Origin of the sequence: Micromonospora sp. NPDC047740, from assembly GCF_043204735.1 — a bacterium.
Lineage (GTDB): Bacteria > Actinomycetota > Actinomycetes > Mycobacteriales > Micromonosporaceae > Micromonospora.
On the sequence record NZ_JBIDCT010000014.1, the window covers coordinates 55,760 to 110,665 of the forward strand.

The following is a 54,906-nucleotide window of genomic DNA, read 5'->3' on the forward strand; positions in this document are numbered from 1 at the left end:
ATCAACGGGCTGGCCATCATGGCCGTCGCGGGCGTCGTGTTCCGTCGGGCCCGGCTGCTGGCCGCCGCCGCACGGACAATTGAACCGGCCGGCGCGGCCCGATCTGCCGCTGCACCGTCGGCGTGACCACCGCGCTTCTGCTCGTACTGGACCTGGTGGCCGGTGCGGTGGTCGCGGCCGCGTGGCTGGGTGCGGGCGTGACGGCCGCGGCCCGCCGGCCGCGCCCGGCGCTGGCCCTGTGCGTGGTGGCGGTGCTGGCCACGCTCGTCCGGGTCGGCCTGGTGGCCACTCTCGCCGGTAGCGGCTGGTGGTTCGTGCAGGAGAAAGTGACGCTGGCCCTGCCACTGCTCGGCGCCGCCGCAGTGACCGCCGCGGTGCTGGCCGGCCCGCACCTGATACGGGCGGCCGGCCGTCGCCGCCAGGAGGATCCGGCCGGGCACCCCACCACCGTCGTCGTCCCGCTGTTGACGGCCGGGTACGCCGCGGCCGCCGGCCTGCTCGTCACGGTATTAATCGGTTACCCGGCGACCTGGAGCGTCGCGCTGGTCACGGTGGCCCTGGTCGGTGCCGCGGCGCTGGTGACCTGGCGGGTGGCGGCACCAGGGGGACCGTTACCGGGCATGCGCGCGGGCGTGGCGGCGACGCTCGCGGTCGGGCTGGTCGGAGTGGGACTGGCAGTGCGGCCCGGTGACGCCGACGGCGCTGCGACCGGCGGCCACCACCACGGGCACGCGGTTACCCTGGCCATGCTGCGCGGCCCCGCTGCGCCGCCCGTTGACGGCACGGTGCGTCGATTCACGCTGACCGCCCAAACCGCCACCGTCACCCTGTCGTCTGGTCGCAAGGTCGCCGCCTGGACCTTCAATGGGCAAATCCCCGGGCCACCGATCACCGCGACCGAGGGCGACCTCATCGAGGTCAGGCTCGGCAACGTGGACATCCGCGCTGGGGTGACCCTGCACTGGCACGGCTACGACGTGCCCGCTGGTGAGGACGGGGTACCCGGCCTGACCCAGGATCCGGTGCTGCCAGGACAGGAGTTCGTGTACCGCTTCGTCGCCAACCAGGCCGGCACCTACTGGTACCACACCCACGAGGTCTCCGACCGGGGCGTCAGGATGGGGCTGTACGGGACGCTCGTCGTGACCCCGCGCGAGGCGCCGGCTCCGGGACTGGACATGACCGTGCCCGTGCACACCTTCGCCGGCACCACCGTCCTCGGCAGCCACGACCGGCCCATGGAACATCGCGTGGCGCCCGGCACGCCGGTACGGCTGCGGCTGGTCAACACCGACAACACCCCGCACCGGTTCACCCTGGCCGGCACCCCGTACCGGGTGGTCGCCGCCGACGGCAGTGAGCTGAACGGGCCCGGTGACCTGACTCGGGTCGGGCTGCGGCTGCCCGCAGGCGGCCGCTACGACCTGGCGTACCGGGCGCCGGACCATCCGGTGGCGCTGCTGGTCGACAACGACCGCGCCGGCGGCCTGCGGCTGGCGCCGGAGCCCGACGGCGGACCGGCGGTGGCCGACGACACCGCCGGCTGGCCCGAACTCGACCTGACCCGGTACGGCGCCCCCGCCGCCACCCCGTTTGACGGGCACAGCCGCTTTGACCGGCATTTCACCCTGGTACTCGACCGGGGGTTCGCGCTGTCCGGCGCCCGGCCGCAGTACGCGTACACCGTCAACGGCCACGCGTTCCCGTCCATCCCGACCGAGGTCGTCCGCCAAGGGGACCTCGTCCGGCTGACCGTCGTCAACCGAAGTCGCGACACCCATCCCTGGCACCTGCATGGCCACCGGGTCCTCGTGCTGGCCCGCGACGGCCGTGCGCCAACTGGTAGTGCACTGTGGCTGGACACGTTCGACGTACGCCCGGGCGAGGTCTGGGATGTGGCATTCCACGCCACCAACCCTGGCATCTGGATGAACCACTGCCACAACCTCAGCCATGCTGACCAGGGCATGATGCTGCATCTGGCGTACGAAGGAGTCAAACCGTAGTGCCGGTGGGCCTGCGGGCGCATCGCGGACGGCGTCAGCGTCTCGCATCGCCAGTCGTAGCAGCCGCTGCATCGCCTACAGTTCATGCAGGCCCGCGCGTTCCGCCAGACACAGCAGCTCCTGCTATGGACGGCGACGGGCCAGCACGTACAGCCGCCGGGTCTCCACCTCGTGCGGGTAACTCGCCCGCTCCAGACGCGCCTCGATCGTGAACCCGGCGTCCTGCAGGGCACCGAGCAGCGTCTCCGCGGTGAGGAAGTGGAAGTCGACGTCCACCCGGTGCCCCCACCACTCGTCCAGGTGCCGCACCTCGCTGCCCAGGTGCACCGCGACCAGCAGCGGCGCACCCGGCCGCAGCACCCGACGGGCCTCGGCGAGAGCCGGCCGCAGCTCGTCGGGGGCGAGGTGGATGACCGAGTACAGGGCCACCGCCGCGCCGAACTCGCCGTCCGCGGCGGGCAGCCGCAGCAGGTCACCCACACGGAACTCCACCCCCGGATACGCGCGGCGTGCCTGCGCCACCATGCCCGGCGACAGGTCGATGCCCACCGCCGGCACGCCCCGCCCGGCCAGCCAGTGCGTCACATGCCCCGGCCCGCAGCCGAGGTCCGCCACCGGCGCCCCCGGCCCGGCCAGCTCGACCAGGGCGGCCAGCAACGCCCGGTCCAGGGGCTTGCCCGCCAACTCCTCGGCCAGCCGCTGCCGGTACTCGGCCGCGACCGTGTCGTAGCTGCGCCGCACCCGGTCGTGATCGCCGCTCATCGCGCCATCCTGGAATTCAGGTCCACTCCTCCGCCGGGTCCCCGTCGCCGCTCTCGGGCACCGGCCCGACGGTCGGCGGGCCGCCGTGGGTCCACGGCGTCTCCTCCGTGGCCGGGAAGTTCCCGGCCGGCAGGAACGCATCCGACAGGGTGGTGAAGCAGAGCCGCTCCCCCACCTCCGGCACCGTGCCCGGCGGCGCGGTCAGCCCGCGACCCATCCCACCGGACAGTTCCAGCACCACCTCGGTCTTCCCGTCCGCGCCCGGGGTCAGGAAGACCACCTTCGCCTTCTGACCCGGCCGGGCCGGCGAGTAGAGGGTCGCCCCGACCGGCACCAGCACCGGCTCGGTGGTGACCACCTGGATGCGGGGGCGCAGCACCGGCCGCTTGCCGGTGTCGTCCACCCGCTTCGGGTCGGCCAGGGTCACGTCACCGACGAACGCCTCCCCGGTCAGCCGGTGCTCGGCCATCACGAGCGGGTCGTCGTAGGCGCGCTGCACCGCGTAGGAGGTGAGGGCCCGCTCCAGCCGGTGCAGCCGCACCGCCGCGGCCACCGCCCCGTCCCGGCGCGGCTGCGGCCCGCCGCCGTCGTCGACGTACTCGGCGTACCCGGTGAAGGCGTCCTTGTCGCCGTCCCACCGGCCGGCCACCCGGGCGCCGGGCGGCAGCGCGCGCAGCAACCCGACGCCGCGCCACATCAGCTCCCAGGTGGGCGTGAGCTGATCGCGCAGCAGCCGCTCCAGCTCCGCGTACGCCGCCGACCGGGCGGCCGGGTCGCCGTCGGCCTCGGCGTACGCGGCCATCGCCGGGGCGAGCCGCCGGTTGTCGAAGTCCGGGTCGGTCGCCGGGCCGGCGGGCGGACACAGCTCCGGATCCTCGGCCCCGGCGGCCGCCTCGGCGCCGGTCGAGCCGGGCGGCGGGTCGAGCCAGCCGAGCAGCGCCGGCAGGTGCAGGTCCTCCACCGCGCTCTGCCCGGTCGCCCAGTGCAGGGTCAACGCCTCGGTCATCGCCACCAACGCCGCCGAGCCGGGATGCTCGGCGCGTTCGGCGAAGAAGGTCAGCCAGCGCCCGAGCAGCGGCACCGACGGGTGCACCGGGTAGTCGCCGTCCGGCCGGCGGAACCGGGTGGAGCGGCCGAACAGCCGCAGGAAGGTGATCCCGGCCGGGTTGGGCACCAGCACCTGCGGCGCGTCGACGTACCGGTACCGCACATCCTTGCCCCGATCGACCGGCACCGCCTCGCTGACCTCCCGGAACGAGTCCAGGTACGGCAGCACGATGGCGGCCAGCTCGGCGGCGAACGCGAACCGCTGGTCGCGGTTGCGGGGCTGCGGCACCACCAGCAGCCGCGCCTCGTCGGGGGTGGTGCCGACCATGGCGGCGAGCGGGGCGTTGGCCTCGCCCGCCATGGCGAGGGGCACCACCACGAGCGGGCGGTCCGACAGGTGCAGGTGCCGGACGGTGGCCACCGGCTGGGCCAGCCCGGCGGCGACCGCCTGCGCCTTGGCGAGGGCGCGCAGCGTGCTCACCGGGACCTCCAGGGCGGGACGGGCCGGGCGGGCCGGCGCAGCGTACTCATGCGGCGCCTCCGGCGAGGGCGTCGGCGCGCAGGCGCGCGGCGGCGCGCAGCAGGGCGGCGGCCTCCGCCTGCTCCGGATCCGGGGCGCGCACGCCGTCGGCCAGCGCCAGCACCTCCCCGACGTCGGCGATGCCGCCCAGCGCCTCCCGCACCGGCCGCCCCAGCGCGGTGGTGTGGCCGCGCGCCTCGTGCCGGCAGAAGTACGCCAGCTCACAGGCGGCCAGGCACTCGGGCGCGTAACGGGCGGGCACCCCGGACAGCGCGGCGGTCAGGGCCGCCGGGTCGGCGGTCAGGTCGGCGGTGAAGCCGGCCGGCACGTCGACGAGCAGGTCCTCGATCCGGTCCATCCGGTCGAGTTGGCGACGCAGCACCAGCAGCTGTTTACGGACGTCGAGCAGGCTGGCCACCGGCCGGTTGGCGAAGTCGCGCGGGCAGACCAGCACCACCTCGTGCGACACGAGGTCCGGGTCGTGCCCGGCGGCGGCCAGCAGCTCGCGCAGCGCCAGCACGTAGACGGCGGACTGGATGGCGGCGGCGGAGACCTTCGCCGGGTCGGCCTGACCGTCGATCACCGGGAAGGACTTGATCTCCACCACGTGGAAGCGGCCACCGAGCCGGGCCGCGACCAGGTCCGGTTCCAGGTGCACCCGCCGGCCGGCCACGTCCAGCCCGAGCAGCGGATGGTCGAACAACGCCGGCTCGCCGCCGCCGGTCAGCGCCGCCCGGGACCGCTCGTGCCGGTCCGGCAGGTCCTCGGCCCCACCCAGGTCCGTCCAGGTCGCGCCCGCCGGCACCGGTACGCCCAGCCGCTCCGCGACCAGCCGCAGCAACTCCGCACCACCATCCGCCTTCACCTGGGCCTCGAACGCGTTGCCCCGGGTGATGGCGAAGCGGGACTGGCCGAACCGGGCCGGGAAGCCGATCCGCTCGGCCAGCTTCGGCTTGTCCACCCCGGCGCTGTCCAGCACCGCCCGCCGGGTGCAGCCCGGGTTACCGGTCAACGCGGCGATGGTGCGGGCGTTGTGCCGTCGGGGCGGCACACCGCCCCGGATCTCGGCCAGGCGCTGCGCGGTGTCCGTCACGACAGGCCACGATAGCCGCCCCTCGAATCAGCGCACGGTGAACAGGGTCGTGCCGTCGGCGGCGATCAGGTCCACGCTCCGCACGTCGATGCTCGACCGGGTCTGGGTGTCGGCGCGCAGGATCCAGGTGCGGTTCACCACCGGCGCCTCGACCAGGTCACCGGCGTCGGTGCGCCCGCGCACCCGCACCGCGTTTGCCGGGGCAGGGCCCAGCGCGATGACCCACGCCCCGACCGGCAGGGCGGAGAGCCGCCCGGTCAGACTGCCGTACCGGCAGGAACGAGGCGCGCAGTCCAGCGGATCCTGGCCGGGATCCACCTGCCCCTCGATGAGACGGCGCAGCTTTCCTGAGCGATCGGAGACGCAGTAGGAGTACTGCATGCCGTTCACCGCGGCCGCCGCCCGGCGACCGTCCGGCCATGAAACCGAGTTGAGCAGCCGGTCGCCGTGACCGGACACCGGGCACTGGGCGGCCACCTCGGCTCGCTCGGCGGCGGGCATCCCGGACAGCGGCCGCCCCGGCCCCAGCTCGCCGAACAGCAACCGGCTCACCGGCCCGACGAGGGAGCCGGCGACCAGCGCGCACGCCGCCGCCAGCGCGGCGGCCAGCACCGGCCAGCCGCTACGTGCCGGCCGCCGCTCAGCACGTGCCAGGACGACGCCGACGGGCGGGGTCGGGAAGGTCCGGTCGGCGAGCGCCCGGTCCAGCACCGACCGGGTCCACTGTTCGCGGTCAGACATCGAGCTGCCCCTTCAGGGTCGCGAGTCCACGGTGCAGGAGCGCCTTGACGGTGCCGGGGGCGCAGCCGAGCGCCTCCGCGATCTCCCGCTCCGGCAGATCCAGGTAGTAACGGAGGAAGAGGGCGGCACGCTGGCGGGGGCGTACCCGGCGCAGGGCCGCCCGCACCGCCGGACCGTCCGCCGACGCCGGGGCGTACGGCGGGTCCGGGTCGCGGAACGCGTGGCGGCGTTCCAGCACCCGCCGTCGTACCCAGGAGGTGCACCGGTTCGCGACCGCACGCCGCAGCCACGGCACCGGGGCGCGGACCCGGTCACGGTGCCGGTAGAGCTCCACGAAGGTCTCCTGCACCAGGTCCTCCGCCGCCGCCGCGCTCCCCGTCGTCAGGTACGCGAACCTGACGAGCAGCGGAAACTGCTCCCCGTACACGGTCCTGAACCCGTCCTCGCCCAGCGACACCGGCTCGGCGACCTCCGTCCCTACCGCCATCTCCGCTCCAGTCCCGTCCATGCTCGGACGTCGAAGCTCAGGCGCACGAGTGGTGCGGTTGGTTGCACCGCCCCGGCGGCCGGGGCCACCACCGGCGCTAGACGGCCGGCCCGGTGACCGGCTCCGCTTCGGTCACCGTCTCGGCCGGGCCGACGCGGGCCGCGCCCCGGCGGACCAGCACGGCGACGGTCACCGCGGCGGCCGCCGCCAGCCCGGCCATCGACCACAGCACCACCCGCAGCCCGCCGGTGAAACCCGGGTCGGCGAGCCGCCCGGCGGTGGTGCTGGCCAGCACCGCGCCGACCACGGCGATGGCCACGGTCTCGCTGGTCAGCCGGGCCGTGTTGATCATCCCGGCGCCGGTCGCCGCACGCCCCGGCGCGACGCTGCCGATGGCGATGGCGTCGAGCAGCCCGATGGACAGGCCCACCCCGACCCCGATGGTCAGCAGCGGGCCGGCCAGCGTCGCGGTGTCCGCGTGCGGGCCGAGGACGGTGGCCCAGGCCGCGCCGACGGCGACCACGGCCACCGAGACGACGGTGACCGCGGTGGCCGGGACCAGCCGGGTCAGCGCGCCGCTGAGCAGCGGCAGCACCAGGGTGGGGGCGGTGAGCAGGATCAGCGTGGCGCCGGCCGCGCCGGCGCTGAGCCCGACCACCGTGGTCAGGTACGACGGCAGGTAGACCAGCAGCGGCACCAGCACCGCCACGATGGTGGCCGCCGCCAGACAGATGCCGAGGAACCGGGGGCTGGCCAGCAACGCCAGATCGAACATCGGATCGGTGCGGCGGCGTTCCACCCGGACGAAGGCCACCAGCAGCGCCGCCGCGGCGGCGAACGCCGCGAGGATGACCGGGGCGGCCCAGCCGTACTCGGGGCCCTGCACGAAACCGAAGATGAGCAGCAGCAGCGCGGCGGTGAACGACACGGTGCCGGGCCAGTCGACCCGCCCGGGGTGCGGCTGGCGGGACTCCGGCAGCAGCGGCACCAGGGCGAGCACCGCGCAGGCGGCCAGGGCCGGCGCGGCGAAGACGGCCCGCCAGCCGAAACCCTCGATGAGCAGCCCGGCGATCGACGGGCCGAAGGCGAGGCCGACGCCGATGGTCGTACCGAACACGCCGAAGGCGCGGGCCTGGGCCCGGCCCTGGAACGTCCCGGCGAGCAGGGCGGACGCGCTGGTCGCGGCGGCCGCCGCGCCGACCCCTGCGAGGGCGCGGGCGACGTCGAGCAGCAGGATGCTGTCGGCGACCGAGGCGAGCAGCCCGCCGGCGGCAAAGGCCGCGACGCCGATGGCGTAGACCCGGCGGCGGCCGAACAGGTCGGCGAGCGCACCGGTGGCGAGCATGAAGCTGGCAAACGTGGCGTTGTAGCCGTTCACCACCCACTGCACGCCGGCCAGCCCGGCGTCCAAATCCCGGCCGATGTCGGGCAGCGCGACGGACGCGCCGGTCAGCGAGACCGGTAGCGCGAGGGTGGACAGCAGGACGGCCACCAGCACGACAGCCGGATGATGGCGCAAGGATTCTCCCCGTTCGGACGACCGTCCCAGCGTATTCGCGCACGTGGAAACAGATCCGCGACGGGGTGGAAGATCACAGCTCAGCGGCCGGAGGCGCGGTTCCCGGGCGAGCGGGGCGACCGGGCACCGGCGAGCGGCCGGCTGCGACGCCGGTGCCGGCGGCCGAGCGTGCACGGCTGGCGGGTGACAATGTGGCAGCCGTCCTCGACAACGCCGGACCGGTCAACTCTGGCCTGGGGCCCGAAGATGAAGAACATCGCCCAGCAGTACCCCGGCTCGGCCCGGAAATCACCCACGAATTTCTTCGCCCGCGGCTGTCCGGATGCGCGGCCCGCGTTCGTCAGGCTGGATGGAAGCACGACCGGAGGAGAGAAACGATGAAGTACATGATGCTCGTCTGCACCGACACCGAGCCGGACAAGGACCCCAGCGCCGCGCCCGACATCGAGCAGTGGGTGGCCGAGCGGGACGCCAACGGCCAGCGCGTGACGGGCAGCCGCTTCGCGCCGCCGTCGGCGGCCACCACCGTCCGGGTCCGCGACGGGGAACTGCTGCTCACCGACGGCCCGTTCGCCGAGACCAAGGAGGTGATCGTCGGCTTCGACCTGCTGGAGTGCGCCGACCTGGACGAGGCGGTCGAGGTGGCCCGCGCCCACCCGATGGCGTACGCCGGCCGGATCGAGCTGCGCCCCCTCGTGGACTGACGCCGGTGACCGACGCGGCCGGGGCGGTCGCCGCAGCGGGTGCCGAGGCGTACCCGCGGATCGTGGCCGCCCTGATCCGCGTAACCGGCGACTGGACCCTCGCCGAGGACTGCGCCCAGGAGGCGCTCGCCGCGGCGCTGGAACGGTGGCCGCGCGACGGCGTACCCGGAAATCCGGGCGGCTGGCTGATGACCACCGCCCGGAACCGGGCCGTGGACGTGCTGCGCCGGGCCGCCGTGGAACGCCGCAAGCTGCGCGAGCTGGCGCTGCTCACCGACCCCGAGCCGACGCCACCGGAAGGGGACGTGGTGGACGACCGGTTGCGGCTCATCTTCACCTGCTGCCACCCGGCGCTGGCCCTGCCGGACCGGGTCGCGCTGACCCTGCGCACGATCGCCGGAGTGCCCACCGCCCACATCGCCCGCGCCTTCCTGGTCAGCGAGTCCGCCATGGCCCGCCGGCTCACCCGGGCCAAGACCCGAATCGCGACGGCCGGCGTCCCGTACCGGGTACCGACCGGGCCCGCGCTGGTCGAGCGGCTGCCCGGCGTGCTGGCCGTGCTCTACCTGCTGTTCACCCGGGGGTACGACGCCGACGGCGAGCCGGCCTTCGCGGCTGAGGCCATCCGGCTGGCCCGGCTGCTGCACGAGTTGCTGCCGGAGGAGCCTGAGGTGGCCGGGCTGCTCGCACTGTTCCTGCTGCACCACTCCCGCCGCGCCGCCCGCCGCGACCCGGCCGGCGACCTGCTCACCCTCGACGAGCAGGACCGGTCCCGGTGGGACCAGGACGCCATCGCCGAGGGCGTGGCGCTGCTGGACAGCGCCGGTCACGGACCGTACGCCCTGCAGGCCCGGATCGCCGCCTGCCACGCCACCGCCCGCACCGCCGCCGACACCGACTGGCCCGCCATCGCCAGCTGGTACGACCACCTGGTCCGGCTGGGCCCCACCCCGGTGGTCCGGCTCAACCGGGCGGTCGCCCACGGCTACGCGTACGGTCCGACGGCCGGGCTGGCGCTGCTCGCCGAGGCCCGCGCCGGCGGGGTGCTGGACAACTACCCGCCGGCGCTGGCCGCCGAGGCCGAGCTGACCGCCCGGCACGGCGACCGGGACCGCGCCGCGGCGCTGTTCCGAGCGGCAGCCGACGCGGTGCGCTCCGAGCCGGAACAGCGGGCGCTGCTGCGGCGCGCGGCCGACGTGAGCCGCTGAGAAACCTCGACGGGTGCCGCCGAACCGGGTACGCCAGGCGGTGGGCGATTTCGCGGCACCCGTTTACTACCCGGTTTGCACAGGTCACACGTGGGTACGCAGCGCCCCATGATCGCACTGCTCGTTGCCCTGTTGCTGGTGTGGTTGGTTCTGGTGGTCGTCGGGCTCGCGGTGAAGGGCCTGTTCTGGCTGTTCGTGGTCGGGGTGATCCTGTTCGTCGCGACCGCCATCGTCGGCTGGGTTCGCAGGCGAGTATGAGCCCGCTGCCGGCCCGGGCCGGGCTTGAGCCGCTGCCGAACGCACTGTCGGCCTTGTAGGGACAGATCAGATGGGGCTGGCGGGTACTGGACGGGTCAGTGCCCGGCCGTGAGCCGATCGACCACTGTGCGGACGATGTCGACCGGGATGGCGAAGCCGAGCCCGATGCTGCCGGCGTCCTGGCCGGTGGTGGCGATGGCGACGTTGATGCCGACGACCCGCCCGGCGGTGTCGACCAGCGCGCCGCCGGAGTTGCCGTGGTTGATCGCCGCGTCGGTCTGAATGAGGCCGCTCAGGTCGTCCACCGACCGGTTCAGCGCGGAGACGATCCCCGAGGTCACCGTGTTCTGCAGGCCGAGCGGGCTGCCGAAGGCCAGCACCGGGTCGCCGACGGTCAGCGCGGAGTCGCTGCCGAGTGTCGCCGCAGTCAGCCCGCTGAGGCCGTCGGCCCGCAGCAGCGCGATGTCCGCGCTGGTGTCCTGGCCGACGAGGACAGCCGGGGCGGTACGTCCGTCGGACAGCTGAACGCTCAGCTGACCGCCGGAGGCGATCACGTGGGCGTTCGTCAGAATCAGCCCGTCCGCGTCGAGGATGACACCGGAGCCGAGGCTGGTGCCGGTGTTCGCGGCGGCGGTGACGGTGACGATGCTCGGCGACACCCTGGCGACCACCCCGGCGAGGGAGTCGATCGCGGCGCCGGCCGGGGTCACGCGTATCGCGGTGGCGGTCGTGCCGTCGGCCAGCAGCCGGTCGGTGACCAGCGCGCCGGACGCGCCGCCGCCCAGCATCAGCACGAGCGCGACGCCGGCCGCCACGACCCGACCACGCCGCCGGTACGGGCGGGTGCCCGTGGGCGTGGTGTGCGGTGGTGGGGCCGGGGTTCCGGGGGACCGCGGTGGCTCGGTGGGCGGCCATCCGGAGCCGGGGCCGCCGTCCGAGCTGGGCCGGGTGGCTGTCGCGGGCGTCGGCAGATCGACCGGGGCAGGCGGGGTGGCGGTTGCCGGTGCCGGCGTGCCGGCCGGAGCGGGAGCGGTGGGCGCGACGCCGGTGCGGTTCAACGTGTCGGTCATCGGGTCACCGCCAGCCGCTCGGTGCCGGCGAGGACGGCGGTCCGCTCGACCGCCGGTGACGGCGGCCGGCTCGCTCGGCGGTGACAGGCGACGAGGTGGCCGGCCAGGATGGCGGTCGACCCGGCCCGTACGCAGACGTCGGCCCCGGCCTGGAGGATGTCGGCGATGGCCGACGCGGCGGCGTCGTGGTCGACGAGGACCGCGAGGGTGCACCCGGCCGGCAACCGGCGGTGGGTTGGCCCGATGGTGTCCACCTGCGGGCAGATCAGCAGCACCAGGTCGCCGGGCCGCACGCAGTCGATGCTGGGGGCGGGCAGCACCCGCCAGGCGGTCGGCAGTTGACGGGCGAGCCCGGTGACCTGGGTGGGGTCGCCGAGGACGGCGACGGTGGGGGCGGCGCGGTGCATGACTTCTCCTCGGCTCGGTGATGCACCCACCGTCGCTCGGAGATCTGAAGCCGACTTGTGCCCTTCCTGTGGAAATCCGGTGTGCCGTGGCCGGGGGCGAACCGCTGCGGTCGCTTCCGCCCGTCCCGGATGAGCAGAAAGGGTGGGCAGCGAACCGCCCACCCTTCTCGCGAGCGTGTGGTTACCGGACTACCCGCGGGTCGGCGTGCAGGCGGTCGGTGAGGCGGATGGTGATGAACTCGTTGTTGTCGGGCCGGCCGGGGTTCCGGCCGGACGAGAACGGGAAGTTGTTGTCGTTGAGGACGGCGAGCGTCCGGTCGTCGAGGATCACCACGTCCTCGATGGTCGTGAACGGGAACCGGAACGTCTCACCGGAGCCGCCCAGCCGGCGCGGGTCGGCGATGTCGAGCAGGTCGGCCACGAGGGTCTTGTCCAGCCGTCCGTCGCGGTCGCGGTCGCGCTTGTCGGCCAGGTAGATCTTCTTGACCTTGGCCGCGTCGCCCTCCGCGCCGTCCCGCTCGATGACGAGCAGCCGGTTCTGGTCGACGCTGATCGCGTCGCCGATGGCGTGGCTGGGCGCGTCGAGCTGGTAGATCCACCGCCGGCCGGTGTAGGCACCGGCCGCCAGGTCGAACTCGTTGAGCCGCAGCGCACCCGCCGGGTCACCGGCCACCGTTCCCTCGAGCAGCGGGAACAGCGTCCTGCCATCGGGCGACAGGGCCATGCCCTCGAAGCCCTTGCTGCTGCCGAGGTTGGGCGAGCCGGCGGGGTTTTCCGGGGCCCGCACGCCGGGCAGCGGGATCGGTGCCTGCAGCAGCCGGCCTACCCGATCCACGTGCAGCAGGTACGGCCCGAACTCGTCGCCGATCCAGTAGGACCCGTCGGCGACCCGCACCATCGACTCGATATCGAAGTCGGCGCCGGTGAGTACCCGGTCGGCGCGGGTCAGCGGGAACGGGACCAGGGCGTTCGGGTCGGTGAGGTTGATCCCGCCGACCACGTCGACCTTGCCGGTAGAAATGTCGGGCACGATGCGGTGGATCCGCAGGACGAAGTCGCCGCTGTTGGCCTTGTTGCCGTAGCCGTTGTCGGACAGCGCGTCGAACGTTCCGTCCGCGTTGCGCAGGATTCCGCTGAATCCCTGCACCGGCTGGTCGGCGAAGGGCGGGGTGACGCCGTTGATCGGTGCGGTACCGAGCAGCGAGCCGGACGGCTCGCTGGCCGGCACGAACGTCTCGGCGGGCAGGGCGGCGAACCCGGTGAGGGTCGCCCGGCCGAACTGGTCGCGGGGAGCGGCACTGGCCACGGTGGACGAGGGCGCCACGACCGTGACCGCGAGCGCGCTGGCGGTCAGGCCGATGGCGGCGCGTCGTACGAGGGGTGTCATGGGCGGGACGCTAGGCCCCATGGTTGAACCGGGGTTGAACCCGGGACCAGCGTCAGACCAATCCGCGAATGCGCCGGGCCCCGGGCAGACGAGCCACTCGTGGCGTCTGCTCGGGGCCTTCCGCTTTTCCGGCTTGCCGGCCGTCCGGCGCCCGCTACGGCTCGCCGCCGACGTGCGCCGGGCCCGCGATCAGGCGACGCTCCCCCGTTCGCGTCCGGCGATGCGGACGCCGGCGACTACCAGGGGCAGCAACAGCAGGGAGAACACCGCACCCAGGACGAGGGTCAGGTGCACCGGGATGAACATGACGGCCGCGAACGTGCCCACGAACGCGAACGTCAACCACCAGCCCACCACGCCGGCGCGGGCCAGGCCGACGCAGATCAGCAGCAGCCCGAGTTGGGCGAACATGCTCGTTCCGCGCCACAGCGGCATGAGGCTGGCGCCGTCGACGGCGTCGGAGATCCGGACGGCGACCTCCAGCGGCAGGCGCTGGCCGATCTCCATCCGCCACCAGTCGTCCTTCACGGCGCCGGAGATGTTGAGCAGGCTGACGGCGGCGAGCAGCGTGCCGACCAGGGTGATTGCCCGTCCTCGCGCGCCGCGGACCAGTCCGGGCACCGCGAGCAGGCCCAGCGCGCTGATCAGCGTGCCGTAGTGCAGCAGGATCGCGGAGAGTTGGGTCTGCCCGCTGTCGCGGGCGAGTGAGGTCACGTAGTCGGCGGTCGATTCGCTGGCCTGCGGCGGGCAGGTGAGCATTCCGGCGAGGAAGAGGACCGGGCCGCCGATGAGCGCGCCCGCGCCGAGGCGGCGCAGTGTCGTCCGGCCGCGGGCATCGGCGCGGGTGTCCGTCGGGTCGGTGGTCGGGCCGGCGCTGTCGATGTTGCTGATCATCGTCACTCCCTGTCGCGGGCCGCCCTCGTGGCGGGCCGTGTCGGGTGATGACGATGCCGGGCAGCGGTGGTCAGGCGCGTCCGTCGCGGCGCACTGATCGGGGCCGCTCACCAGCGGAGGTACGCCCGCACGGCACACACCGAACGGTGGACCTGGAGCCGGTCGGGGTCCTCCGCACGGCGGACGGCAGCGGCGGATCGGCGACCTACAGTGCCACCATGACGCTCGCCCAGCTGCGCGATCCCGGCCTCATCCCGTTCGTCCTGGGGCCGCTGATCGGCGTGCTCGCGGTCGTGGAGACCACCCTGGATCCGTTCTTCGGGGACGCCGCGGTCGCCACCTGGGTGTCGGGCGTGCTGCTCGGCGGCGGGATCGTCCTGGCGCGGTGGTTCCCGCTCACCGGCACGCTGCTCGCCGCCGGATGCTACCCGGTTGGAGCGCTGCTCGGCGCGAAGGGCCCGGGCGGTGCGGCCATGATCGGGCTGATCGGTGTGGTCGGCTGGGTCGGTTGGCGGGAGCCGCCACGACGGTCGCCACTCGCCCTCGGCACCGGGGCCGTCGCGCTCGCCCTCACCTCGGTGGTCACCGGCAAACCGTCGTGGGAGCTGCTGTTCGTCCCGGCGATCCTGCTGCCGGGCTGGTTTCTGGGGCTGCTCGCCCGCGCCAACGCCGCCCGCGCGGCCCAGCTCGCGGAGTTGGCCGCGGCGTTGGAGGCCGAACGCGAGGCGAACGCGCAGGCGGCGGTGGTACAGGAGCGGGCGCGCATCGCGCGGGAGGTCCACGACGCGGTCGCCCACTCGGTCAGCGTGATGACGTTGCAGTTGGGTGGGCTACGCCGGCAGCTCGCGGATCGCCCGGAACAGCAGGAGATCGTGTTGGGGCTCGAACGCCTCGGCCGGCAGTCCGTGGAGGAGATGCGCGGGTTGGTGGGCATCCTGCGCGAGAGCGGTACGGCCGGGGCCGCCGCCCCGCAGCCCACGCTGGAGCGGGCCGACGCCCTGCTGGCCGAGGTGACGCGGGCGGGCCTGCCGGTGCGGCTGCGGGTGGAGGGCGAGACGGTGCCCCTGCCCCGCACCCTCGACACCTCGGCCTACCGGGTGCTGCAGGAGGCGATGACGAACGTGCTGCGCCACGCCGGTTCCGTACCGACGGTGGTGACGATCTCGTACGCCCGGGACGGGGTCTCCGTGGCCGTCGTCAACGAGCGCGGTGAGGTTCGGCCGGCTCCGGTTCCCCGTGGCCGGGGCGGGCACGGCCTGGTGGGGATGCGCGAGCGGGTGGCGCTGTTCGGCGGGTCGTTCGACGCGGGGCCGCTGCCGGACGGCGGGTACGCGGTGCGGGCCCACTTCGCGATGCCGGGCCGGTAGGGGGTCGATCATTAACATTTCGGTGGTCCTGGTCGACGATGAGGCGATGGTCCGGGTCGGCCTGCGGATGGTGCTCAGCGGCGAGCCCGACATCACGGTGGTGGGCGAGGCGTCCGACGGCGACCAGGCGGTCGACCTGGTCACCCGTACGCAGCCGGACGTGGTGCTGATGGACATCCGGATGCAGCGCGTCGACGGTCTGGAAGCCTCGCGCCGACTGCTCGCGGCGGCACCGGACACGAAGATCATCATCCTGACCACCTTCGACGAGGACGAGCACGTGGCGGCGGCGCTCCGGGCGGGCGTGAGCGGATTCCTGCTCAAGATCTCGCCGCCGGAGCAACTCGTCGACGCGGTCCGGTTGGTGGCGGCCGGGCGCGGGCTGCTCGATCCGGCGGTCACCCTGCGGGTGATCCGCGGCTTCGCCGCGCAGCCGGAACCGGTCCCCCGTTCCCGCGAGCTCGACCAGCTCACCGTGCGCGAGGTCGACGTGCTCCGCCTCGTCGCGGAGGGGCTCACCAACGCCGAGATCGGGGGTCGGCTGTTCCTCGGCGAGGCCACGGTCAAGACCCACCTCTCGCGGGTGCTCATGAAGCTCAACCTGCGCACCCGGGTGCAGGCCGTGGTCTACGCGTACGAGCATGGCCTGGTCCGACCGGGAGGGCGATGAACTGGACAAACAGCCAGCAAGCCGCCCCCTGTTCGGGCACGGCATCCGCGTTGTTCACCCGCACGTCAACATTGACCGCCGATCGCTTCACCTCCTGCTCGTAGCGTCGCCGACGCGTCCGCGGATTGCGGACACTCCGCTGGGAGGAACGCAACGATGCACATCTTTTCCAAGCGCCGGCTGTCGGCCGTCGCCATCGCCGGAGCGGCCGTCATGGCCGTCGGCAGCGCAGCGTCGGCGGCGCCGGGCGGGTCGACCGGCCCGAGCAGCAGCGACGCGCCGTACCTGGTCCGGCACACGCCGGGCGTCACGCTGACGTCGCTGCTCACCACCGGCGACTCGGTCGGCGGCTACCGGATGGCCGGCATCCCCGACGGCCTCGGCGCGTACGACAACGGTGACGGCACCTTCACCGTCCTGATGAACCACGAGCTCGCCAACACCGTCGGGGTCGCCCGGGCGCACGGCGGCAAGGGCGCTTTCGTCTCCAAGTGGGTGATCGACAAGAAGACCCTGCGGGTGCTGTCGGGCAGCGACCTGATCCGCAAGGTCTTCCTGTCCCGCAACGGGCAGTACGTCGACACGCCGGGCGCGGTGTTCAACCGGCTCTGCTCGGCCGACCTCGCCGCCCGGACCGCGTTCTTCAACCCGAGCACCGGCAAGGGTTACGACGGCCGGATCTTCACCAACGGCGAGGAGTCGACCGGCGGCCGCGCCTTCGGCCACGTCGTCGAGACCGGCGACTCCTACGAGCTGCCCGCCTTCGGCACCGGGAGCTGGGAGAACATCGTCGCCAACCCGGCCAGCGGCGACAAGACCGTGGCGATGGGCACCAGCGACGGCGGGGCGGGCGAGGTCACGCTCTACGTGGGTGACAAGAAGACCGTCGGGAACCCGGTGGAGAAGGCCGGCCTCACCGGAGGCAAGAGCTACACCATCTCCGTGCCGGGCATGGCGGTGGAGGACAGCACCACGGCGTGGACCAAGGGATCCCTGCCCTTCACGCTGTCGTCCACCGGCGGCACGTCGTTCGACCGGCCCGAGGACGGCGCCTGGGACCCGAACAACCCGAACGACTTCTACTTCGCCACCACGGCCAGCATGACCAAGCACAGCCGGCTGTGGCGGCTGTCGTTCGACGACGTGACCGACCCGGCCAAGGGCGGCACCCTCACCATGGTGTTCGAGGGCCCGGCGGACCAGGCCAGCGGCCCGAAGATGATGGACAACATCACCATCAACGACCGCGGGCAGGTGCTCATGCAGGAGGACCCGGGCAACCAGGGCTACCTGGCCGGCGTCTACCAGTACGACATCGCCTCGGGCGCGGTGCGCCGGATCATCGACGAGGACCCGGAGCGCTTCCTGCCCGGCGGCGCGTACTTCGACACCACTGACGAGGAGTCGTCGGGCATCATCCCGGCTCCGTTCCTCGGTGCGGGCAAGTACCTGCTGGACGTGCAGAACCACACCAAGTCCGCGGACCCGGAGCTGGTCGAGAAGGGCCAGCTGTTGGTCCTGAACGTGGCTCCGGGCCAGCCGGTCCGGTAGTAACCGCACCGGGGACCCGGGCAGACGTCGTCTGCCCGGGTCCCCGCGTTTTCCGGAGTTGGCCGGTGGTCAGCTGGCCGCGCTGCCCGCCGGCTGTTCCTCGCCGAGCCAGATCGGCTGCCAGTCCGGCACCTCGTGGAAGCGGCGCAGCTCCGACAGCCCGGACACCGACCCGCTCCACGCCGCGTACGGGGGGTTGCTCTCGTCGAAGCCGCTCTGCACGAAGGTCAGCTTGGTCTTCCCGCCGGACTCGGCCAGCTCCCAGGTGCTGACGCCGGTCGGTCCCCAGTCGACGGACATCTTGCGGCCCGGCGTCAGGTCGACCACCTTGGCCGCGTATCCGGCCTCGAAGCCGCCCATGGCGTAGCGGCCGCCGACCCAGGGCTCGATGCCGATCGGGAACCCGAACCAGGCGCTGGCCTGCTCGGAGTCGGTCAGCGAGGTCCACACCCGGTCCATCGGGGCGTCGATCACCAGTTCGCCGCGCAGGTCGGCCGAGGTGAAGTCGGTGCGGGGCAGCAGTGGGCGCCCCTCCAGGTGGGCGTTGAGGTTGGCCAGCGCCAGGCTCCACCAGGTTTGCAGCACGCCCCGGATGGTGCTGCCGTCGAGCGCCTCGCTGAAGACGAAGTGGCTCTGCCGCAGGGTCAGCTCGGTGTGCTCGCCCTGCGGCGCCAGCTCGATCTCGCTGGTGGTCTCCACGCCGCCGAGCAGCCAGGCGAAGCGCAGGGTGTGGTCGTCGGCGTGCAGCAGTCGCTGCTGCGGGACGTCGCCTTCCGGCGTGAAGCGGCCCCAGAACGCGTACCGCTGCGGCAGCTCGACCTCGGCGTGCTCGGCGAACCAGACGCGCAGCTCGGCGGGGTCGGTCAGCGCGCGCCACACGCGGTCGGCCGGTGCGGCGAGCCGGACTCGGATGGTCAGCAGATCAGTCATTGTTTTCGCCCTTCGGGTAGCAGGCCACGGCGAGCTTGAAGGCGTCTCCCTCGGTGCCGCCGTAACGGGTGAACAGGTCCTGCAGCGTCGACTGCAGGTCGTGCAGGAATTCCTGGCGCCGCTCGGCCGGCACCCGGATCTCGCCGGAGACGCCGATGGACGGCAGCTCGGGCGCGGTGCGGTCGAGGGCGGCGATGTCGGCCTGGACCTCTTCCATCAGGTCGAGCAGGTAGCCCAGGCTCAGCTCGTCCTGTGCCCGGCGCGTCCCACCGATGCGTCCGACGAGGCGGGGTGACAGCCAGTACGACCGGGCGACGGCCTGGTAGATGCCCTCGGGGATGCCGCGCACCCGGCGCTCGGACACCTGCTCGGCCAGCCCGGCCGCGACCAGCTGCTTGACGTGGTAGTAGACGCGCTGCGGCGTCTGGCCCAGCAGACCGGCGACCTCGGTGCAGGTGCGGGGCTCGGCGAGGTGCCGCAGCACTTCGATGCGCTGCGGCTTGAGCAGGGCTTCGGCCTGCTCGCGCTCTTCCAGGTACAGGACGTCTCTCATGGCAAAATCAGTTTGTACGTACAAAACTTCTTTGTCAATAGGTTCGACAAAAGGCCGCGCGTGGGCGCGGCCTTTCGCCCCTACTTGCCGATGACCAGGGCGTTGGCTGGCGCCTCGACCTTCACCGGCAGGCCGTAATCGGAGAGTTCCATCAGCACGTGCAGGTGGTAGGTGTGTTCCGGGCCCCGGGCGTTCCACCGCACCGCGCGGTCGTACGCCACCGTCTTGATCCGGCCGTCTGCGCCGATCGTCACGTCACCGACCAGCCTGTCGGCGGCGATCCCCTGGGTCGAATCCTGCGTCGTGACCTCGAAGTGGTAGCCACCGCCGGGATTCTGGGACACCTTGGCGTCGGCCTGCCGCAGCATCCGGAACAGCTGCTGCGGATCCGCCGAGGTGCCCAGCCCGCCGCCCAGCGCGTCGTCGTAGTTCAAGCTCGTCTGCCTGCCCTCCGGATACCGAGCCCACACGATCTTTCCGCTGTCGGGGTCGGCGCCGTCCAGGCCGCCGACGTATCGGACGCCATCGACCAGGCGCTCCTGCAGCCAGCCGATCGACATGGGCGGCCGCAGCCCGGTGTTCGGCGACTCCAGGTAGCCGGTGGCGGTCGCCGGATCGAACGCGCCCTTCGTCACCCAGGTCCTGGCCACCGGCTCGGGCAACTCGCCCCTCGGCGGGACCTTGTCCTTGTTGGTGGTGGTGAACTTCACCCGGTAACTGATGTTCTCGCTGGCCGCCGCGGCGGCGGCCAGCCGCATCCGCGGCGACTCCGGGCTCGCCGCGGTCGCGGGCCGCTCGGCGACCGGCCCGGGCGCGCCTCTCAGGCCGCCGGGAGCACCGGTGCCGACGGTCAGGGCCACGGCAACCGCCCCGGTCACCCCGACCACCCCGGCCGCGTACGCGGTGCGGTGCAGGGCGTTGCGCCGCTGGTGGCGGCGGGTGGCGTCCCCCAGCACGTCACGGGTGAACGCCAGCCCGGCGACCTCGTCCCGCATGCCGTCGATCAACCGATCTTCAAGATCAGTGGTCATCTGCCTGCTCCGTTCAATCCTGCGTCTTCGAGAACCCAGTGGGCCGTGAGCTCACGTAGCCGGGCCAGCCCTCGGGAGGCGGTCGACTTGACGGTGCCGACCGAGCAGCCGAGCACCTCGGCGGCTTCTGCTTCGCTGAGCTGCTCCCAGTAGCGGAGCACCAGCACGGCCCGCTGCCGGGGCGGCAGCAGGGCCAGCGCCTGGATGAGGGCCTGCCGGAGGTGCAGGGTCTCGGTACCGTCGGCCTGGCCCGGCGGCTCGATCTCGGTCAGCACCTCCGGCCGGCGCCGGCGCAACCGCCACCGGTCGACCGCGAGGTGGTACAGCGTGCGACGCAGGTATCCCTCCTTGTCGCTGTGCACCCGGCTCCAGTTCCGCATCAGCCGCTCCAGCGCCGCCTGCACCAGGTCCTCCCCGGCGGCCCGGCTACCGGTCAGCAGCACCGCCGTCGCGAGTAGGGCACTGCCGCGTTCGGCGACGAGGACGTCCAGCCCCTCGAAGCGTTTCTTCCGCCGCACCGGCTCTCCTTTCGTCGCCACCAAGGACGACGGGTGGGGCCCGAAGGTTGATTGGCCGACCCGAGCAATCTCCGGAACGGCCCAGACGACGAAAGGCCGCGCGAACCGCGCGGCCTTTCGCTGAACCGATGAGGTCAGGGCGTCCAGTCGGGGCGCAGCGGGTAGCCGTTCACGCCCTGCGGGCCGTTGTGGGTGGCCAGCACCTGGTGCAACTGGATGTCGTTCCGCTCGAAGGCCAGCCGGGAGCCGGCCATGTACAACCCCCACACCCGGGCGGTGCCCAGGCCCACCTCCCCGACGCAGAAGTCCCAGTGCTCGACCAGATTGCGGCACCAGCCGGCCAGCGTCAGCGCGTAGTGCTGCCGCAGGTTCTCCTCGTGGTGCACCTCCAGCCCGGCGTCGTGAATCTCGCTGACCAGCCGACCGGGCCCGGCCAGCTCACCGTCCGGGAAGACGTACCGGTCGATGAAGGCGCCGGAGCGGTGCGGGGCGCGGTTGTCCGCGCGGGTGATGCAGTGGTTGAGCAGCCGGCCCCCCGGCTTCAACCGCTCCTTGAGCGCCCCGAAGTACGCCGGGTAGTTGCGCACCCCGATGTGCTCGGTCAGCCCGATCGAGGAGACGGCGTCGAACTGCTCCCGCGGCGCGTCCCGGTAGTCCAGGTGCCGCACCTCGGCCAGCTCACCCAGCCCCTCCCGCTCGATCGCCGCCTGCGCCCACTCCGCCTGGGCCCTCGACAGGGTCACCCCGAGCGCCTTGACGCCGTACTCCCGGGCCGCGTGCCGGACCATGCCGCCCCAGCCGCACCCGACGTCGAGCAGCCGCATCCCCGGCTTGAGTGCCAGCTTCCCGGCGACCAGGTCGTACTTGGCGCGCTGCGCCTCCTCCAGCGTGTCGCCGGGGCTGCGGAAGACCGCGCAGGTGTACGTCATCGACGGACCGAGCACCTTCTCATAGAAGGCGTTCGAGACGTCGTAGTGGTGCGAGATCGCCTCGCTGTCCCGGCCGCGCGAGTGCCGCAGCCCGGACATCACCCGCTTCCAGCGCGGCGCGGCCTCCTGCGGCGGGGGCGGCGGCGGCATCAGCCGCTCCCAGCCCAGCCCCTTCACCAGGGCCAGCCCCTCGCCCACCGCCGGCAACCGCAGGCGCACCTCGTCCTTGAGCACCTTGAACGCCTCGTACGGGTCGCCCGGGTGCACACCCTCCAGCCCCAGGTCACCGCTCACGTACGCCCGGGCCATGCCCAGGTCGCCGGGTGCGGTGAGCAGGTAGGACAACCCGCGCGGGGTGCGGATCGTCACGGTGATCCCGGCATCGGCCGGGCCGACGGCGCTGCCGTCGTAGCCGGTGATGCGGATCGGCAGGTCGCCGGTGGTGACCGTGCGGATCACGTCCGCCACGGTCGGTGCGCCGCGGCGGCCACCCGCCGGCGGGTTGCCCGGGGTGCTCGCCGCCCCCTGTTCACGGTCGGTCAGGCTCATTGTCTCGCTACCGCCTTCTCGTACAGTCCGGTCAGCCGGTGTTCCGGGTCGTAGCGGTCCTTCGCGGCGCGCCAGGTCTCCCCGCCGTAGAGCCGGTGGAACGCCTCCCGGTCGTAGTACGCGTCGGAGTAGAGCGACTTGTGCCCGCCCACCTCCGACACCTTGCGCTCGATCTCCCGGTTGACGTCGCCGTCGGCCGCGCCCTCGGCGATCGGCACGCTGCCCCAGAAGCCGATGTTCACGTAGGTCTCGCCCGGTTGCAGGGGATACAGCGGCCAGGCCCGGGCGGAGCCGGGGCCGGCCGGCTCGCGCAGCCGCAGCGGGCAGAGCCAGACCGGCGTCATCCTGACCGTCCGGGCGAACCAGCGCAGGAAGTCGGCGGTGCGGTCGAGCGGGATCTCCACGTCCTGCACCACCCGCTCCCGGGCCGGGTTGCCCCGCCAGCGGTCGACCCGGGTGGCCACCTGGTACCGGTGCTCCAACCGCACGATCCGGTGATAGAAGTCACTGCGGCGGTAACGCTGCGGCCACAGCCGACGGACCACCGGATGCTGCACCCCAAACGCCGCCGAACACCAGAACCAGTCGGTGTCCCAGCGCCACAGGTAGTCGTACGTGGTCAGCACGTCCCGGGTGCGCCGCTGCAACGACCGGTAGTAGATCTCCTGGCCGGTGTAGTCGCTGGGCCGTCCCCCCGGCTCGTCGGTGAACGTGGCGAGCATCAGGTACGCCTCGCCGGGGCTGAACATCACCGCGTCCATCCCGTCGACGGGGTCGCCCTCCCAGGATCCCTTGGCGATCACCTCGCCGATCGCGTCGGTCAACTCCTCCAGCCGGGTGAACCGGATGTTGCGCAGGGCCACCCACCGGCGTACCGGCTGCAGCTCGATGCGCAGCCGGGTGGCGTAGCCGAGGCTGCCCAGCGAGTTGGGAAAGGCCCGGAACAACTCGGCGTGCTCCCCCTCGGGCCGGGCGGTGACGATGTCGCCCGCGCCGGTGAGGATGTCCATCTCGTACACCGACTCGTGCGGCAGCCCGTTGCGGAACGAGGTGGACTCGATGCCCAGCCCGGTCACCGCCCCGCCCAGGGTGATGGTGCGCAACTGCGGCACCACCAGCGGCATCAGCCGGTAAGGCAGGGTGGCGTCGACCAGGTCCTCATAGGTGCACATGCCCTGCACGTCGGCCGTCCGGGCGGTCGGGTCGACGGCGATCACCCCGGTCAGGCCGCTCACGTCCAGGCCCGGAGCGCCGGGCGCCGATCTCGGCCGGAACAGGTTCGAGGTGCGTTTGGCCAGCCGCACGGTCTCGCCGGGGGGCACCGCGGCGTACGACCGCCGCAGCGTGTCCACCGCTTGCTCATGGTCAACGGGATGATCCACACGCTGAGCACGCATGAGATCACATTACGCCTGCTCCGCCAGCTTGGCGGGCTGTCCACCATGGCCTTTTCGCATCCACCGGTCGGCGGGCGGGTTACCGTGGCGGGCATGCCGTCCCCCGCGATCGCCGCCCTCGACGCCGCCGGACTGCCGTACCGGGTGATCCGGCACGGCCCGGTCCGCAGCCTCGCCGAGGCCGCCCGGGCGCGCGGCGTCGCGGTCCCCGACGTGGTCAAGACCATCGTGGTACGCCGGGGCGAGGACGACCATCTGTTCGTGCTCACCCCCGGCGACCGGGTCGTCTCCTGGCCCAAGCTGCGCGCCCTGCTCGGGGTGAGCCGGATGTCCATGCCTGACGCCGAGGCGGCCCGGGCGGCCACCGGCTACGAGCGCGGCACCATCACGCCGTTCGGCTCGACCACCGCCTGGCCGGTGGTCGCCGACGAGCGGCTGCGCGGCCGGGAGATCACCCTCGGCGCGGGCGAGCACGGGGTGGCCGTGGCCGTCGACGCCGACGCGGCCCTCGCCACGCTCGACGCGACGGTCGCCGACGTGACCGACCCGGAACCGGCCCGCTGACCGGCAGCGTCAGGGCCCGCCGGCCAGCCGCCCCGACTTCGCCTGCCTCGAAGTCGTCAAGGTCCGCCCGACGGCCTACCGTGGACAGCATGCCGAAAGCTGTCTGGAACGACCTGGTCATTGCGGAGAGCGACGACACGGTGGTGGTCGAAGGAAACCACTACTTCCCCCGCGCCGCGCTGCGCGAGGACCTGATCCGCGACTCGGCCACCCACACGTTCTGCCCGTGGAAGGGCACCGCGTCGTACTACACCCTCGAACAGGCGGGCCGGACCAGCGCGGACGCCGTCTGGTACTACCCCGACCCGAAGCCGGAGGCGGAGATGGTGCGCGACCGGGTCGCGTTCTGGAAGGACGTCCAGGTCGTCGACTGAGTCACGCCCGCACCGGGCCGGCTCGCCATCGATGCTCGCCGTGGGTCAGGATGCCCCCATGTCCGCGCCCCGCACCGACCCGCCCGGCACCGTCTACGGCGCCCGCCGTCTGGCCCGTCTCCGCCTGCCGCAGGACCCGCTGATGCGGATCGCGCTGGGCGTTGCCGTGGTCGGCGTCCTCCTGGGGGCGTTCCTCGCCACCGGGGTGCTCGGCGGCGGCGACCAGCCGGTGTCCACGGCGGCCGTGCCGACCCCCACGGCGAGCGAGTCGAGTCCGGCCGCGCCCACCACGGAGGCCACGCCCACCACGGCCGCGCCCACCACGGCCGCCCCGCCGTCGCCGACGGCCGCGCCGGCGCCCCCGGCCCCCGCGGCCGGACCGAAGGTGTTCCGTGGCGTCCCCTCCGGGCGCTGCGTCGGGGTGACCGGTGACGAACCGGAGGGCGCGCAGGCGGCGCTGGCCGATTGCACCGGCGGCCCGGAGCAGCAGTGGGTGGCGACCCCGGTCGCCGCCGACGTGTTCACCCTGGTCAACGCGGCGAGCGGCAAGTGTCTGGACGTCTACGGGCAGAGCGCCGACGACGGCGCGAAGGTGGTGCAGTGGTCCTGCAACGGGCAGGCCAACCAGCAGTGGCGGCTCGCACCGGCGGCCGGCGGCGCCGTGCTGCTGGTGGCCGTGCACAGCGGCAAGTGCGCGCAGGTCCACGACGCCGGTAGCGACGCGGGCAGCGCGCTGGAACAGGCCCCGTGCGGCGGCGCGCCCGAGCAGCAGTGGGCGATCGGGTAGCCCCGGGGGTGGGTCGCCGATGTGGCGGTGTCCGGCCGCCGCGGACATCGCCAGGTCGCCGATGACACGGGCGGGCCTCGGCGGCCCGGCCGGCGGACGGGGACATCGCCAGGTCGCCGGCGTCAGCCCCGGTAGCTCCACGCGCGGGGCGCGGCGGCCACCGGCACCGCGACCGGCACGGGCACCGGTTGTCGTCGGCGCAGCAGCAACGACAGCCCGGCCGCCCCGATCGACAGCGCGCCGGCCGCGTACCAGGCGAGGGCGTAGTCGCCGAGCTGGTCGCGGACCAGTCCGGCGCCGGTCGCCGCCACCGCGGCGCCGATCTGGTGGGCGGCGAACACCCAGCCGAAGACGACCGCGCCGGACGCGCCGAAGTATTCCCGGCACAGTGCCACGGTCGGCGGCACGGTGGCCACCCAGTCCAGCCCGTAGAAGACGATGAAGACCAGCATGCTGGGCTGCGCGGTGTCGGCGAAGAGGCCCGGAAGCACCAGCAGCGACGCGCCGCGCAGCGCGTAGTAGGCGCCGAGCAGCAGCCGGCTGTCCATCCGGTCGGTGAGCCAGCCGGAGGCCACCGTGCCGGCGATGTCGAAGATCCCGACCAGGGCGAGCAGGCCGGCGGCGGTGGTCTCCGGCATGCCGTGGTCGTGCGCCGCCGGCACGAAGTGGGTGCCGACGAGGCCGTTGGTGGTCGCGCCGCAGATCGCGAAGCCGCCGGCGAGCAGCCAGAACGGTCGGGTTCGCGCGGCGGCGGTGAGCGCGCCGATCGCCCGGGCCGCCGCCCCGCGGGCCGGCGGGGCGGGGGGCAGCACCTCGTTGGCGCCGTAGGCGGGCAGGCCGAGATCCGCCGGGTGTTCGCGCAGCAGCCACACCACCAGGGGTACGACCGCCAGCGCCGCCCCGGCGACGACCAGCGCCGCCACCCGCCAGCCGTGGTCGCGGACCAGCACGGCGATCAGCGGGAGGAAGACCAGCTGCCCGGTCGCCCCGCCCGCGGTGAGCACGCCGGTGACCAGCCCTCGCCGGCGGACGAACCAGCGCCCGGTGACCGTGGCCACGAAGGCCAGCGCCATCGATCCGGTGCCCAGCCCGACCAGGACGCCCCAGCAGAGGATGAGCTGCCAGCTCGCACTCATCATGACGGTCAGCCCGCTGCCGAGGGCCACCAGCACCAGCGCGCCGGCCACCACGCGGCGGATGCCGAACCGGTCCATCAGCGCGGCGGCGAACGGGGCGGTCAGCCCGTAGAGCATCAGGTTGACCGAGACGGCGGCGGAGATCGTCGCGAGGGGCCAGCCGAACTCGGCGTGCAGCGGGTGCAGCAGCACCCCGGGCGTGGCGCGGAAACCGGCCGCGCCGACCAGCGCCACGAAGGCGACGGCGGCGACGGCCCAGGCCGGGTGAAGACGGCGGGAACGGGTCACGCTCCGAGTCTCGGGGTGGGCGGACCGCACGACGAGTGGCCGGAAAGCCATCGTGCGCAATAATCGGGCCATGGTTGTCGTTCCGCACCGGATCGCCGTGCTCGCCCTCGACCAGGTGGTCGGCCTGGACCTGGGCACCCCGTCCCAGGTCTTCGGCACCGCCCGTACCGACGACTTCCAGCAGCTCTACACCGTCGACGCCTGCGCCCCCGGCGGTGGCCCGGTCCGCAGCACCGCCGGGTTCCAGGTCGTCCCCGATCACGGGCTGGAGCTGCTCGACGCCGCCGACACGGTGATCGTCCCCGGCATCCACGGCGGCCCGCCGCTGGCGGACGGGACGCTGGCCGCCGAGGTGACGGCGGCGCTGCGGGCCGCCCACGAGCGTGGCGCGCGCATCATGTCGATCTGCACCGGCGCGTTCGTGCTGGCCGCCGCCGGCCTGCTCGACGGCCTCCGGGCCACCACCCACTGGGCGTACGCGGACCGCTTCCGCCGGCTGCACCCGGCCGTGGACCTCGACCCGGACGTGCTGTTCATCGACTCCGGCCGGGTGCTCACCTCGGCCGGGGTGGCCGCCGGCCTCGACCTGTGCCTGCACGTGATCCGCACCGACCACGGCAGCGAGGTGGCGAACCGGTCCGCCCGGCGCTGCGTGGTGCCGCCGTGGCGGGACGGCGGCCAGGCCCAGTACATCGAGCGCCCGGTCCCCCGAGCGGCGGAGACCGGCACCGCGGCCACCCGGGAGTGGGCCCGGCAACGGCTGCACGAGCCGGTGGCGCTGCGCGACCTGGCCGCGCACGCCCGGATGAGCGTGCGCACCTTCACCCGGCACTTCCGCTCGGAGACCGGACTCAGCCCGGCGCAGTGGCTGCTCCAGCAGCGCACCGATCACGCCCGGCTGCTGCTGGAGACCACCGACCTGAGCGTCGACCAGATCGCCCGGCACGCCGGCTTCGGCACCACCGCCGCCCTGCGCCAGCATTTCCACCAGCGGGTCGGCGTCGCCCCCACGGCCTACCGCCGCACCTTCCACCGCGTCTCCTGATCCCCGCTGCCGCACCGGCAGGGCCTCGGGGAGCGCGTCTCACCCAGGAGCTTCGCCGGGCATCGCCCACGCCACCGGCTCGTCTTCGCTCAGGCCAGGTGTGGCTGGCGGCGCAGGGCGCGGAGCTGGGCCAGGTGCATCGGCAGGTGGACGCGGGTGTGCAGGTCCAGGGTGCGGCCCCAGGGCAGCGAGTCGGCCACGTCCAGGTCGAAGCCCTCCCGCAGCACCGTCTCCACCGGGGTCTCCGCGGCCGGGCCGAGGCGTTCGGCGAGGGTGCACAACTTCTGGCTGGTCGCCCGGAGCAGCGCGGCCAGCCCGTCCAGCCCGCCGCACTCGGAGACCAGCGCGTCGAGCTGCGGGCGGTGGATGGTCTCCAGGTCGTAGTACGCGAACGGCGAACCGGCCAGCACCGCCTCGGTCGCCTCGCTCATCAGCTCGTCGTTGGCGGCCAGGTGGGCGACGATCTGCTCGGCGCTCAGCTCCCCGTCCTCGGGCGGCCCGAACCCGCCGGCGTCCACCTCCGCGAGCACCGTCTCGTACGCGCGCCGCAGCTGCGCGGCGTCCACGTCGTCCATGCCCGCATCCAACCCCGCCTACGGACGGCAGCGCCGCGGCTACCCCGCCGGGTTCACCCGGACGAGGCCGGGGTTTACCCACCCGATCGACCGGGCTAATATAAGCCAAAACTTATGAAGGAGGAGTCTTGACGCTCACCAGTGACCCCGTCCACGCCGCCGGTCTGGTGGCCCGCGAAATCCGCGGCGGCACCCGCGACGGCCGACCCACCAAGATCGCCATAGCCCGCCGCCGGTACGCCGCCGAACGCCCCGACGTGTGGGACGCGCTCACCAACGCCGAGCGGATCCCGCGCTGGTTCCTTCCGATCAGCGGCGACCTGGTCGTCGGCGGCCAATACCAGCTCGAGGGCAACGCCAGCGGCGTCGTGGAGCGCTGCGCCGAACCGGAGAGCTTCGCGGTGACCTGGGAGTTCAACGGCCAGGTCTCGTGGGTGCAGGTCCACCTCGGCGAGGCCGACGGCGGCACGACGCTGGAACTGGTCCACGAGGCGCACGTCGACCCCGACCTGTGGGCGCAGTTCGGCCCGGGGGCGGTCGGCATCGGCTGGGACCTCGCGCTGCTGGGCCTCGGCCAGCACCTGGCCGGCGCCGCCCTCGACCCGGCCGAGGGGGCCGCCTGGCCGCTCAGCCCCGACGGCACCCGATTCGTCCGGCTCGCCGGCGAAGGCTGGGCCCAGGCCGCGATCGGCGACGACGACGACCCGGAGCAGGCCCGCGCCGCCGCGGCGCGTACCGTCGCGTTCTACACGACCGCGCCGGAGGAGGCACCGGAGGGCTGATGGCGGGTGCCGTCTTCGACGCGCTCGGCGATCCCGTGCGCCGCCGGATCCTCGAGCTGCTGAGCCTCGGCGAGCGGCCGGCGGGCGCGATCGCGGACGCGCTGCACGCACAGTTCGGGATCTCCCAGCCGGCCGCCTCCCAGCACCTCCGCGTCCTGCGCGAGGCCGGGCTGGTGACCGTACGCGCCGAGGGCACCCGCCGCATCTACGGCGTCGACAGCGCCGGAGTCGCCGTGGCCCAGGAGTGGCTCGCGCGCTTCGCGGACCCCTTCGCCCAGCCCCTCGACGCCCTGGAGACCGAGCTCGCCCGCGGTCGCCGGGCACGGCGACGGGCCGGCAACCCGGACCAGGCCCGGGAGCCGGGCCCCACGACCGAGCGCCGACCACCCCGAGCCACCGCCTGATCTCAGGATTGTCCGGACACGCCGACCCGACGATGCTCCATACACCCGTGGCGGGCCACCCGATCGCAGACCGCGAGTCGTTCCCGACATCAGCTCGACAGCGGGCTAACGAGGGACCCGCCGGCCGACCCGACGGGAGCCGGCGACCGGTCAGCGGCGGCCGTGGCGGGCGCGCAGGTAGTCGGAGACCACGTACTCGCCGAGATCGTCGAGATCGGGGGTGAACATCCGGCCCCGGGACCGGCGGGCTACCGCGTCGACGAACCGGCGCAGACCCGCATCGTCGCCGAGCATGAACAGATTCAGCGTCGCGCCGTAGCGGGTGAGCCGGTCCACCTCCCGGATGGTCGCCTCGATCGTCTCCGGCAGCGGCGGCCAGTGGAAGTACGCCTCCCCGTCGTCCGGGTCGAGGTGGGCGGTCGGCTCACCGTCGGTCACCACCAGCACCACCGGCTCGGCGCCGGGGTGCCGGCGCAGATGCCGGCCGGCCAGCCGCAGCGCGTGCTGCAAATTGGTGCCCTGCTGCAGATCCGGCTCCACCGCCGCCAACTCCTGCTGGGTCAGCGGCAGCGCCTCCCGCCCGAACCCGATGATCTGCAGCGCGTCCTGCGGGAACCGGGTCGCCACCAGATGCGACAGCGCCAACGCCGTCTGCTTCATCGGCCCCCAACGCCCCTGGGAGATCATCGAGTACGACAGGTCGACGCAGAGCGCCACCGCCGCCGACGCCCGCCGCTCCGTCTCCACCACCTCGAAGTCGTCGACCGCGAGCTGCACCGGCACGCCCGGACCGGCCCGGCGTACCGCACGGGTCAGCGTGCGCACCACGTCGAGGGGCTGCTCGTCGCCGTACTCCCACGGCCGGGAGGCGCCGCTGACCTCGCCGGCCGCGCCCGCCGAGCGCAGGTCGTGCTGGCCGCGCGGGCCGGCCGTCAGATCGGCGAAGACCCGCCGCAGGGCCGTGCCGGCCAGCCGGCGCAACGCCTTCGGGCTCAGCGTCAACCCCTCCGCGTCCCGAGTCACCCAGCCCTGCCGGCGCAGCTCCCGCTCCAGCTCCCGCAGCCGGCGTACGTCGTCGGCCGCGTCCCGGCCCAGCGTCCGCGCCACCGCGTCGACATCGACGTCGTCCAGGGTGGCGCCCGGCTGGTCCTGGTCGAGCTGGTCCAGCAGCTCGTCCAACTCGGCGAGCTCACCGAGCGCCCCGGCCGCCTCGCCGTAGCCGAGCGGCCGGTCGCCCCGGATCCGCTCGCCGCGCTGCCAGTTCAGGTCCGGGCGCAGCGCCCGCAGCTGCGCGTCCAACTGCGCCAGCTCCCCGGCCAGCCGCTCGCCGAGGGACTGGCGCATCAGCCCGGCCAGCTCCTCCCGCTGCCGATCCGACAGCGACCGCATCAGCCGCTCCCCGGCCGCCGCCCGGCGGGCCAGCACGTCGATCAGCTCGTCGACGTCCTTCGGCCGTTCCGGGAAGAACTCGCCGTGCCGGCGCATGAACTCGGCGAACGCGTCGGTGGTGTCCTCGGACCGGGCGTGCCGGGCGAGCAGGTCGTTGAGGTCGCGCATCATCTCGGCGAGCTGCCGCTGGGCGGCCGGGTCCGCGGCGGCCCGCGCCGCGTCCCGCAGCCCGGCGAAGCGCTGCTCCAGCACCTCGCCGCGCAACCCGTCCAGGATCCGCTGGTACGTGGCCCGCGCCTCGTCGCTGGCCCAGTCGTACCCGGACAGCTCCTCCACGGCGCGGGCGGTCGAGCGGGGCAGGTTGTCCAGCACCGCCTCGGCGAAGCGGGCGTCGTCGCCGTCCCGGCCGCGCAGCTCCTCCCGCTCGGCTGCCAGGGCCTGGTCGAGCAGCGCCCGCGCCCGGGTCACCGCCCCGTCCAGGTCGCCCCGGCGCAGCGCCTCGCGGCGCAGCCGCCGGGCCCGGGCGGCCAACTCGTCCAGGCCGCCGCGCCCCTGCGGGCCGCGCCGCAGCAGATCCCGCAGCGCCTCCCGCAGGCTGCCGCCGCCCAGCACCTCCGCGCCGACCGCGTCCACCGCGGCCCGCACGTCGTACGGCGGGGCGAGCGGGTCGGGCCCGCCGCGCCACTGCCCGTACCGGAACCGGTTGCCGGCCATGCTCAGTCCCGGCCGCCGTAGACGGTGCGCCCGGAGTCGGTGACGTCCTTGCCCAACCGGCGGGTCAGGTGCAGCCCTTCCAGCACGAACTCGATCCCGGCGGCCGCCTCCTCCGGGCTGGGCGCGTCGCCCAGGCCCAGCCGGTCGAGCACCTTGGCCAGCCCCGGCACGGTGCCGACCTGGCGCAGCAGCTCGGCGGAGGAGACCAGCTCGCCGGTCTCGATCACCTCACCCTCGGCGACCAGCGCGGTGAACCCGGACAGGTCCAACCCGGCCAGGCGGCCCCGGAACGTCTCGGCGGTGGCGGTGCGCAGCAGGTGGGCCAGGATCTCGATCTCCCGCCCCTCCTCGCCGCTCTCGAACTCGACCTTGCCGCGCAGGGTGGAGGTCACCGAGACCGCGTCGCCGACCCGGGCCACCGGCGCCTCGGGACGTACCACGGGGTCGCCGGCCCCGGACGCGGCGCCGCCGGCCGCCGGAGCGGCGAGCAGGCCGGCGCGGCGCAGCGCGGCCGCTGCGACGGTCTCCGCGGCGGCGATCGCGAACCGCGCGGACACCCCGGAGCGCGGGTCCACCGACGGCGACTCCCGCACCGCGCGGGCGAACCGGGCGAGCACCTCCAGCACGTGCTCCGGCACCTCGGCGACCAAGTCGGCCTCCTGCCGGATCAGCGCCAGCTCCAGCTCCAGGTCGGCCGGGTAGTGGGTACGGATCTCCGCGCCGAACCGGTCCTTCAGCGGGGTGATGATCCGGCCCCGGTTGGTGTAGTCCTCCGGGTTGGCGCTGGCCACCAGCAGCAGGTCGAGCGGCAGGCGCAGCTGGTAGCCGCGGACCTGGATGTCCCGCTCCTCCAGCACGTTCAGCAGCGCCACCTGGATCCGTTCGGCCAGGTCGGGCAGCTCGTTGACGGCGAAGATGCCCCGGTTGGTGCGCGGCACCAGTCCGAAGTGGATGGTCTCCGGGTCGCCGAGCGTACGCCCCTGGGCGATCCGGATCGGGTCCACGTCCCCGATCAGGTCGCCGACGCTGGTGTCCGGCGTGGCCAGCTTCTCGCCGTACCGCATCGAGCGGTGCAGCCAGCCGATCGGCAGCTCGTCGCCGCGCTCCGCGACGAGGGCGCGGGCGGCCGGGGTGAGCGGGTGCATCGGGTGCTCGTTGAGCACCGAGCCGGGAATGACCGGGGTCCACTCGTCGAGCAGCGCGCCGAGCGACCGGATCAGCCGGGTCTTGCCCTGGCCCCGCTCGCCGAGCAGCACCATGTCGTGGCCGGCGAGCAGGGCCCGCTCGACCTCCGGCAGCACCGTGTCCTGGTAGCCCACGATGCCCGGGAAGCGCTCCTCCCCGGAGCGCATCCGGGCGAGGAGGTTGTCGCGGATCTCCTGCTTGACCGTGCGGTAGTGGTGGCCGGCCGCCCGCAACGCGCCGAGCGTGCCGGGCAGGTCGGCGGGCGGGACCGGGGAAACCTGGTTTGGCGCAGTCACCTGAGCAACGCTAGCGCGCGGTTGGGGGTCACCGACGGCCCGCGAGGACTTCCCGGGCGATGGCATCTCGTTCGGCTGCCTCGCGTTCGGCTCGGGCCTGTTCCGCGGCAGCGCGCTGGTCATAGGCCGCTCGCGCGGTGGCAATTTCGTTCTGGTGCGTCTCGGTCCACGTCACCAGTGCCCGGATTGTCTTGTGCAGGGTGGTGCCGAGTGCGGTCAGCTCGTAGTCAACGCGGGGTGGAACCGTCGGGTGCACCGTCCGACTCACCAGCCCGTCACGTTCCAGGTGCCGCAGGGTGCGGGCGAGCATTCGCTGGCTGATGCCGTCGATCATGCGCCGTAGCTCGGTGAAGCGCAGGCTGCGTCGGTCCAGCAGGGCGATGACGAGCAGTGACCACTTGTCGGCGATCCGGTCGAGGATCTGGCGCACCTCACAGTCCTCGCGGGTGTCCCACTGGAGGACGTCGTAGTCGGCGTCGGTATCTCCGCAGTCACCGAGGGACCGGAAAGTTCCGTCTTCCATGCCTGTTGATGGTGCCTGACGATGCTGTCGGTAACAAGAAGGAACCAACATGCACCAGGAGAACCGGAGGGTGATACGCCCTCCGAGAGGAGTCGCGATGTCTACGTCGAGCAGCCGAATGGGTGTGCGGGCGTGGGGTGTGTTGTTCGTGTTGTGCGGGGCGATCTTCCTCGAGGGGATCGACGTGGCGATGCTGAATGTCGCGCTGCCGGCCATCAGGGAGGATCTCGGGCTGTCGACCGGGGTGCTCAGCGGGGTGGTGAGCTCCTACGTGCTCGGGTACGGGGGCTTCATGCTGCTGGGCGGGCGAGCGGCCGACCTGCTCGGCCGGCGGCGGATGTTCCTGCTGTGGCTGGTGGTCTTCCTGATCTTCTCTGGGCTGGGTGGTTTCGCCACCGAGGGCTGGATGCTGCTGGCGGCGCGCTTCGTCACCGGAGTGGCGGCTGCGTTCATGGCCCCCGCCGGGCTGGCCCTGGTGACCAGCAACTTCCCCGAGGGCCCGCAGCGCAACAGGGCGCTGGGGGTGTACGCCGGCACCGCCGCCGGTGGCTTCTCCCTCGGCTTGGTCGCTGGTGGCCTGCTGGTCTCGGCCGGCTGGCGGTGGGTGTTCTTCGCTCCGGTAATTCTCGCCGCGGTGATTCTGCTGGCCGCGGTGCCGCTGCTGAAGGATGACGTGCAGGAGACCCCGGAAGTGCAGGGCTTCGATTTCGCCGGTGCCCTCAGCGTCACGGCCGCCATGCTGCTGCTCGCCTACGGTGTGGTCCGGCTGGAGCACGGTGGGGAGGGGCTTGGGACGACCGTGGCGTTCCTCGCCGCAGGCCTGGTTGTTCTGGGAGTCTTCGCCCTGATCGAGCGGCGCTCGGCCAGCCCGCTTGTCCGGCTCGGCATCCTGAAGTCGGCTCCGTTGGTGCGGACCAACCTGGCTGCGCTGCTGTTCATGGTCAGCTTCGCCGGGTTCCAGTTCATGGTGACGCTCTACCTGCAGGAGTTGCGGGGCTGGACCGCCCTGCAGACGGGTCTGGCGATGCTCGTCGTTGGCATCGACACCATCCTCGCCCCGACCCTGACGCCGTGGCTGGTCAACCGGTTCGGAAACGTGCGGATCCTCTTCGGCGGCATCGTCTCCGCCGCGCTGGCTTACACGCTGTTCCTGCCGGTCGCGCCGGATTGGGCCTACGCGGCGATGCTGCCGAGCATGCTCCTGCTGGGCCTGGCCTTCTCGCTGTCCTACGGCCCCCTGACCATGGCAGCCACCGATGGCATCGACGAACGGGAGCACGGCCTGGCCGGTGGCCTGCTCTACACCTCGATGCAGTTCGGTATGGCGCTCGGCATTTCCGCGGTAACCGCGGTGAGCCTGGCCACGGGCAGCGCGCAGGACGGGGAAGGCATCAGCCTGGAGGCAATCCGCAGTGGCCTGGTGCTGCCGGCGGCTGCTGCCGTCCTCGCCGCGCTCATAACGGCGTTCGGTCTGCGCCGGAAGGCACCGACGCCTCGGGTGCCGACGCCGGCAGCAGCCCGCACATTGGTCTGAGCAGGAGGAGCAGCGATGGCGATCAGGGTTGCCACGTTCTCGATGATCGAAAGCCAGTTCAACGCCTACCTGCGGGACATCGGCTACGCCACCATGACCACGGTCGACGTCAAGGGCCGCCCCCGAGCTCGAGTGCTGATCGCGGTGTGGGAACAGGTCGACGAGCGGCTGCTGGGCTGGCTGGCGACGTACAAGACGCCGGTCAAGGCGGCACACCTGGCCACCAACCCGCACGCCACGTTCTCGTACTGGAGTCCTCGGCAGAACGCCGTGGCGATCGACACGGTCACTGAGTGGGTGGACGACATCGAGACCAAGCACTACGTGTGGCAGCTGTACGAGCGGACCAGCCCGACCGGAGTCGGATACCCCCTCGGCAACTTCTGGCGCAGCCCCGCCGACCCGAAGCTGCACGTGCTACGGCTGACCCCGTGGCGCGTCCAAGTCATCCGCGGCACCGATCTGCAGAGCCGTATCTGGCGGGCGCCCGACGCCGACTGACGGCTCGAAGAGACACCCGCCGCCGGTCGTACCGGCTGGAAGGACCGGCGGCGTGTCGGCCGTAACAGAGGATCCTTTGCCGCGCTGGTGCGAGCACGCGGAGGGCCCGGCCTCCTGGCTCAACCAGGAAGATTCCCGCGCTGCTGAACGGGTTCGTCACGCCTGCCACACCGTGGGCAGGCACCCCGACGGCGCAGGTGGTACGCCACCGCCGCCGCCCCGAGCGCGACCCCCCAGAGCGGCCAGAGCAGCATCGGCGCGGTGGTGAGACTGAACCCGCCACTCATCTCCCAGAACTTGGGGAGGCTGATCAGCCCGAGGGTGGCCGCGGTCACCGAGATCGCGACCAAGGCCGCCGGTACGACCGCCAACGTGATCGGCACCCGCCGCCCGGCCAGCCCCACCATCCACCGGGGGAACCGTTCACCCCAGGGCCTTACCAGGCCGAGGGTGAGGATCGCGCCGACCGTGGCGAACGCGGCCAGTCCGGCACCCGCCCACACCAGCCCGGTCTCCCGCATCTCCCGCAGGAAGTCCCCCGGGATGCCGAGCGGAATGCCTGCCGCCCAGGCGAACCGGACCACCGCGTAGGAGAGCGGGATGGCCGCGGCCGGGTAGGCGGCCCACCGCCCCCAGCGGGCGGCCGCCGCGGGCGAGGTCCAGGCCCGCTCGTCGTCGTCGCGACCGCAGGCCGGGCAGGCGCCGGCGGTACGCCGCTGCCAGACCAACAGCGCCCCGGCCAGCAGAACAGCGCCGACCAACGCGCAGCACCTCGCCAGCAGCGGCCAGTCGAAGACGTCGGCGTAGTCGACCGGCGGCCAGCCGAACGGCGCGCCGATGATCAGCATCGGCAGGTAGCCGAGGATGACCAGCACCCGGGCGTCCGGCACCACCACCGACAGCCCGAAGGCGACCGCCCATCCGTAGCCGAGCAACAGCGCCCGGGGCAGACCGCGTACCGCGTCGGTGCGGCTCATCAGCAGCGCCGCGACCGCCGCGAGCAGCAGCACCCCGGCGAACAGCGGGGCGCCGAGGTGGACCGGGACCAGCCGGAGCAGGCTGGCCTCGCCGTGCGAATCGTTGGCGCCGAACGGGTAGCCGGACCCGATCAGCGAGGAGACTCCGGCGAGCAGGCCCCAGCAGCCGAGCCAGGCGGCGGCGAACGGGGCGGCCAGACGAAGCCGCGCCCCGGCGGCCCGGCGGGGTGGGGAATCGGTGATCGTCATCATGGCTCCAGCCTCGGCCGGCCGGGCACCCCGATCCTCCCGTGCGGTGGGGAACCCGCTCCCCCGCCGGAGGGACTCAGCCGGTCGGCACCACGAAGCCCGACTCGTACGCGGCGATCACCGCCTGCGTGCGGTCCCGTACCCGGAGCTTGGTCAGCACGTTGCCGACGTGGGTCTTCACCGTCTCCACCCCGACCACCAGCCGCTCGGCGATCTCAGTGTTGGACAGCCCGGTGGCCATCAGCCGCAGCACCTCGGCCTCCCGGTCGGTGAGCCGCGCCGACCGCAGCCCGTCCCCGCCTCGGCCCCCGTACGCCCCGACGAGCTGCCGGATCGCCGCCGGGAAGAGCAGCGACTCACCGGCCGCCACCACCCGGATCGCCTCCACCACCTCGCTCGGGCGGGCCCGCTTGAGCAGGAAGCCGCTCGCCCCGGCGCGCAGCGCGTCGTAGACGTACTCGTCGTTGGCGAACGTGGTGATCACCAGGATGCGCGGCGGGTCGGCGGAGGTGGCGAGCAGCCGGCGGGTCGCCTGGATGCCGTCGATGGCGGGCATCCGGACGTCCATCAGCACCACTCGGGGGCGCAGCTTCGCCACCAGCGGCGGCACCTCCGCGCCGTCCGTCGCCTCACCGACCACCCGCAGGTCCGGCTGGGCGTCCACGATGGCCCGCAGCCCCACCCGGACCAGCTCGTCGTCGTCGACGATCAGCACGTCGATGCTCACCCGTCATCCCCCCTCGGCACCGGCAGCGAGGCCCGCACCCGCCACCGGTCGTCCTCCGGCCCGGCGGTGAGCCGCCCGCCGAGCAGCAGCACCCGCTCCCGCATGCCGGCCAGGCCGCGTCCGCCGCGCTCCGCCCGCGCCGCGCCGCGCAGGCCGTTGACCAGCTCGATCTCCAACCACCGACTGGTCCAGGCCGGCGCGTCCGACGCCGCGCCGCGACCGGGAGCCGCCGCGTCCTGGGGTACGTCCACCCGCAGCGTCACCGGACCGCGGCCGTGCCGGGCCGCGTTGGTCAGCCCCTCCTGCACGATCCGGTAGCCCTCCCGGGACACCGACGCGGGCAACGCCCCGACCGCCCCGCTGACCCGGGACTCGACCGCCAGGCCGGCGGCGCGGGTGTCGGCGACCAGCCGGTCCAGCCGGGCCAGGGTGGGCTGCGGTGCGGTGGAGGCCCGCGTCCGCCCGCCGTCGCTCTCCCGCAGCAACCCGAGCACGTGGTCCAGATCGTCCATCGCGTGCCGGCTGGTCTCCTCGATGGCGAGTAGCGCCCGCCGGGTGAACTCCGGGTCGACGTCGAGCAGTTCACGGGCGGCCCCGGCCTGGAGCGTGGCCACGGTCAGCGCATGTCCGACCGAGTCATGCAGCTCCCGGGCCAGCCGGTTCCGCTCGGCCAGCCGGGCGGCCCGGGCCTCCAGCGCGGCGATCCGCTCGCCCTGGGACGGGCCGAGCAGCACCGGCGCCATCGACGCGGCGAGGGCGCCCAGCCCGGCCACCGCGTAGCCGAGCCCGACCAGCAGCACCACCCCGGTCAGCGTGGCGCCGACCGGGTTCGCGATCAGCGGCCCGAACCCGTTGGCCCGGCTCACGCCCGGGTCGAGGCCGATCGGCCCGGCCAGGAAGACCAGCGCCATCGGCAGGGCGCTGATCGCCGCGAACAGCACCAGACCGCCGGTGAACAGGTGCAGCGCGATCCAGAGCGCGGCGCGTACCCGGGTCTCCCGGTCGATCCGGTGGCCCGCCGCCGGCTCGGGCAGGTCGACCGCGAGCAGCGCCCGCGCAGCCGCGATCTCCAGGGCCCGACTGCCGGCGAGGAACACCGGCACCGCCGCGAGCAGCACGGCCACCAGCAGCAGCCCGAAGACCACCGGCCGGGGTGCGTCGTCGTTGGCCAGCATCTGGGCGAAGACCGCCGCGAGCAACGCGTACGGCAGCGCGAGCACCCCGCCGAGCAGCAGGAACACCGCCCGCCGCCAGGTGCTCCCGCGCACCAGCGGCCCCAGCACCCCCCGGAGACTCACCCACCCATTCTCGCGCCGCCCAGCACCCGGTCGACTCCCCCACGATGGGGAGATCCGCACCGCCGAGGCGTCAGCGGTGCTCCTGGACGTACTTCTCGGGGTCCTTGTCCAGGAACGGCAGGTTCCGGCCGTTCTTGTGCTCGCCGTAGAACCTCAGCCAGCGCGCCCCCAACTCGGCGCGCAGCTCCACGCCGGCGTGCCGGCGGAAGTCGGGCAGCGCCTCGTCCTCCTCCTCGGCGAGGTGCTCGCTGTTCTCCCGGCGGGCCTTCCACACCGCCGCCCACCAGGGGTCCGAGCCGACCTCGTGGCGCTTCGACTCGGCGATCGCGTCGCGGATCTTGTTGTGGTCGCCGATGGCGTCCTCGGTCTCCTCCTCGCCGTCGTCGCCGTGCTTGACCAGGTGCGGGTAGAGGATGGCCTCCTCCGCCTCGGCGTGGATGTCCAGATGCAGGGCGAGCGCTTCCCAGATGGACAGCAACTCGGTCGGGTCGCGGGCGTCGTCGAGCCGGGCGAAGCCGCGACGGAAGGCGGCGTGGTCGTCGAGGATGAGTGCGGTGATGTCGTCCATGGTGGTCACTTCCCGGTCCGGGCGCGGATCAGCTTGGGTACGGCGGCCAGGCCGGTGACCGGCCGGAACTGCCGGGCGGCGGTGGCCAGGGCGGCGTACTCGTCGTCGGCCAGGTCAATCTCGGCGGCGGCCGCGTTGCGTTCCATCTGCTCGACGCCGGAGGCGCCGGGAATGGCCACCACGTTCGGGGAGCGCAGCACGTACGCCAGGGCGATCTGGCTGGGCGTGGCGTCGTGCGCGGCGGCCACCTCGCGCAGCGTGGCGATCAACGGGGTGCCGCGTTCCAGGTTCTCCGGCAGGAAGTACGCGTTGGCCCGGCGGACCGCCCCGCCGGGCAGGTTCCGCGCGTCATACCGGCCGGAGAGGAACCCCTGCGCGAGCGGGCTGTACGCGATGACGATCCGGCCGGCCTGCTCCGCGTACGGAATCAGGTCCTCCTCGGGGCCACGGTCGACCATGCTGTAGCGGACCTGGTTGCTCAGCACCCGGCGGCCGAGCGCGGCCTCGGCCGCCTGCCAGCGGCGCAGGCGGTAGTTGCTGACCCCGACCTCGCCGACCAGCCCGACGTCCTGCAGGCCGCGCATGCCCCGCATGGTGGTGGTGTCGGCGACCACCGGGTTGGGCTGGTGCACCTGGTAGAGGTCGATGCAGCTGACGCCGAGCCGGGCGGCGGAGGCGACCGCGCGCTGGTGCACCACCGGGGCGACCGGCAGCACCGGAAAGATCTTGCTGGCCACCACGACCTTGGCCCGGTCGGCGCCGAGCGCCGCGCCGAGGATGCGCTCGCTGCGGCCGAAGCCGTAGAGCTCGGCGGTGTCGAAGAGGGTGACGCCGAGGTCGAGCGCCCGCCGGACGATGTCCGCTGCCCGGCGCTCGTAGTCGGCACCGTAGCCCCACTCCTTCGAGCCGAACTGCCACGTGCCGAGGCCGATCTTCGAGATCGGCTTGGGGGTGTCGAGCTGGACGAAACGCATGGCACCGAAGCTACCCGGACAAGCGGGACCCCACGCCCGTTCCGCCACCGGCGGCACAATAGGCGGGTGGATCTCCGCATCCGGGCCGCCCGCCCCACCGAGGCGGCCGAGCTGACCGAGCTGGCACTGCGTTCCAAGGGTCACTGGGGCTACGAGGCCGAGTTCCTGGCCCGCTGCCGCAGCGAGCTGACGCTGACCCCCGCGGACGTGGCCACGCGGCAGGTGGCGGTAGCCGAACGGGACGGCGCGGCGGTCGGGTTGTTGGTGCTCGGCGGCACCCCGCCCGAGCTGGAGCTGGACATGCTCTTCGTGGACCCGCCGGCGATCGGCACCGGCGTCGGTCGGGTGCTGTTCGACCACGCCGTGGCCACGGCCCGCGCCGCGGGCGCCCGTGCGCTGTGGCTCGACGCGGACCCGGGCGCGGAGCCGTTCTACCGGCACGTCGGCGCGGTCCCGGCCGGCACCGCCGTCTCCCCCTCCACCGGCCGCACCCTCCCCCGCCTGCGCTACGACCTCTGATCGCGGTCCCGTCACACGCCAGGACTAGGGTCGCGTGGTGACCTACCTCGCCGCTGATCAGCGTTACGACTCGATGACCTACCGGCGCAGCGGACGCAGCGGTCTGCGCCTGCCCGCCATCTCCCTCGGGCTGTGGCACAACTTCGGGCCGGACCGGCCGTACGAGCGGCAGCGCGACATCGTCCGACGCGCCTTCGACCTCGGCATCACCCACTTCGACCTGGCCAACAACTACGGCCCGCCGCCCGGCACCGCCGAGGAGAACTTCGGCCGGCTGCTCGCCACCGACCTCAAGCCGTACCGGGACGAGCTGGTCGTCTCCAGCAAGGCCGGCTACCTGATGTGGCCCGGCCCGTACGGCGAATGGGGCTCCCGCAAGTACCTGATCTCGTCGCTGGACCAGTCGCTGCGCCGGCTCGGGCTCGACTACGTGGACATCTTCTACTCGCACCGGTTCGACCCGGACACGCCGCTGGAGGAGACGATGGGCGCGCTGGACGCCATCGTCCGCTCCGGCAAGGCGCTGTACGTCGGCATCTCCAACTACAACTCCGAGCAGAGCGCCCGGGCCGCCGCGATCCTGCGGGACCTCGGTACGCCGCTGCTGATCAACCAGCCGGCCTACTCGATGTTCAACCGCTGGACCGAGACGGACGGCCTGCTGGACACGCTGGAGAAGGTCGGCGCGGGCTGCATCGCGTACAGCCCGCTGGCGCAGGGCCTGCTCACCGACCGCTACCTGGGCGGGATCCCGGCCGACTCCCGGGTGCGCACCAGCGTGTTCCTCAACGAGAGCGACCTGACCGAGGAGCGGATGGCGACCATCCGGGCGCTCGGCGCGATCGCCGAGCGGCGCGGCCAGACCCTGGCCCAGCTCGCCCTGGCCTGGGCGCTGCGCGACCCGCGGATGACCAGCCTGATCATCGGGGCGAGCAGCGTGGCCCAGCTGGAGGGAAACGTGGCCGCGCTGGACAACCTCGACTTCACCGCCGAGGAACTGGCCGAGATCGAGCGGGCCCTGGGCTGATCCCTGGGTCTCGGACCGCGCCGCCAGGTTCCGTCGCGAGACGGCCGCGCGGCGCGGTTCCGACGGCGAGGCAGCCCGGCGGCACGGGCGGTTCACCGGCCGGCCCGGGTGTGCTGACCGAACGGGCCGCCGGGGCGGCGCGGGGCGGCGGCGGACCGGGGTCGGGCCCTACAGTGTCGGGACCAAGCGATCAAGGAGCGTGTCGTGTCCGAGTCGCCATCGGCGCCAGATTCCCCCCGGACCGCCCCGGCGACCGGACCGAGCGGCGGTGACGTCCCCGCCGACGTCACGCCGTACCTGCTCGTCATGCCCACGGGGGACGGCGCGCCGCCCGGCCTGGTGTGGCCCGGCCAGGAGGGCCAGCCGGCCTGGGCGATCCCGGTTACCGTGCCGCCCGGCACGCGCGGCTACGCGCTGTTCGTACCGCTGGTGTCACCTGGCGAGGACCAGCCGGTGCCCGCGCAGGCGGCGGCCCCGCGGGTCATGGCGCCCGCACCGGGCGTGCCGGCCCAGGCGACCCCGCCGGCCGTCGAGGCCACGGCGAGCGCGCCGGCCACGGCCGGCACCGGGAGCGCCACCGACGGACCGGCGGCTGACAAGGACGCAGCCGACGCACCGGCGCCCCAGGGCACCCCGGCAGCGGACACGACGCCGCCGCCGACCGGGATCGCCCCGCAGTCCTCAGCCGCACCGGCGACGCCCCCGCCTCCGGGCTATCCACCGCCGTACGTCGTGACGCAGCCCGTGCTGCACCCCGGGGGCGGCTGGGCGCCGCGCCCGCCCGTGCCCCGGACGTCGTTCCTCGGCGCGCGCTGGCCCGGGCCGAAGCCGGCCACCGGGCGAGCCGCCCCGCTCGCGGTCCTCGCCGGCGCGCTCGGCACCGCGTTCTTCGTGCCGCTGAGCCGGGTCGGCATCGGCTGGTTCCTCGGCTGGCTCACGCTGACCCTCGGCGTGCTGGTGGCGGTCCGGCGGCGTACCGCCGACCTGCCCCGCACCGACCGACTGATCCGGGGCGGCTGGGCGGCGGCCGCCCTGGTCCTGCTGGCCGTGCTCGCCTTCCGCAACGCCTGGTGGCTGGTGACGTTCTGTGTCCTCGGCGCACTGGGCTGCGCTACCCTGGCCATCGTCGGCGGGCGGTTGGTCCGCTCGATCCTGTTCGGCCTGCTCGCGGCGCCGTTCGCGGCATTCCGCGGCCTGCCCTGGGTACGCCGGCACATCACCGCCTCCCCGGACGCCGGGAAGGTCCGCCGGGTCGTCGCCTCGGTCGTCGCCACGGTGCTGGTGCTGTTGGTGTTCGGCAGTCTGCTCGCCTCGGCCGACGCGGCGTTCTCCGAGCTCATCGGCGCGACCGTCCCGAACACCGACGTCGGGGCGATGTTCCGCGGGATCTTCCTGGCCGCCGTCGGCGGGCTGATCGCGGTCGCGGCGGTCTACACCCTGGCCGCGCCGCCCGACCTGTCCACGGTGGACAAGCCGAGCAACCGCCGGCTCGGGCTGCTGGAATGGGCCCCGGCCATCGGGGCGCTGACGCTGCTCTTCGTCGGTTTCGTGGTCGTGCAGTTCACCGTGCTCTTCGGCGGGCAGCGGCACGTGCAGAAGGTCGCCGGGCTGAGCTACTCCGAGTACGCCCGTAGCGGCTTCTGGCAGCTGCTCTTCGTCACCCTGCTGACCCTGGCCGTGCTGGCCGCGGTGAGCCGGTGGGCCAGCCGGGAGCGTCCGGTCGAACGCACCGTGCTGCGCGTCCTGCTGGGCCTGCTCAGTGCGCTCAGTGTGGTGATCGTGGTGTCCGCGCTGTCCCGGATGTGGACGTACCAGAAGGTCTACAGCTTCACCGGCGAGCGGATCTTCGTGATGGCGTTCGAGTTGCTGCTCGGGGTGGTCTTCCTGATGATCCTGGCGGCGGGCGTCCGGTGGCAGGGCCGTTGGATCCCCGGGTCGACCGTGGCGCTGGCCGTGGCGATGCTGCTCGGCCTGGCGGTGCTCAACCCGGAGGACTACGCCGCGCGGCGCAACATCCTGCGGTACGAGCAGACCGGGAAGATCGACGCGTGGTACCTGCGGGCGCTCTCCGCGGACGCCACCCCGGCTCTGGCCAGGCTCCCCGATCCGGTACGCCGTTGCACGTTGAGCTGGATCGCCGACGACCTGGCCGAGTCCGACCCCTGGTACGCGTGGAACCTGGGCCGGTTCCGGGCCCGGCAGGAACTCGACCGGCTCGGCCCGGCCGCGATCGGCGGGCAGAAGGACTGCCGCAAGGCCGACCAGTTCGACCTGCCCAAGACGCGCGGCACCCGGTGACGCCCCGGGGCCGGGTGCGAGTTTGGCCCGGCCCCGGCCCGGGTCAGCCTTTGACCGCGCCGCCCACGATGCCGCGGACGAAGTAGCGCTGCAGGCCGAAGAAGACCGCCAACGGCAGGGCCATCGACACGAACGCCGCCGCGCCGAGGAGGTACCAGCCGCCGCCGAGGGAGTTGACCAGGTTCGCGATCGCCGCGGTCATCGGCAGGTTGTCCGAGTTCGCGAGCCCGATATAGATCAGCGCGACGAGCAGGTCGTTCCACACGAACAGGAACTGGAAGATCGCCAGTGCGGCGAAGGCCGGCACGCTCATCGGCACCGCGATCCGGAAGAACGCCGTCACGTGGGAGGCGCCGTCCATGTAGGCCGACTCGAACACCGCCCGCGGCAGGGACCCCATGAAGTTGCGCAGCAGGTAGACCGCGAACGGCAGGCCGTAGCCGGTGTGGGCCAGCCACACGGCCAGGAACTGGCCGGTGATCTCCCACTCGGCGAACAGCTTCAGCACGGGAATGAGGGTGGTCTGGAACGGGACGACCAGCAGCCCGACGATCACTACAAAGAGCACGTCACGGCCGGGGAACTGCATCCAACTGAACGCGTACGCGGCGAACGCCGCGACGAAGAGCGGGATGATGGTGGCCGGGATGGCGATGAACAGGCTGTTGACGAACGCTTCGCCGATGCCGCTCTGCTGGAAGACGTCGCGGTAGTTCTCCATGGTGAACTGGTACGGCGGGGCGAACGCCGTCCACCAGCCGGCGGTGGACAGCTCCGACTGTGGACGGAACGAGCTCACCAGCAGCCCGACCGTCGGCACCGCCCAGACGACCATCAGGGCGACGACCGCCAGGTGCAGCACCAGGCGGCGGCGAGGCCGGGCGGGCTTGCGGGTGGCTGCGGCCCGGGTGCCGGGCGCCTTGGGCGTTGCGACCGTGGTCATCTGATCGACTCCTGGGCACGGAACTTACGGATGTTGAAGCCCATGATCGGGACGATCGCCAGCAGGAGGACGACCGCGACGGCGCTGGCTCGGCCGAAGTCGCCGAACACGAACATCTCCTTGATCATGAGGTTGGCGATGACCTCGGTGTCGTAGTTGCCGTTCGTCAGCGTGTAGACGATGTCGAACGTCTTCAGCGAGGTGATGATCATCGTGGTGGAGACGACCGCCAGGGTCGGGCCCAGCAGCGGGAGGATCACCCGCCGGAAGACCTGCCACTCGTTGGCGCCGTCGATTCGGGCCGCCTCCAGCAGCTCGGGGTCGATCCCCTTGAGCGCGGCAGAGATGATGACCATCGCGAAGCCGGTCCACATCCACACCATGATGGCGATGAGCGCGAACGTGCTGAGCCGGAAACCGGGCGACTGCAACCAGCCGACAGGTCCCAGCCCGACCGCCCCGAGCAACGCGTTCAACGTGCCGGTCTGGGTAGTCCCCTCCGGCTTGTAGTCGTACATGAACTTCCAGATGACACCGGCCGCGACCATGCTGATGGCCAGTGGCAGGAAGATGATGCTCTTGGCCAGCGCCTCATACCGGACCCGGTCCACAAGCACGGCGATGACCAGGCCCATCCCGACCGTGAAGCCGGCGAAGAACAGCAGCCACAGGACATTGTTGAGGAGCGTGCCGATGGCGTCACTGTTGGTGAAGAACCACCGGTAGTTGTCCAGCCCGACGAATGTCGGCGTGAGCTCATTCTTGCCGTAGAAACTCCGGATGATCGTCCGGATCGTCGGATAGATCAGGAAGAAGGCGAGGAACCCGAGCGCCGGCGCGATCCAGAGCCACGGCCGGATGCGCTGCTGCCACTGGTTGTTGCGCGCGACGACGGCGAGCACGCGCTCGGCTCCCCAGACGTACAGGATCAGGATGGCCGGAATGCCGACGACCACCTGGAGTGCCGTGGCCAGGCGTGAATCCACTGTTGCCTCCGGGAATCGCACCACGGGATGAGGCGGGGGAGCGGCCACGCCACTCCCCCGCCCGGACTAGGACTGGTACGCGTCCTTCTGCGCCGCATCAAGGTCGGCGAGGACCTGGTCGAGGGACTTGGTGCCGTTGGTCAGCGCCACCATCCCCTTCCAGAACGCGTCGTTCATGGCGGTCGGCATCAGGTCCGACGCGTCAAAGGCGAAGGACTTCGCGTTGGCCAGGATCTCCGCGGAACGCTTGCTGACGTCATCCGGGTAGCTCTTGGCATTCTTGTTCGCCGACAGGGCCCCGCCAGCCTTGACCCAGATGTCCTGCGCCTCGGCCGTGACCAGGTACTTCATCAGCGACTTCGCGGCCGGCGTGTCCTTGAACATGCCGAACAGGTCGCCCGCGCCCTCGACCGCGCCCGCGTACTGGGCCTCGATGTCCGGGAACGGCAGGAAGTTGTAGTCGGTGCCCGCCTTGGCCTGCTTGAACTTCCCCAACCCGGTGATGAAGCTCCCCTGGTGGTGCAGCTGGCAGCCGGGCGGGGCCGCGAACAGCGGGTCGCCACCGGCCTCGAAGTTCGTCGCCACGGCGGCCTTGCCGCCGCCGTAGGTGTTGGCGACGACGTCGTTCACGTAGATCTCGAACGCCTTCTTGATGGCCGCGTCGGACCACTTGACCTTGCCCTGATACCACTGGCTGTAGACATCCGGGCCCGCGGTCCGCAGCACCAGGTCCTCGATCCAGTCGGTGCCCGGCCAACCGGACGCCGCGCCGGACTCCAGGCCGACGCACCAGATCGCCTTCGCCTTGCTCTGGCTCGCCTTCGCCTGGGTCATCAGGTCGTTCCACGTCTTGGGCGGATTCGCCCCGTAGTCGTTGACCTTCGGGTCGTACCAGATGAGGCCCTTGACGGCGGCCTTGATGAAGACGCCGTGCACCTTGCCGTCGACCTTGCCCAACTCGACCAGCGCCGGGGCGGTCTCGCTCTCGTACGTTTTGATGTCCAGCACGTCGTCCAGTGGCAGCAGCTTGCCAGTCTTGGCGTACTCGGCCATCTGCCCGGGGCCGGGCAGTCCGGCCACGTCCGGCAGCACGCCAGAGGCGACACCGGTGGTCAGGACAGTGTTGATGTCCCGGGTGCCGGTGTACTTCACCTTGGCGCCGGTCTGCTTCTCCCAGGGCTCGACCATCTTGAGGAACGCGGCCTGTTCGTCACCGCCCCAGGTGCCGATCACGTTGACGGTCTTGCCCTTGAGATCATTCTCGTTCGAGGACGAGCCGTCGGTGGAACAGGCGGTCGTCGCGAGCGCGAGCACGGCCAGCGGGACCATCCGCCGCAGCCACCGGTTCATGGGCACTCCTTCTCAGTCACTCGGTACGTCGACTCCGCACAGCCCGCCGGACACCCGATGCGCCTGCTGTCCGCGTCACCGCGGAGCGCGCGCGGTCGTCGGTCACCGTCCGCTCCGCCCGCAGGCCGGCGGGTCGGCTCTTCCACAGGCGACGGTCGGTGCCGGTGGCTTGACGCCGCATGCGGCGTCGAGCGTCCTGAGCGCCGCTCGAGACCCGCTCGAGGGCAACTCGAGCCGGTCGACCGGCATGGATTTCCGGGGAAGTTTCCGCTGGTCAGACCGAGTTGGACGACCTCGCGTGAGTTGCCCGACAGCTCGCGCATCTATCCACAGACGTCGATGCATGGTAGAAATTTCACGGGCCGGCCTCCACTTCGCAAATATCTGCCCCTGCTGCGATTCAGGAGATGCCATGTCAACGACCCGTCGTGTAGTGCGCCGCCGCATGCTCACCCTGCTCCTCGCAGGCGTCGCGGCCATCGGCACCGCCCTCGGCTTCAGCACCCCCGCCTTCGCGATCAGCCACGCCAGCGCCACCTCCCAGCTGCGCGCCGCCGGCATCAGCTGGGTCTCCAGCGGCAACTGCAGCGACCGCAACAACCCGACGTGCACCTCATTCGAGGGCATCCGGCAGGCCACGATCGACGGCATCATCACGTTCAAGCGGGCCAGTGGCTGCGCCATCACCATCACCGGCGGCACCGAGACCGGGCACGCCGGCGGCACCTACAGCCACTGGAACGGCTACAAGGTCGACATCGCCAAGACGACCTGCGTCTACAACTACATCTCCCGCTCCTACACATACGTGGGCTACATATCGGGCTGGGGTTACCAGTGGCGAGCCCCGTCGGGCAACCTCTACACCGACGAGGGCAACCACTGGGACATCCTGTACTACACCTGTGGCTGCTGACGCCTGAGAAGTGACAGACACCCTGGTGCGGGCCTTGCCCGCACCAGGGTGTCTCGCTTGGCCCGCCGCCGGGAGGCATCCCACCAGTACATATGCCCCAAACGTGAATTTGGGTACGAAGCCGTCGGTAGCATCCGGGCTATGACCGAGCCGAGCCGGCCCGGCACCGCCAGCTCAGGTGCCCACGGGGCCTCCCCGTCAAGGGCCGACCCGAAATGGTGGGCCCTCACCGCCGTCTGTCTGGGCACGTTCATGCTGCTGCTCGACCTGACGATCGTGAACGTCGCGCTGCCCGACATCCAGGCGTCGCTGGGGGCGTCCTTCTCCGACGTGCAGTGGGTCGTCGACGCCTACGCGCTGACCCTGGCCGCACTCCTGCTGACCGCGGGGTCGCTGGCGGACCTGTTCGGCCGCCGCCGGCTCTACGTGATCGGCCTGGTCGTCTTCACCGCCGCGTCCGCGCTGTGCGGCGTCGCGCAGTCCCCGCTCATGCTCGAACTGTCCCGCGGCCTGCAGGGCATCGGCGGGGCCATCATGTTCTCCGTCTCGCTGGCCCTCCTGGCCAACGCCTTCCGCGGCGCCGAACGCGGCACGGCCTTCGGTATCTGGGGTGCCCTGGCCGGCGTCGCCGTCGCCGTCGGGCCCATCGTGGGTGGCGCGCTGGTGTCGGGCCTGTCCTGGCGGTGGATCTTCTTCGTCAACGTGCCCATCGGTGCCATCGCGCTGGTCCTGACCCTGCGCAAGGTGGTCGAGTCGCGCGACGAGCAAGGCGCGCGGCCGGACTGGCCGGGCTTCGTGATCTTCTCCGCGGCACTCGCCTGCCTGGTCTACGCCCTCATCGAAGCGGGACGCAGCAGTTTCACCGCGACACCGGTGATCGCCTGCTTCGCCGCGGCCGCCGTGCTGCTCGTGGCCTTCCTGCTGATCGAGGCCCGCACCGCGGACCCGATGTTCGATCTACGGCTGTTCCGGGTGCCCACCTTCGTAGGTGGCGACATCGCCGCGTTCGGCCTCTCCTTCAGCATCTTCTCGATGCTGCTCTACCTGGTCCTCTACCTGCAGAACGTGCTCGGCTACACCGCCCTGCAGACCGGCCTGCGGCTGCTCATCCTCTCCATCGGCGTGCTGGTCGCCAGCGGCGTGGCGGGACGGCTGAGCGCGAAGATGCCGGTCCGCGCCCTCGTCGGCCCAGGACTGGTGCTGGTCGGCATCGGGTTGCTGCTCATGCGCGGCCTCACCGCCACCTCGTCGTGGACCCACCTGATCCCGGGACTGATCGCGACGGGCATCGGCATCGGGTTCGTCAACCCGCCGCTGGCCTCCACGGCGGTCGGGGTCGTGGCGCCACGCCGGTCGGGGATGGCGTCCGGGATCAACCTGACGTTCCGGCAGGTCGGCATCGCCACCGGCGTCGCACTGCTGGGCACCCTGCTCGCCAACCGACTGACCGCCATGGTGCAGACCCGAGTTGCCGGCACCCCGTTGGCCCCGCACAGCGCCGAGATCGCGACAGCACTGCGCAACGGCAGCGTGAGCCGACTGTTCGCGACCGTCCCACCGCAGCAGCGCGGCCTGCTCGTCGAGATCGCCCGCGGCAGCTTCGCCAGCGCGCTGAACGAGGTCCTGCTGTTCGCGGCGATCGTCAGCATCGTCGCCGGGATCCTGTCCTTCGTCCTGATCCGCGCGAAGGACTTCGTCTCACCCCCGCAGGGGTGACCGTTCCCGGGCACCGGCCCGGGCGGTAGGGATCGACCGTCGCGCCCGGATCAGCGCGGACTTCCCGGCCCGGCCCACGCTCAGGCCGGCGCGCCGCCGAAGCCGATCTCGTTGCCGTCCGGGTCGCGGAAGATGGCCTTGCGGACGCCGTTGGCGTAGGTCTCACGCTCGGCCGGCGCCAGGCCGCGCTCGGCGATCTGGGCGATGCGGGCGTCGAAGTCGCCGACGAAGACGGTGTGCATGGCGTGCCCGGCATGCTCGGGCCGCACCTCGATGAACACGTACCGGTGCTCGGCCAACTCCCACACCGCCTCGGTGTCGTTGGGCAGGAACGACGGCGGGGCGCCGAGGAGCCGCTCGTACCAGGCCGCCGCCGCGGTGTAGTCGCGGACGGGGACGCCCGCGAAAAGATCTACGGTCATCAGCTCATGTTAGGCGGCTCTCCGACAGCGGCCGAGCAATCAGAAGGTTAGTGCTGACCTTGACTCGATGAAGGCCCGTGCCGCCTCCTCGTACGGACGGCCGGCACCGGGGTGGGTGCCGGCCAGCTCCGCAACGGTTCAGGCGGTCAGCAGCCCCACGCCGAGACTCACCACGCCCGCAGCGAGAGCGAGCGCGCCCACCCACAGCACCCAGACGAACCGGTTCGGCGCCGTGACGTTCCTGCCGGCGGACGACGCGAAGAATCCCGCCGACATCAGAATCGCGGCGACCGGCACTCCGAGCCGCGCGGTCCACAGGAAGGCTCCGTCGAGACCAGTGGCGTCCACATAGAGCAGTGCGACCAGGCTCAGCAGGACCAGCACGCCGGCGTGACCATGGCCGGCGCGCGCGAAGGACTTCTGGAAGTCGGTCATCGGCACGTCGCCACGGGCGATCCGGGTCATGAACCAGCCGCCCACCTGGATGGTGACGATCGTGAGCAGCACCGCTCCGGCGATGATCCGCGACTCGGTGCTGAGGGCCAAGGTCTGCACGAGGTCTCCTTCGGGTCGGGTAGTGATGGATAGCAGCGCTGCCCGCTTACGGATACTGATACTATCCATGAAGACGGAGGGGACGGCAAATGCGTATCGCGGAGCTGAGTCGCCGGTCGGGGGTGGCCGTGCCGACGATCAAGTACTACCTACGGGAAGGCCTGCTCCCGCCGGGCGAACTGACCAGCCCCAACCAGGCCAGGTACGGGGAGCGGCACCTGCGCCGGCTGCGCCTGATTCGCGCCCTGATCGAGTTGGCCCAGGTCCCCGTAGCCAGCGTGAAGGTCGTCCTGCAGGCGTTCGACTCCGAAACCATGTCGCTGCACGAACGGATCGGGACGGTGCACCGCGCCATCACGCCCCACCGTCAGGTGACCGCCGACGACGACGTACGCGTCGCAGCCACCGCACAGGTGCGGGAACTCGTAGCGCGGCGCGGCTGGGCCGTCGAGCCGGACGCGCCCGCCATCGCAACACTCGTCGAGACCATCACCGCCCTGCGAGCGCTCGGCCAGGACAGCCTCACCGGTCACCTCGACGCGTACGCGGAAGCCGTGGAACGGTTCACCGAGCTCGAACTCGCGGCGGTCACGTCGCACGCCGACCCTGACCAGATCGCCGAAAGCGTCGTGATCGGCACCGTCCTCGGCGAAACACTCATCGCGGCGCTGCGCCTACTGGCCCAGGAAAGCATCTCCGCCCGCCTGCTGGGCCCGGCGTCCGCGTCCGGTCGATAGCGGGCCGGCCATGAACATTCGCCGAGCCACCAGTCGCCACCCCAGACCACGATCAGGCCATCGCCGCCGGGCCGGACGGCGCGCCGCCTGAGGAGGCAGCGCAGATACGCGGCCAGGTCCCGGCCGCGCCAACAGGTTCCCGAAGAGTGTTGCAAAGGATGTCGAGAACGGCCTGGCGGCTCCGTCTCAGGGGCGGACGCGGCCACCGTGGCCGTACCACACCAAGGAGCAGCGACTGGTGGTTGCTTTCCTTTCTAGAGCTGTCAACAATTGATTGTTGTGGGTGGCGTGTATCGGATCGGCGGGTTTTGCCAGGCGGGTGGGCCGCTCTGTGAGCAGGTGCGCCGGTGGGAGGTTGAGGGTCCGTTCGTGGCCCGTCGTCTGTCGTCGGCTCGGCGGTATTTCGACGATTCCGATGTGCGTATGGTGTTGCAGCCGGGTTTCGACGCCGACAGGCGAAAGGGTTGTGGTGTATTGCCGGGCCTCGTTGTGCGGTTAGAAGTCGGATTTGGCCTTGCAGGTGGCGGCGATGCGGCAGTTGTGCCTGGCGTGTGGGCGAGTGGGTCAGCGAGGTCGGCGGCGGGATGTACCTGCGCCGTGAAAGGTTCCTGGCGTTGATGGACGCGGTCTACAGGGGGAGGTTGGCACGCTGGTGGTGGCGCATAGGGACAGGCTGGCGCGGTTCGGCTTCGACTTTCTGGAGCATGTGGCGGACTGCGGCGGCTGCGAGGTCGTCGCCGCCATCCAGGAGTCACTGTCCCCGCAGCAGGAACGGGTGGAGGACTTGCTGGCCATCGTGCGGACCTTCTCTGGCCGGCTGGACGGTCTGCGCCGCTACGAAGAGGAACTCGAAGAGGCGGACCTGACATTCGGGGATGACCGGTGAAGGTCACTCGTATCGCCTACTCGGCCCGACTCAATGCGGGTAAGTACGCCGCACTGGTGGAGCAGGCCCGCCGGTTGGGTCGGGTGCGCAGCGAGGTGTGGCAGCGTTACGGGGCGATCGCCGGTGTCGGGTCCGGGTTGCGGGATCGGCAGGTGCGGGACCGGTGGCTGGCTGACGGCACGCACGCGTCGTTCGGTGTGTTGGCGAATGCGTGGAAGGAAACCGTCCGCGACGCCATGGCCGACATCGCCGCGAACCTGGAAGCGGCCAAGGTCGACGTCCGGCGGGCGATCATCCGACGCACGAGCGATCCGGCCGAGCGCAAGCGGATGTTCGCCGCGTTGAAGACCGACCGATGGGCTGGGGATCCGTTCCTGGCGCGGCAGATGCGCAAGCATTGGAAGCGTGGCCGCAACCGCACCCACGATCAGATCGTCGTGCGCGCCGACAACTACAACACGATCGTTGACGGGCGGGGCCGGTTGTGGCTGGCGATTCCCGGTCTCGAACCCCGGCGGATGGTCCGAATCCCGCTGTCCACGACCGTCGCGCCGACGGGCACGTTGCGGCTGGTCCTGCGCCGGGGTCGGGTCGAGGTCCATTACCAGATCGACGCATCACAGATGCGGTCGTCGCAGCGGCCGTGCGGCGAGGCGACGGTCGGTGTGGACAAGGGCTACACCGAAGCCCTCACCGACTCCGACGGCCAGGCCCACGGTGAACAACTCGGCGACCTGCTGACCGCCGAGTCGGACCGGTTGAAGGAACGCAACCGCCGTCGGGCGAAGCTACGCTCGATCGCCAACAGCGCCGCGATGCGCGGTGACCACGCGAAAGCCCACCGGATCAAGGTCCACAACCTCGGCACGGTGAAGCGGGACCGGCAGGCCGCCCGCCACCGAGCGCGGGTTCGTACGGAGATCTTCACCGCCGTGCACGAGGTCGTCGACAAAGCCGCCACCGTGATCGCCGAAGACCTCACCAAACGCTTCACCGGCCGCAAGAAACTTCCCAAGAACATCAACCGGCGTCTCGCCGCATGGACCAAAGGAGTCACCGCCGAGGCCCTGAAAAGCGTGTCGGAGCGCAGAGGTTCTGCGCACGTTCCCGTCAACGCCGCCTACACCTCACAAACCTGCCACCGCTGCGGCGACTTCGGCCGACGCAGCGGGGACAGGTTTCACTGCACCCGATGCGGGGTGGTGTGGCAGGCCGACGTGAACGCCGCGATCAACATCCTGCACCGAGCCGGCGACCCCGACATCGCCCTGCACACCCCACACCAGCGGGTGAAGCAGATCCTGCAGGAGCGGACCGATCGCCACCGGACCAGACTGCCGGTCCAGGACTCCAGCCCAGCCACCGCCGGGCGGAGAGCGAAACATCCGAACCACTCAGCAATGAGCAACAAGTAGGAAGCAGACCCAGCATGACGATCCAGCGGATGGACAACGTCCTCATCGTTGTCGACGACCTTGACGCTGTTATTTCGTTCTTCGTCGAACTTGGCATGGAGCTGGAGGGCAAGGCGCCAGTCGAGGGACGCTGGGTGGAGCGGGTCATCGGGATCGACGACGTCCGACAGGACATCGCCATGCTGCGGACCCCGGACGGCCACGGCCGAATCGAGCTCGCGATGTTCCACACGCCGAAGGCGATCAGCGCCGAACCGAAGGACGCGCCGGCGAACACGCTGGGCATTCGTCGCATCATGTTCGCCGTCGACGACATCGAGGACGTCGTTGCCCGACTGCGTACCCACGGCGCCGAACTCGTCGGCGAGGTGGTGCAGTGCGAGGACATCTATCGGCTCTGCTACGTCCGCGGCCCCGAGGGCATCATCGTCGGACTGGCCGAACAGCTCAGCTGAAGGCCGGCGAAGGGACCCTGCACCCGAAGAACCTCCCAGGCACGCCGGGCGCGTACGCATGAGAGCAACAGAAACGAGAAAAGCCCTGGTGGGGGATTGTGTCCCCCACCAGGGCTTTTTTGCTTGGGGTGGAGCCGAGGGGACTCGAACCCCTGACCCCCACACTGCCAGTGTGGTGCGCTACCAGCTGCGC

General features: G+C 72.2%; 55 protein-coding genes, 1 tRNA gene and 1 pseudogene (2 of these 57 only partly in view). 25 read left to right on the forward strand and 32 right to left on the reverse strand.

All coding sequences use genetic code 11. From position 1 onward, the window contains the following. Together ACGF4F_RS24940 and ACGF4F_RS24945 are read left to right on the forward strand one after the other, a co-directional pair. Positions 1 to 126: the 3' portion of a DUF6220 domain-containing protein gene (locus ACGF4F_RS24940; RefSeq protein WP_357436784.1), read on the forward strand. It extends 333 nt beyond the left edge of the window; the window shows 126 of its 459 coding nt (coding positions 334-459); its start codon lies beyond the left edge, outside the window; the stop codon is at positions 124 to 126. Then, the gene (locus ACGF4F_RS24945) at positions 123 to 2,006 is read left to right on the forward strand and encodes a multicopper oxidase family protein (RefSeq protein ID WP_357436781.1); all 1,884 of its coding nucleotides are present in this window, start codon (positions 123 to 125) and stop codon (positions 2,004 to 2,006) included. Before ACGF4F_RS24940 ends, ACGF4F_RS24945 begins: the two co-directional genes overlap by 4 nt. 123 nt (positions 2,007 to 2,129) lie before the next feature. Here ACGF4F_RS24945 and ACGF4F_RS24950 read toward each other — a convergent pair whose 3' ends face one another. From ACGF4F_RS24950 to ACGF4F_RS24975, 6 genes are all read right to left on the reverse strand, one after another. Beyond that, complete coding sequence (locus ACGF4F_RS24950; protein WP_393080710.1) at positions 2,130 to 2,768, reverse strand: class I SAM-dependent methyltransferase; 639 nt, start codon at positions 2,766 to 2,768, stop codon at positions 2,130 to 2,132. A 16-nt stretch (positions 2,769 to 2,784) separates the two neighbouring features. Beyond that, positions 2,785 to 4,296 carry a hypothetical protein gene (locus tag ACGF4F_RS24955; protein WP_357436776.1) on the reverse strand — a complete coding sequence of 504 codons (1,512 nt, stop codon included), beginning with the start codon at positions 4,294 to 4,296 and terminating at the stop codon, positions 2,785 to 2,787. A gap of 46 nt (positions 4,297 to 4,342) precedes the next feature. Beyond that, positions 4,343 to 5,428: a hypothetical protein gene (locus ACGF4F_RS24960; protein ID WP_357436773.1), complete on the reverse strand. Its 1,086-nt coding sequence runs from the start codon at positions 5,426 to 5,428 to the stop codon at positions 4,343 to 4,345. A 27-nt stretch (positions 5,429 to 5,455) separates the two neighbouring features. Then, positions 5,456 to 6,169, reverse strand: a complete 714-nt coding sequence (locus tag ACGF4F_RS24965) for a hypothetical protein (RefSeq protein ID WP_357436770.1) — start codon at positions 6,167 to 6,169, stop codon at positions 5,456 to 5,458. Next, positions 6,162 to 6,656 carry a SigE family RNA polymerase sigma factor gene (locus ACGF4F_RS24970; protein WP_357436768.1) on the reverse strand — a complete coding sequence of 165 codons (495 nt, stop codon included), beginning with the start codon at positions 6,654 to 6,656 and terminating at the stop codon, positions 6,162 to 6,164. Before ACGF4F_RS24970 ends, ACGF4F_RS24965 begins: the two co-directional genes overlap by 8 nt. A gap of 97 nt (positions 6,657 to 6,753) precedes the next feature. Further along, positions 6,754 to 8,175: an MFS transporter gene (locus ACGF4F_RS24975; RefSeq protein WP_357436765.1), complete on the reverse strand. Its 1,422-nt coding sequence runs from the start codon at positions 8,173 to 8,175 to the stop codon at positions 6,754 to 6,756. A gap of 377 nt (positions 8,176 to 8,552) precedes the next feature. Here ACGF4F_RS24975 and ACGF4F_RS24980 point away from each other — a divergent pair, with 377 nt between their 5' ends. From ACGF4F_RS24980 to ACGF4F_RS24990, 3 genes are all read left to right on the forward strand, one after another. Further along, positions 8,553 to 8,879 (forward strand): YciI family protein, encoded by a 327-nt coding sequence (locus ACGF4F_RS24980; RefSeq protein WP_357436762.1) that lies wholly within the window; start codon positions 8,553 to 8,555, stop codon positions 8,877 to 8,879. Positions 8,880 to 8,884: 5 nt separating this feature from the next. Then, on the forward strand, positions 8,885 to 10,087 hold the full coding sequence (locus ACGF4F_RS24985) for a sigma-70 family RNA polymerase sigma factor (protein ID WP_357436759.1): 1,203 nt from the start codon (positions 8,885 to 8,887) through the stop codon (positions 10,085 to 10,087). 108 nt (positions 10,088 to 10,195) lie between these two features. Further along, positions 10,196 to 10,345, forward strand: a complete 150-nt coding sequence (locus ACGF4F_RS24990; RefSeq protein WP_357436756.1) for a hypothetical protein — start codon at positions 10,196 to 10,198, stop codon at positions 10,343 to 10,345. Positions 10,346 to 10,440: 95 nt separating this feature from the next. Here ACGF4F_RS24990 and ACGF4F_RS24995 read toward each other — a convergent pair whose 3' ends face one another. The 4 genes from ACGF4F_RS24995 to ACGF4F_RS25010 all read right to left on the reverse strand — a co-directional run bounded on the left by ACGF4F_RS24995 (position 10,441) and on the right by ACGF4F_RS25010 (position 14,103). Next, positions 10,441 to 11,415, reverse strand: a complete 975-nt coding sequence (locus ACGF4F_RS24995) for a S1C family serine protease (protein WP_393080718.1) — start codon at positions 11,413 to 11,415, stop codon at positions 10,441 to 10,443. Next, positions 11,412 to 11,822, reverse strand: coding sequence for a hypothetical protein (locus ACGF4F_RS25000; protein WP_357436750.1), 411 nt, complete (start codon positions 11,820 to 11,822; stop codon positions 11,412 to 11,414). Before ACGF4F_RS25000 ends, ACGF4F_RS24995 begins: the two co-directional genes overlap by 4 nt. A 181-nt stretch (positions 11,823 to 12,003) precedes the next feature. Further along, positions 12,004 to 13,209, reverse strand: coding sequence for an esterase-like activity of phytase family protein (locus ACGF4F_RS25005; protein ID WP_357436747.1), 1,206 nt, complete (start codon positions 13,207 to 13,209; stop codon positions 12,004 to 12,006). Positions 13,210 to 13,398: 189 nt separating this feature from the next. Beyond that, the gene (locus ACGF4F_RS25010) at positions 13,399 to 14,103 is read right to left on the reverse strand and encodes a hypothetical protein (RefSeq protein WP_357436744.1); all 705 of its coding nucleotides are present in this window, start codon (positions 14,101 to 14,103) and stop codon (positions 13,399 to 13,401) included. Between the two features lie 218 nt (positions 14,104 to 14,321). On the opposite strand from ACGF4F_RS25010, the gene ACGF4F_RS25015 reads away from it, so the two are divergent. From ACGF4F_RS25015 to ACGF4F_RS25025, 3 genes are all read left to right on the forward strand, one after another. Continuing rightward, positions 14,322 to 15,470: a sensor histidine kinase gene (locus ACGF4F_RS25015; protein ID WP_393080722.1), complete on the forward strand. Its 1,149-nt coding sequence runs from the start codon at positions 14,322 to 14,324 to the stop codon at positions 15,468 to 15,470. 16 nt (positions 15,471 to 15,486) lie between these two features. Next, positions 15,487 to 16,140, forward strand: coding sequence for a response regulator (locus tag ACGF4F_RS25020; RefSeq protein WP_393080970.1), 654 nt, complete (start codon positions 15,487 to 15,489; stop codon positions 16,138 to 16,140). Between the two features lie 156 nt (positions 16,141 to 16,296). Next, positions 16,297 to 17,691: a hypothetical protein gene (locus ACGF4F_RS25025; RefSeq protein WP_393080725.1), complete on the forward strand. Its 1,395-nt coding sequence runs from the start codon at positions 16,297 to 16,299 to the stop codon at positions 17,689 to 17,691. 69 nt (positions 17,692 to 17,760) lie between these two features. On the opposite strand, the gene ACGF4F_RS25030 is transcribed toward ACGF4F_RS25025, so the two are convergent. The 6 genes from ACGF4F_RS25030 to ACGF4F_RS25055 form a co-directional block, all read right to left on the reverse strand. Continuing rightward, the gene (locus ACGF4F_RS25030; RefSeq protein ID WP_393080728.1) at positions 17,761 to 18,621 is read right to left on the reverse strand and encodes an SRPBCC family protein; all 861 of its coding nucleotides are present in this window, start codon (positions 18,619 to 18,621) and stop codon (positions 17,761 to 17,763) included. Further along, the gene (locus ACGF4F_RS25035; RefSeq protein WP_393080731.1) at positions 18,614 to 19,174 is read right to left on the reverse strand and encodes a helix-turn-helix domain-containing protein; all 561 of its coding nucleotides are present in this window, start codon (positions 19,172 to 19,174) and stop codon (positions 18,614 to 18,616) included. The genes ACGF4F_RS25030 and ACGF4F_RS25035 overlap by 8 nt, the downstream gene beginning before the upstream one ends. Positions 19,175 to 19,254: 80 nt before the next feature. Continuing rightward, entirely contained in the window at positions 19,255 to 20,205 is a 951-nt protein-coding gene (locus ACGF4F_RS25040; protein ID WP_393080734.1) for a hypothetical protein, read from the reverse strand. Next, positions 20,202 to 20,723, reverse strand: a complete 522-nt coding sequence (locus ACGF4F_RS25045) for a SigE family RNA polymerase sigma factor (RefSeq protein WP_393080737.1) — start codon at positions 20,721 to 20,723, stop codon at positions 20,202 to 20,204. The genes ACGF4F_RS25040 and ACGF4F_RS25045 overlap by 4 nt, the downstream gene beginning before the upstream one ends. Before the next feature lie 134 nt (positions 20,724 to 20,857). Further along, positions 20,858 to 22,201 (reverse strand): class I SAM-dependent methyltransferase, encoded by a 1,344-nt coding sequence (locus ACGF4F_RS25050; RefSeq protein WP_393080740.1) that lies wholly within the window; start codon positions 22,199 to 22,201, stop codon positions 20,858 to 20,860. Further along, positions 22,198 to 23,598, reverse strand: coding sequence for an FAD-binding oxidoreductase (locus tag ACGF4F_RS25055; protein ID WP_357436721.1), 1,401 nt, complete (start codon positions 23,596 to 23,598; stop codon positions 22,198 to 22,200). The genes ACGF4F_RS25050 and ACGF4F_RS25055 overlap by 4 nt, the downstream gene beginning before the upstream one ends. Positions 23,599 to 23,691: 93 nt before the next feature. Between ACGF4F_RS25055 and ACGF4F_RS25060 the strand changes: the two genes are divergently transcribed. The 3 genes from ACGF4F_RS25060 (at position 23,692) to ACGF4F_RS25070 (ending at position 25,323) form a co-directional block, all read left to right on the forward strand. After that, on the forward strand, positions 23,692 to 24,162 hold the full coding sequence (locus ACGF4F_RS25060) for a YbaK/EbsC family protein (RefSeq protein ID WP_357436719.1): 471 nt from the start codon (positions 23,692 to 23,694) through the stop codon (positions 24,160 to 24,162). Between the two features lie 89 nt (positions 24,163 to 24,251). Next, a complete protein-coding gene (locus ACGF4F_RS25065) occupies positions 24,252 to 24,536 on the forward strand; it encodes a DUF427 domain-containing protein (RefSeq protein ID WP_393080745.1) in 285 nt (94 codons plus the stop codon). A gap of 58 nt (positions 24,537 to 24,594) precedes the next feature. After that, complete coding sequence (locus ACGF4F_RS25070) at positions 24,595 to 25,323, forward strand: RICIN domain-containing protein (protein WP_393080748.1); 729 nt, start codon at positions 24,595 to 24,597, stop codon at positions 25,321 to 25,323. Positions 25,324 to 25,445: 122 nt separating this feature from the next. Here the strand turns inward: ACGF4F_RS25070 and ACGF4F_RS25075 are convergent, their stop codons facing one another. Then, entirely contained in the window at positions 25,446 to 26,747 is a 1,302-nt protein-coding gene (locus ACGF4F_RS25075; RefSeq protein WP_393080751.1) for an MFS transporter, read from the reverse strand. 70 nt (positions 26,748 to 26,817) lie between these two features. On the opposite strand from ACGF4F_RS25075, the gene ACGF4F_RS25080 reads away from it, so the two are divergent. Then, positions 26,818 to 27,792, forward strand: a complete 975-nt coding sequence (locus ACGF4F_RS25080) for a GlxA family transcriptional regulator (protein ID WP_393080754.1) — start codon at positions 26,818 to 26,820, stop codon at positions 27,790 to 27,792. A gap of 89 nt (positions 27,793 to 27,881) precedes the next feature. Here ACGF4F_RS25080 and ACGF4F_RS25085 read toward each other — a convergent pair whose 3' ends face one another. Then, a complete protein-coding gene (locus tag ACGF4F_RS25085; RefSeq protein ID WP_393080973.1) occupies positions 27,882 to 28,358 on the reverse strand; it encodes a hypothetical protein in 477 nt (158 codons plus the stop codon). A 137-nt stretch (positions 28,359 to 28,495) separates the two neighbouring features. Between ACGF4F_RS25085 and ACGF4F_RS25090 the strand changes: the two genes are divergently transcribed. Together ACGF4F_RS25090 and ACGF4F_RS25095 are read left to right on the forward strand one after the other, a co-directional pair. Further along, a complete protein-coding gene (locus ACGF4F_RS25090; RefSeq protein ID WP_393080757.1) occupies positions 28,496 to 29,149 on the forward strand; it encodes an SRPBCC family protein in 654 nt (217 codons plus the stop codon). Beyond that, on the forward strand, positions 29,149 to 29,553 hold the full coding sequence (locus ACGF4F_RS25095; RefSeq protein WP_357436707.1) for a metalloregulator ArsR/SmtB family transcription factor: 405 nt from the start codon (positions 29,149 to 29,151) through the stop codon (positions 29,551 to 29,553). Before ACGF4F_RS25090 ends, ACGF4F_RS25095 begins: the two co-directional genes overlap by 1 nt. 150 nt (positions 29,554 to 29,703) lie before the next feature. On the opposite strand, the gene ACGF4F_RS25100 is transcribed toward ACGF4F_RS25095, so the two are convergent. Genes ACGF4F_RS25100 through ACGF4F_RS25110 form a run of 3 tightly spaced genes read right to left on the reverse strand, consistent with a single transcriptional unit; the run spans position 29,704 to position 33,660 of the window. Then, positions 29,704 to 31,656, reverse strand: coding sequence for a VWA domain-containing protein (locus tag ACGF4F_RS25100; protein ID WP_393080760.1), 1,953 nt, complete (start codon positions 31,654 to 31,656; stop codon positions 29,704 to 29,706). 2 nt (positions 31,657 to 31,658) lie between these two features. Then, on the reverse strand, positions 31,659 to 33,137 hold the full coding sequence (locus ACGF4F_RS25105; protein WP_393080763.1) for a magnesium chelatase: 1,479 nt from the start codon (positions 33,135 to 33,137) through the stop codon (positions 31,659 to 31,661). 28 nt (positions 33,138 to 33,165) lie between these two features. Beyond that, positions 33,166 to 33,660 (reverse strand): winged helix-turn-helix transcriptional regulator, encoded by a 495-nt coding sequence (locus tag ACGF4F_RS25110; RefSeq protein WP_393080766.1) that lies wholly within the window; start codon positions 33,658 to 33,660, stop codon positions 33,166 to 33,168. A 97-nt stretch (positions 33,661 to 33,757) separates the two neighbouring features. Between ACGF4F_RS25110 and ACGF4F_RS25115 the strand changes: the two genes are divergently transcribed. Together ACGF4F_RS25115 and ACGF4F_RS25120 are read left to right on the forward strand one after the other, a co-directional pair. Continuing rightward, on the forward strand, positions 33,758 to 35,194 hold the full coding sequence (locus ACGF4F_RS25115) for an MFS transporter (protein ID WP_393080769.1): 1,437 nt from the start codon (positions 33,758 to 33,760) through the stop codon (positions 35,192 to 35,194). A 15-nt stretch (positions 35,195 to 35,209) separates the two neighbouring features. After that, a complete protein-coding gene (locus ACGF4F_RS25120; protein WP_357436692.1) occupies positions 35,210 to 35,695 on the forward strand; it encodes a pyridoxamine 5'-phosphate oxidase family protein in 486 nt (161 codons plus the stop codon). 119 nt (positions 35,696 to 35,814) lie between these two features. Here the strand turns inward: ACGF4F_RS25120 and ACGF4F_RS25125 are convergent, their stop codons facing one another. The 5 genes from ACGF4F_RS25125 to ACGF4F_RS25145 all read right to left on the reverse strand — a co-directional run bounded on the left by ACGF4F_RS25125 (position 35,815) and on the right by ACGF4F_RS25145 (position 40,488). Further along, entirely contained in the window at positions 35,815 to 36,921 is a 1,107-nt protein-coding gene (locus ACGF4F_RS25125; protein ID WP_393080772.1) for a hypothetical protein, read from the reverse strand. Between the two features lie 76 nt (positions 36,922 to 36,997). Continuing rightward, positions 36,998 to 37,648, reverse strand: a complete 651-nt coding sequence (locus ACGF4F_RS25130; protein WP_073832894.1) for a response regulator transcription factor — start codon at positions 37,646 to 37,648, stop codon at positions 36,998 to 37,000. Next, positions 37,645 to 38,946, reverse strand: coding sequence for a sensor histidine kinase (locus ACGF4F_RS25135; protein WP_393080775.1), 1,302 nt, complete (start codon positions 38,944 to 38,946; stop codon positions 37,645 to 37,647). The genes ACGF4F_RS25130 and ACGF4F_RS25135 overlap by 4 nt, the downstream gene beginning before the upstream one ends. Positions 38,947 to 39,016: 70 nt before the next feature. After that, the gene (locus ACGF4F_RS25140; protein WP_357437165.1) at positions 39,017 to 39,514 is read right to left on the reverse strand and encodes a hemerythrin domain-containing protein; all 498 of its coding nucleotides are present in this window, start codon (positions 39,512 to 39,514) and stop codon (positions 39,017 to 39,019) included. A 5-nt stretch (positions 39,515 to 39,519) separates the two neighbouring features. After that, entirely contained in the window at positions 39,520 to 40,488 is a 969-nt protein-coding gene (locus ACGF4F_RS25145) for an aldo/keto reductase (protein WP_393080778.1), read from the reverse strand. Positions 40,489 to 40,554: 66 nt separating this feature from the next. Here ACGF4F_RS25145 and ACGF4F_RS25150 point away from each other — a divergent pair, with 66 nt between their 5' ends. The 3 genes from ACGF4F_RS25150 to ACGF4F_RS25160 all read left to right on the forward strand — a co-directional run bounded on the left by ACGF4F_RS25150 (position 40,555) and on the right by ACGF4F_RS25160 (position 44,332). Further along, positions 40,555 to 41,007, forward strand: coding sequence for a GNAT family N-acetyltransferase (locus ACGF4F_RS25150; protein ID WP_393080781.1), 453 nt, complete (start codon positions 40,555 to 40,557; stop codon positions 41,005 to 41,007). Between the two features lie 37 nt (positions 41,008 to 41,044). Then, complete coding sequence (mgrA, locus tag ACGF4F_RS25155; RefSeq protein WP_357436681.1) at positions 41,045 to 42,034, forward strand: L-glyceraldehyde 3-phosphate reductase; 990 nt, start codon at positions 41,045 to 41,047, stop codon at positions 42,032 to 42,034. A gap of 204 nt (positions 42,035 to 42,238) precedes the next feature. Further along, on the forward strand, positions 42,239 to 44,332 hold the full coding sequence (locus tag ACGF4F_RS25160) for a DUF4153 domain-containing protein (protein ID WP_393080785.1): 2,094 nt from the start codon (positions 42,239 to 42,241) through the stop codon (positions 44,330 to 44,332). Positions 44,333 to 44,375: 43 nt separating this feature from the next. Here ACGF4F_RS25160 and ACGF4F_RS25165 read toward each other — a convergent pair whose 3' ends face one another. From ACGF4F_RS25165 to ACGF4F_RS25175, 3 genes are all read right to left on the reverse strand, one after another. Next, positions 44,376 to 45,275, reverse strand: coding sequence for a carbohydrate ABC transporter permease (locus ACGF4F_RS25165; protein ID WP_393080788.1), 900 nt, complete (start codon positions 45,273 to 45,275; stop codon positions 44,376 to 44,378). Continuing rightward, entirely contained in the window at positions 45,272 to 46,261 is a 990-nt protein-coding gene (locus tag ACGF4F_RS25170; protein ID WP_393080791.1) for a carbohydrate ABC transporter permease, read from the reverse strand. Before ACGF4F_RS25170 ends, ACGF4F_RS25165 begins: the two co-directional genes overlap by 4 nt. Positions 46,262 to 46,327: 66 nt before the next feature. Then, the gene (locus tag ACGF4F_RS25175) at positions 46,328 to 47,611 is read right to left on the reverse strand and encodes an ABC transporter substrate-binding protein (protein ID WP_393080794.1); all 1,284 of its coding nucleotides are present in this window, start codon (positions 47,609 to 47,611) and stop codon (positions 46,328 to 46,330) included. A gap of 412 nt (positions 47,612 to 48,023) precedes the next feature. On the opposite strand from ACGF4F_RS25175, the gene ACGF4F_RS25180 reads away from it, so the two are divergent. Together ACGF4F_RS25180 and ACGF4F_RS25185 are read left to right on the forward strand one after the other, a co-directional pair. After that, a complete protein-coding gene (locus ACGF4F_RS25180) occupies positions 48,024 to 48,527 on the forward strand; it encodes a hypothetical protein (protein WP_073832775.1) in 504 nt (167 codons plus the stop codon). Between the two features lie 141 nt (positions 48,528 to 48,668). After that, positions 48,669 to 50,243: an MFS transporter gene (locus tag ACGF4F_RS25185; protein WP_393080798.1), complete on the forward strand. Its 1,575-nt coding sequence runs from the start codon at positions 48,669 to 48,671 to the stop codon at positions 50,241 to 50,243. 80 nt (positions 50,244 to 50,323) lie between these two features. On the opposite strand, the gene ACGF4F_RS25190 is transcribed toward ACGF4F_RS25185, so the two are convergent. Next, a complete protein-coding gene (locus ACGF4F_RS25190; protein WP_393080801.1) occupies positions 50,324 to 50,665 on the reverse strand; it encodes a VOC family protein in 342 nt (113 codons plus the stop codon). Between the two features lie 138 nt (positions 50,666 to 50,803). Next, positions 50,804 to 51,220 (reverse strand): hypothetical protein, encoded by a 417-nt coding sequence (locus tag ACGF4F_RS25195; RefSeq protein WP_357436660.1) that lies wholly within the window; start codon positions 51,218 to 51,220, stop codon positions 50,804 to 50,806. 89 nt (positions 51,221 to 51,309) lie between these two features. Between ACGF4F_RS25195 and ACGF4F_RS25200 the strand changes: the two genes are divergently transcribed. The 4 genes and pseudogenes from ACGF4F_RS25200 (at position 51,310) to ACGF4F_RS25215 (ending at position 54,713) form a co-directional block, all read left to right on the forward strand. Beyond that, a complete protein-coding gene (locus ACGF4F_RS25200) occupies positions 51,310 to 51,957 on the forward strand; it encodes a MerR family transcriptional regulator (protein ID WP_393080804.1) in 648 nt (215 codons plus the stop codon). A gap of 279 nt (positions 51,958 to 52,236) precedes the next feature. After that, positions 52,237 to 52,843, forward strand: a pseudogene (locus ACGF4F_RS25205) (IS607 family transposase). Beyond that, positions 52,840 to 54,258: an RNA-guided endonuclease TnpB family protein gene (locus ACGF4F_RS25210; protein WP_393080807.1), complete on the forward strand. Its 1,419-nt coding sequence runs from the start codon at positions 52,840 to 52,842 to the stop codon at positions 54,256 to 54,258. The pseudogene ACGF4F_RS25205 and the gene ACGF4F_RS25210 overlap by 4 nt, the downstream one beginning before the upstream one ends. A gap of 14 nt (positions 54,259 to 54,272) precedes the next feature. After that, positions 54,273 to 54,713: a VOC family protein gene (locus ACGF4F_RS25215; RefSeq protein WP_393080810.1), complete on the forward strand. Its 441-nt coding sequence runs from the start codon at positions 54,273 to 54,275 to the stop codon at positions 54,711 to 54,713. A 129-nt stretch (positions 54,714 to 54,842) separates the two neighbouring features. Here ACGF4F_RS25215 and ACGF4F_RS25220 read toward each other — a convergent pair. Then, positions 54,843 to 54,906, reverse strand: a tRNA-Ala gene (locus tag ACGF4F_RS25220); it runs 9 nt beyond the window's last position.

Coding starts and splice junctions, on each gene's coding strand:
- ACGF4F_RS25060 (WP_357436719.1), top strand. CDS start 23,692: ATGCCGTCCCCCGCGATCGCCGCCCTCGACGCCGCCGGACTGCCGTAC.
- ACGF4F_RS25180 (WP_073832775.1), top strand. CDS start 48,024: ATGTCAACGACCCGTCGTGTAGTGCGCCGCCGCATGCTCACCCTGCTC.
- ACGF4F_RS24965 (WP_357436770.1), bottom strand. CDS start 6,169: ATGTCTGACCGCGAACAGTGGACCCGGTCGGTGCTGGACCGGGCGCTC.
- ACGF4F_RS24980 (WP_357436762.1), top strand. CDS start 8,553: ATGAAGTACATGATGCTCGTCTGCACCGACACCGAGCCGGACAAGGAC.
- ACGF4F_RS25005 (WP_357436747.1), bottom strand. CDS start 13,209: ATGACACCCCTCGTACGACGCGCCGCCATCGGCCTGACCGCCAGCGCG.
- ACGF4F_RS25110 (WP_393080766.1), bottom strand. CDS start 33,660: ATGGAAGACGGAACTTTCCGGTCCCTCGGTGACTGCGGAGATACCGAC.
- ACGF4F_RS25115 (WP_393080769.1), top strand. CDS start 33,758: ATGTCTACGTCGAGCAGCCGAATGGGTGTGCGGGCGTGGGGTGTGTTG.
- ACGF4F_RS25065 (WP_393080745.1), top strand. CDS start 24,252: ATGCCGAAAGCTGTCTGGAACGACCTGGTCATTGCGGAGAGCGACGAC.
- ACGF4F_RS25055 (WP_357436721.1), bottom strand. CDS start 23,598: ATGCGTGCTCAGCGTGTGGATCATCCCGTTGACCATGAGCAAGCGGTG.
- ACGF4F_RS25175 (WP_393080794.1), bottom strand. CDS start 47,611: ATGAACCGGTGGCTGCGGCGGATGGTCCCGCTGGCCGTGCTCGCGCTC.
- ACGF4F_RS25080 (WP_393080754.1), top strand. CDS start 26,818: ATGGTTGTCGTTCCGCACCGGATCGCCGTGCTCGCCCTCGACCAGGTG.
- ACGF4F_RS24990 (WP_357436756.1), top strand. CDS start 10,196: ATGATCGCACTGCTCGTTGCCCTGTTGCTGGTGTGGTTGGTTCTGGTG.
- ACGF4F_RS25000 (WP_357436750.1), bottom strand. CDS start 11,822: ATGCACCGCGCCGCCCCCACCGTCGCCGTCCTCGGCGACCCCACCCAG.
- ACGF4F_RS25120 (WP_357436692.1), top strand. CDS start 35,210: ATGGCGATCAGGGTTGCCACGTTCTCGATGATCGAAAGCCAGTTCAAC.
- ACGF4F_RS24995 (WP_393080718.1), bottom strand. CDS start 11,415: ATGACCGACACGTTGAACCGCACCGGCGTCGCGCCCACCGCTCCCGCT.
- ACGF4F_RS25070 (WP_393080748.1), top strand. CDS start 24,595: ATGTCCGCGCCCCGCACCGACCCGCCCGGCACCGTCTACGGCGCCCGC.
- ACGF4F_RS25095 (WP_357436707.1), top strand. CDS start 29,149: ATGGCGGGTGCCGTCTTCGACGCGCTCGGCGATCCCGTGCGCCGCCGG.
- ACGF4F_RS25040 (WP_393080734.1), bottom strand. CDS start 20,205: ATGACCACTGATCTTGAAGATCGGTTGATCGACGGCATGCGGGACGAG.
- ACGF4F_RS24950 (WP_393080710.1), bottom strand. CDS start 2,768: ATGAGCGGCGATCACGACCGGGTGCGGCGCAGCTACGACACGGTCGCG.
- ACGF4F_RS25200 (WP_393080804.1), top strand. CDS start 51,310: ATGCGTATCGCGGAGCTGAGTCGCCGGTCGGGGGTGGCCGTGCCGACG.
- ACGF4F_RS25185 (WP_393080798.1), top strand. CDS start 48,669: ATGACCGAGCCGAGCCGGCCCGGCACCGCCAGCTCAGGTGCCCACGGG.
- ACGF4F_RS25030 (WP_393080728.1), bottom strand. CDS start 18,621: ATGACTGATCTGCTGACCATCCGAGTCCGGCTCGCCGCACCGGCCGAC.
- ACGF4F_RS25190 (WP_393080801.1), bottom strand. CDS start 50,665: ATGACCGTAGATCTTTTCGCGGGCGTCCCCGTCCGCGACTACACCGCG.
- ACGF4F_RS24970 (WP_357436768.1), bottom strand. CDS start 6,656: ATGGCGGTAGGGACGGAGGTCGCCGAGCCGGTGTCGCTGGGCGAGGAC.
- ACGF4F_RS25010 (WP_357436744.1), bottom strand. CDS start 14,103: ATGATCAGCAACATCGACAGCGCCGGCCCGACCACCGACCCGACGGAC.
- ACGF4F_RS25215 (WP_393080810.1), top strand. CDS start 54,273: ATGACGATCCAGCGGATGGACAACGTCCTCATCGTTGTCGACGACCTT.
- ACGF4F_RS25125 (WP_393080772.1), bottom strand. CDS start 36,921: ATGACGATCACCGATTCCCCACCCCGCCGGGCCGCCGGGGCGCGGCTT.
- ACGF4F_RS25035 (WP_393080731.1), bottom strand. CDS start 19,174: ATGAGAGACGTCCTGTACCTGGAAGAGCGCGAGCAGGCCGAAGCCCTG.
- ACGF4F_RS25165 (WP_393080788.1), bottom strand. CDS start 45,275: ATGACCACGGTCGCAACGCCCAAGGCGCCCGGCACCCGGGCCGCAGCC.
- ACGF4F_RS25015 (WP_393080722.1), top strand. CDS start 14,322: ATGACGCTCGCCCAGCTGCGCGATCCCGGCCTCATCCCGTTCGTCCTG.
- ACGF4F_RS25145 (WP_393080778.1), bottom strand. CDS start 40,488: ATGCGTTTCGTCCAGCTCGACACCCCCAAGCCGATCTCGAAGATCGGC.
- ACGF4F_RS25050 (WP_393080740.1), bottom strand. CDS start 22,201: ATGAGCCTGACCGACCGTGAACAGGGGGCGGCGAGCACCCCGGGCAAC.
- ACGF4F_RS25140 (WP_357437165.1), bottom strand. CDS start 39,514: ATGGACGACATCACCGCACTCATCCTCGACGACCACGCCGCCTTCCGT.
- ACGF4F_RS25100 (WP_393080760.1), bottom strand. CDS start 31,656: ATGGCCGGCAACCGGTTCCGGTACGGGCAGTGGCGCGGCGGGCCCGAC.
- ACGF4F_RS25025 (WP_393080725.1), top strand. CDS start 16,297: ATGCACATCTTTTCCAAGCGCCGGCTGTCGGCCGTCGCCATCGCCGGA.